Raw genomic sequence first — 57,671 nt, 5'->3', positions numbered from 1 at the left:
CGTCGACCCCTCTTCCCCCGTTCCCGCCCGCGTACCGGGCGTGCCGCTCGACGCCGTGGCCCGCGCCGCCACGAGGGGCATCCAGATCTACCCCTCCGTGGCCTCCGCGCAGTTCAGCATCACTGGCAGCCCTCGGGCCCCCGAGCTCACGGTCACGCTGGTCTTCACTCCCGCCCTGGAGAACCAGCGGATCAAGGACGAGATCCGCTACGAACTCATCCCGGGGCTGGAAGTCATCATCGGCGCCCCGTTCGCCCGGGTGACGCTGGACTACACGGATGCAGCGCCCGCCCTCACCCCGGCGCCCGAGACCACGCCTGACGGAGTGGCGCGAGCCGCCCTTCGACCCTTTTCTCGCGGTCACCGCACATGGTGCGATTCCTGCAGCTGATAGACGGGCGTGTCCATCCCCAGCTCCCGGGCCTTGAGCTGCAGCGCGAGGTACTTCGAGTAGTGGCGGGACTGGTGCAGATTGCCGCCATGAATCCACAACTGCGGCACCGCTGTGGGCTTCCACATGTTGCGCAGCTCCCCTTCCCAGGGACCGGGGTCGCGGGTCGTGTCCGAGCCGTACCCCCAGCACTTGCCCACCGCGTCGGCAACCTCCGGCGAGACGAGATCCGCGAGCCACGCGTTCATCGATCCGTACCCGGTCGCATAGACGAGCAGGTCCGCGGGAACCAGCCGGTCGCCGTCGACGACCACCCCCTCCGGCACGATCTTGGTGACCTGACCGCGCTCCAGCTGGATCCGGCCGTCGATGATCAGCTGCGATGCACCCACGTCGATGTAGTACCCGGATCCGCGCCGCAGGTACTTCAAGAACAGGCCTGAGCCGTCCTCGCCGAAGTCCAACTCGAAGCCGGCGTCGGTGAGCGCACGGTAGAAGTCCGCGTCCCGCTCAGCCATCTGCTCGTACACAGGAATCTGCGCAGCCGGCAGCAGCCGGTACGGCCACGAGGCGAAGAGCATGTCGGCCTTCTCCGTGGTCACCCCGTTCTCCAGGGCCTCCTCCGAGTAAAGCGCGCCCAGCGCCAGCTCCCGCAGGGAGTCGCTGCGGGAGATGTGCGTGGAGGAACGCTGGATCATCGTGACCTCGGCGCCCTTCTCCCACAGGGCTGCCGCGATGTCGTGGGCCGAGTTGTTCGACCCGATGACCACAGCGTGCCTGCCCTCGACATCCTCTTCACCACCCGTGAACTCGGAGGAGTGACCCTGCCACCCGGCGAAGTCGTCGGCGCCCTCGAAACGGGGGATGTTCGGGTAGCCGGAGACACCCAGCGCGAAGACGAGTTGGGTGGGGTGCAGGATGACCTCCTCGCCACGGCGGTCCACCCGCACGGTCCACGTGCCCGCGCCCTGGTCGAACTGCGCGCCCAGGCACCGTGTGCCAGCCCAGTAGTCGAGTTCCATGATGTCCACGTAGTGCTCGAGCCAGTCCCCCATCTTGTCCTTCGACGGGAAGATCGGCCAGTCGTCGGGGAAGGGCAGGTAGGGCATGTGGTCATACCAGACCGGGTCGTGCAGGTGCAGCGACTTGTAGCGTTTGCGCCACGAGTCACCCGCCCGCTCGTTCTTCTCGACGACAATCGTCGGCACGCCGACACGTCGCAGCCGCGCGGCGAGCCCGATGCCACCCTGACCCCCGCCGATGATCAGCACGTATGGCTGCTCGTCGAAACCGAGCCGGGCGTCCCGCTCCGCCCGGGACTCCTTCCACGTCTTGCGTCCCCGGGTGATCTCGTGGGTGACGCCGAGCTCACGGCGGGGGCCCTTCTTCTCCTCGTGCCCCGTCAGTTCCTGCAGTGTGGTCAGCAGTGTCCAGCAACGCCCCTCCACGAGCCTCAGGTGAGCCCAACCACGCCCGGCGGCGGTCATGAAGTTGAGCCATGCCTCTGCGTTCTCGGCCGTGCCCGATGCGGGCTCGGCGAGCTGCCAATCGTGCGGATCGACCGTCGGCAGCTGGGCCTGGAGCATCGCCGCGATCTCATCGATGCCTTCGAGCGTCTTGAGGTTCCATGTGAATGCCACGAAGTCACGCCAGTAGCAGTCCTCGGCGAAGAGTTCCCGCAACGCGTCCTCGTCGTGCGCACGGAGGGCCCGGTCGAAGGCGGCGAGCCACTTCTCGACGGCGCTGCTGGCCGCCTGCGGATCGTCACTCCCTGCGGAGCTCTCGCCGGGATCGGTTGCATGATCGTGGGTCTGAGTCATGTCACTTCCTAATGTGGCTGAGCTATGATTTGTGTCACACTAGCGCGCTTCACCCGCCGACAACACCGGGCAGGACGAAAGCCCTGGGTCGCCACGATCTCCAGCGATCCGGTCTGCCGACCGCGCGTCCGGATCTGCGAGTGGATGACGACGACGCCGCCCGCACCGTGAAGCCCCATGGCACCAAGGCGTGCAGAGGCCTGCCTCCCAGAACACGGGAGCCTCGAGGTTGGCCCGGGCGGCCCCCACTGCACGTCGGCACCGTTGACCGCCCCGGTAACGTGGGGGTTTTTTGCATAACGAGCCCCTCCGGCCCATCGGCAGGGAAGCGAGAGGCGGAACGGACAATGGTCGGCATCGTGCTGTACATCATCGAGGGCGCGCTCTTCTACCGCTCCAGCCGCCTCGTCATCGCGGCGATCGTGGCCACATACCGGCACAACGGGGCCGTCGCGCGACGAGATCACACGAAGGCCGGTGCGCCCCCGGCCTGACTCCGGCGGTCACGCCAACGACCCTCACGCCCGCCAGCCAACAGTCCCCCATGGACCCCGCCCGCCCTGAGACCCGCCGGGCGCGCGCGGCCACCGCCACGGCCAGCACAACCGAGATGACCGACCTGCTGCGCACCTCGATGCGCACCGTCCTGCACCCGCACGTGTCCACCACCACATTGCGACAATACCCCCATAGGGTATAATTTGTACCCATGAGCAGCCCCGAGACCCCCACCCGCGGGTACACCCAGGACAAGGCGGCTTATGCCCGCCGCCTCAAGCGCATCGAGGGTCAGGTGCGCGGTGTGCAGCGGATGATCGACGAGGACACCTACTGCATCGACGTCCTCACCCAGATCTCCGCCATCCAGTCCGCCCTGAAATCCGTGAGCCTGGGGCTCATGGAAGAGCACCTGGGTCACTGCGTCAAGCACGCCGTGGAGGCCGCCCACGACTCCGGGGACACCTCGGACATGGACGCCAAACTCGCGGAGGCCAACGCCGCGATCGCCCGGCTCGTCAAGAGCTGAGCGGGCGCCGTCGGCCCACGCCGCGGCCACCAGGACTTCGGGCCGTACGGCCCGGCAGGAGAATCACGAGCATTGAGGAGAATCCCATGAACACCACCGTCAACGTTTCCGGCATGACCTGCGGACACTGCGTCGCCTCCGTGAAGGAGGAACTGGCCGAGGTTCCCGGCGTCACCTCCGTGGCCGTGGACCTCAACGCCGGCGGCGTCTCCCCCGTGACCATCGAGAGCTCGCGCGAACTGACCTCGGACGAGATCTCCGCGGCCGTGGAAGAGGCCGGGTATGCCGTCGTCTGAACCAGCTACGGCCGAACCGCAGGTGCACGGGCCGCTGCGTGATCTGGACCTGCAGATCACGGGCATGACGTGTGCGTCCTGCGTGGGACGGATCGAGCGGAAGCTGCGCAAGATCGACGGCGTGGATCCCGCGGTCAACCTGGCCCTGGAGTCCGCGTCCGTCAAGGTCCCCGGGGACGTCTCCGACGAGCAGATCCTGGACACCATCCGCAACGCCGGTTACGGCGCCGAGATCACGGGTGGGGACCGCGTGCAGCGGGCCTCCGCTCCTGCCGAAACGCCCAGACAAGCCGACGACGCCGCTCACGCGGGTACGCGGGGCGGGGCGTCATCGGCACTCGGGACGACCGACGCATACCCCCGCGGGCATGCGTCCTCGGAGACAACCCCCGAGCGAACCGCCGAGGAGACCCTGCGGGCCGAGAACGAGCACCGGGATCCCGCGCTCGAGACCACCCCCGCGCAACGGCGGATGAGCGACCTCAAGAAGCGGTTCATCGTGGCCGCGGTCTTCTCCGTGCCGGTCTTCGTGATCTCCATGGTCCCCGGCGCGCAGTTCCCCCACTGGGGCTGGGTGGCCGCGCTGCTGACACTGCCCGTGGTCACGTGGGCGGCCTGGCCTTTCCACAAGGCCACCGCCGTGAACGCGCGCCACCTTTCCACGACCATGGACACCCTGGTGTCCCTGGGCGTGACCGCGGCCTACCTGTTCTCGCTGGGCCACCTGCTCGTGGAGCCGGACATGACCGCCCATGCCCATCCAGACATGGCCATGGACATGTCCAGCCACCAGTTGTACTTCGAGTCCGCGGCCATCATCACCACGTTCTTGTTGCTGGGCCGCTGGCTCGAAGCGCGCGCCAAATCCCGTTCGGGTGAGGCACTCAAGGCGTTGCTGGATCTCGGCGCGCAGCAAGCCACCGTGGTGGATGAGGACGGCACCGAACGCACGGTGCCCGTGTCCGAGCTGCGCGTGGGGGACACCTTCACGGTGCGCCCGGGCGAGAAGATCGCCACGGACGCCCTGGTCGTGGAGGGCGAGTCCGCCGTGGACGCCTCCATGCTCACCGGGGAATCCGTTCCCGTGGAGGTGGGCCCGGGGGATGAACTCACGGGTGCCACCGTGAACACCACGGGTCGTCTGCTGGCGCGGGCGACCCACGTGGGTGCGGACACCGTGCTCGCCTCCATGAGCCGAACCGTGGCGCGCGCGCAGGCCACCAAGGCCCCCGTGGCGCGTCTCGCGGACCGGATCTCTGCCGTGTTCGTGCCCGTGGTCATGGGTATCGCGGTGCTGACCTTCGCGATCTGGTGGCTCGTGTCCGGGGAACTGAACCAGGCGTTCGTCGCGGCGGTCTCCGTCCTGGTGATCGCGTGCCCGTGCGCCCTGGGTCTGGCCACCCCCACGGCCATGCTGACCGGGACCGGGCGCGGCGCTCAGCTGGGCATCCTGATCACCTCCGCGGAGGTACTGGAGGACACCCGCTCGGTGGACACCGTGGTACTGGACAAGACCGGGACCGTGACCCACGGGGACATGGCGGTGACCACCGTGACGCCGGTGAACTCGTGGTCGCGGGATCAGGTGCTGGATCTGGCCGCGGCCGTGGAGAGCTACTCCGAGCACCCGATCGCCCAGGCGATCACCGCAGCCACGCCCCACCGCTACGAGGTCTCCCGCTTCGAGTCCGCCCCGGGCGGCGGCGTCAAGGGGTACGTCCCGGACGGCATGAACGCGCGCGCCGTCGTGGTGGGCCGGGAATCCTGGCTCACCCAGAACGGGATCCGGCTGACCGCGGACGAGTCCGAGGCCCTGCGCCGCGCCCGCGAGGACGGTTTCACCACCATCCTCGTGGCCGTGGACGGGCGCGTGGCCGGGTTCATCGACCTGCAGGACACCGTGAAGGACGAGGCCCCGGCCGCGATCGCGGAACTCCAGCGGCTCGGGCTGCGCCCGGTGCTGCTCACGGGGGACAATGCCGCCGTGGCCCGTTCCGTGGCCGCCCACGTGGGGATCGCCCCGGAAGACGTGATCGCGGACGTCACCCCGGACGGCAAGGTCCAGGCCGTGGAAGAGCTGCAGTCGCAGGGCCGCGTGGTGGCCATGGTGGGTGACGGCGTCAACGACGCCCCCGCCCTGACCCGCGCGGACCTGGGCATCGCCATGGGTTCCGGCACGGATGCCGCCATGCAGGCCGCGGACATCACCGTGGTGCGCAGTGACCTCACGGCCATCCCGCTGGCGATCAAGCTCTCCCGGCAGACGCTGCACATCATCAAGTCCAACCTGTTCTGGGCCTTCGCCTACAACACCGTGGCCATTCCGGTGGCGGCCCTGGGGTTGTTGAACCCCATGATCGCCGGCGCCGCCATGGCCTTCAGCTCGGTGTTCGTGGTGCTGAACTCATTGCGACTGAAGCGGTTCGCGCGCTGAGTGCGCTCGACGTGCCGAACGGCCGCACGGCGCGGGTCATGCGACCAGAGCCGCACGGCAGGGGTGCCACGACATGAGAGAGCGAGGCCCCGGGGAACCAGTGGTTCTCCGGGGCCTCGCTCTGTATGGGAGCCCTACATGCTGCGGTCAGCGAGCGCTCGAGCCCGGCTCCTCGCCCTTGGTGTCCGGGCGCACGCGCTGGCCGAACTGGGGTTCGTCGGTGGTTGCCGCCCCCGCGGCACCGCCGGTACCGGACGACGTCGTCCCCGAGCCTTCCCCGCGCGCCTGTTCGGCCTGCCGGCGGGCCTTGTTCTCCGCGTACAGCTTGGCGGAGGATCGGTTCACGCCGGTGCCCTGACCGAGCTCTTCCGCGTTGGGCTTCTCGAGCAGCATGAGGGTCGCGCACACCACCACGGAGGCGATGAACGCGATGCCCGCCGCGATCAGGCCCAGGCCCACGCGGGCGGCGTTGTCCGTGCCGCCCGCGGCCACCACGGACACCACCACGAAGGCCACGACCGCCAGAACGGCCGAGATGATCAGAGGCCCCTTGATATCGGTTCTGCGCCGGCCATTGTGCTCAGTGCGCTGGGCCACGTGATTCCTCCTGGCGGTGGTCGGGGTGTGGGGCGGGGGTAGGGAATCCGCCCGCGAGTTCAACGTGTCAGTCTACGCGTTCAGGCCGTACGGCCCGGGTCCGTCAGGGCCTTGTCCGCTGCGCGCGCATCGTGGCGCAGGCTCAGTGCGGCGATGAGCTGGGTGACGCCGATGATGATGGCCGCACCGCCTACCACACCAAGTTCCGCCTTGGTTCCGAGGGTCTCCACGAGCACCATGCCCATGGCCGCGAACACGGTCACCGCGCCGCACAGCGTCCAGTCACGACCCATCGGGAACTGCCCGCGGAAACGCATGCCCAACACCAGTTCGGTGATCCCGCACAGGCCCAGGATCACGGCGGAGAACAGGACGAAGAGCCAGTCACTGCTCGCGACCACCGCGGTGAGCACCCCGCCCAGGACGTACAGCACACCGTAGGACTGCGGGATGTTCCGGCTCGGGCCCAGGTCCACGTCCTCGCGGCGGTTCAGCCGCAGCTGCAGGAAGATCGCGGAGACGCCCGTTCCCACCAGGAAGAACGCCATGACCCACCGGCCCGCCCCGAGGGACGGTTCCTGCCAGAAGACGGTCACCGCCGCGAAGATCAGCGCCACCACGGCGCGCAGCAGGGTGGGTCCCCACAGGTCGTGGCGCACGTCGGCCCCGCGGGACCTGCCGCGGTCCTGCCCGCCGTGCGGTGCGGAAATCTGTTGGGGCACGCCGAGAACTCCTGAATCTGCCGGGGATGTCCCGCCCAGTCTAACGAGCTTCCCTGGACGGGTTCAGGGCTCGCCCAGTACCTCCCGCAGCACCTGGGCACCGCGTTCCACGTCCCGGTCCGGCGCGGTCAGGCCCAGCACCACCCCGCCCCGTTCGTCGGGTCCCCGGTCCGCTTCCGCCAGCGACGACGACGCCCCTGCCCCACCACGTTCACCACCCTCGCGGCCCTGCCCCGTCCAGTACTCGCCCAGGGCACCCACGAGGACCCCGCGGCGTCGTGCGCGCTCGATCGTGGCGTCCTCGTCCGGAACGGCGAGCACCGCGTGGGCACCGCCGGCCATGGGCAGAACACTCACGTGCGGGAGGTCGCCGAGGACGTCGGAGAGCAGCGAGCGGCGTCGTCGGAAGGAGCGGCGCATCCTGGCCGTGTGGCGCTGGAACTCCCCCGAATCCACGAACCGCGCGAGCGCTTCCTGGGCGATGAGCGAGACGGGCGAACCCAGCTCCGCACGCGTGCGTGCGAGGTCCGGGAGCAGGGAATCCGGGGCCACGAGGTGCCCCACGCCCACGGAACTGCCGAGCACCTTGGCGAAACTGCCCAGGGTCACCACGGTGTCCCGGGCGGTGTCCAATGCCCCGAGGGCGGGCAGGGGTTGGGCGCTGTGGCGCAGTTCGGAGTCGTAGTCGTCCTCGAGCACGAGCGCGCCGTGCTCACGGGCCCATGCGAGCAGTTCCATCCGGCGCGTCACGGGCATGGTCCCGCCCAGCGGGTACTGGTGTCCGGGCGTGAGCACGATGGCGTCCGGCGCGGGGGCGACGTCCCACCGCCCCGCCCCGCCCCACCAACCGCTGGGCAGATGCTCGGGCACGAGACCGTGCTCGTCCACCCCCACCGGCAGGGCGATGTGCCCGAGCGCGCGCACCACACGACGAAGCGCGGGGTACCCGGGATTCTCCACGGCCACGCGCAGCCTCCTGCCGCGCGCGAGCCCCAGCACCCGCAACGCGAGCTGCAACCCGTCCCGCACGCCCGCGGTGACGAGGATGTCCTCGGGAGAACGCACGATCCCGCGATTGAGCCGCAGGTAGTCCGCGAGGTGGTCCCGCAGATCGGTGCGCAGCGTGCGCCCCGTGGCGACGCCGCTCGCCGCGTCCCGCCACGCCCCGCGCCACGCGGGGGTGTCCAGGGACGTGATGGTGCTCTTCCCAGGGCGCAGGTCGATCATCTCGGGCCGCACCGCGGACCGACGGGCCGTGCGCTGCGAAGGGGGCGCGGGCGACGTCGTCGGGGCGGGAATGCCCGCGGCCGGTGTGCCAGCACGAGGCGACGTGGGGGTGGAATGCTGTCCGGCGCGGGGCGACGCCGCGGCGTCGCCCCCGGGCACCGGGCCGGACGAGCGGGCTCGAGGAGCATCGGCGGTCGCAGCGGCAGCACGGGCAACGGGCCCTGTATCGCGCCGCATTTCCAGGTGCGGGGTGATCCGCGTGGCACCGCGATCGGCCACGAGGTAGCCCTCACCCGCGAGGACGTCCCACGCGGACGTGACCGTTCCGCGCGAGATTCCCAACCGGGCGGCCAGTGCCCGGGACGAAGGCAGGGGGTCGCCCGGGCGCAGCACCCCGCGCGCCACGAGCTCGCGGATCTGCCGCACGAGCTGCTCCCCCAGACCCGTGCTCGCGGTGCGATCGACGGTCAGGGGGAGGTCGGTGTCCCTGGCGTGCCTCATTCCCGGGACTGCCGCGCGATGAAGTCGGCCATGCCGGGAACGGTGAACGCCACCTGACCGTGATCGGGAGCGTAGATCATCCCCTTCTGGATCAGTTGCGCTCTGGTAGGGCCCAGACTGCTGGCCTTGGTACCGAGCCGGGCTGCGAGTTCACCCGTGCGGGAGGGGCCCGCACCGTCCACCGCCATGACGCTCATGTACTCGCGCTCCTTGGGCGTCGCCCTGCCCCAGCGGGCCGGGAAGAATCCGGAGTCCAGTTGCGCCCACCCCTTCTCGATGGCCACTCTCGAGTCCTCGAGCGTGAACGGCGTGGTCGGCGCGACTTCCCACACTGCGTTCCCGAACTCCTGGATGAAGTACGGATAACCACCCGACGCCGCGACGATGGCGTTCAGCGCCTCGGTGTCGAATTCGGCGCCCACGTCCTTGGCCGGGCGTGCCACCGCGTATCGCGCTTGCTCCGGGTCCAGCGGTCCGATGACCCGGTAGTCGAAGAGTCTTTCCGCATAACTGCGTGTGGCGCTCAGGATCGTGGGAAGGTTCGGTAGACCGGCGCAGATCACGTAGAACGGCCAGTCACGCTGGCCCGCGATGTGCTGGACCGTGACGATTGCGCTCATCATGTCCGGGTCCAGGTCCTGCATCTCGTCGATGAACAGGCCGAATGCGCTGTGCTGTGCCTTCAGTGGTTCGCTGAGATCCTCGACCAGCTCTTCCAGATCGATGTCGATCCGCCCGGACTGCGCGCGTACGGGATGAAGATCGACACTGGCCGAGACACCGCTCGTCCCCACGGAGACACTGAAGGACTGGATGGTCGTGAGCGCATCAGCGAAGAACCGACCGGGGTGACGGCCGAGATGACGCCGAGCCGCCACCACGAGTTCCCGGGCGAACCTGTCTCTCACGTCCTGCCTGCCCCGAGCCTCCGGCCGCCCCTCCAGCTGGACGGTGAGCCAGCCGTGATTGTCCGCGTGCGCACGCAGGACGTTGAGCAGAACGGTCTTTCCGACTCCCCGTAGACCCGTGAGCACCATGCCCCTGTTGGGGCGGTGGAGCTTGGCGCGCGCGATCATGAGGTCGAAGGCGGAAATCTCTGCCTCCCGGCCACTGAGCACCTTGGGACGCAGCCCGGATCCGGGGCTGTAGGGGTTGGCTGCGAGGTCCATGTACCGAAGTGTAAAGCATCATATAAATATTCTTATACTTACTTAGATTTCGATAGCGTCTCGATCGACGGCTGCCAGAGGCCGCGGGTTAAGTGCCGGTCGTTGCGTAAGTGGACCACTTCATTTCGTCGATTTTGGCTCTGTCAATGGACCACCCACGCGGCCAGGATGGAGGCCATGACCGAAACCTTGCAGACCTCCGCCCAGAACCCCACCCCCGTGACCGGATCGCGCCTCGTCAAGCGCGGCCTGGCCGACATGCTCAAGGGCGGTGTGATCATGGACGTGGTCACCGCTGAGCAGGCCCGGATCGCCGAGGACTCCGGAGCCGTGGCCGTGATGGCGCTCGAGCGCGTTCCCGCGGACATCCGCTCCCAGGGTGGCGTGGCGCGCATGAGTGATCCCGATCTGATCGAGCAGATCATCGACTCGGTGTCCATCCCCGTGATGGCCAAGGCGCGGATCGGGCACTTCGTGGAGGCCCAGGTGCTCGAGCACCTCAAGGTGGACTACGTCGACGAGTCCGAGGTGCTCTCCCCCGCCGATTACGTCAACCACATCGACAAGCACCGCTTCAACGTCCCGTTCGTGTGCGGTGCGACCAACCTGGGTGAGGCGCTGCGCCGGATCACCGAGGGCGCGGCCATGATCCGCTCCAAGGGCGAGGCCGGCACGGGGGACGTCTCCGAGGCCACCAAGCACATCCGCACCATTCGCGCCCAGATCGCCGAGCTGCAGGGCCTCTACACCTCCACCCCGGACGCCCTCTACGTCAAGGCCAAGGAACTGTCCGCGCCGTACGAGCTGGTGGCGGAGGTCGCCCGCACGGGCAAGCTCCCCGTGGTGCTGTTCACCGCCGGGGGGATCGCGACCCCCGCGGACGCCGCCATGATGATGCAGCTCGGTGCGGACGGCGTGTTCGTGGGCTCGGGCATCTTCAAGTCCGGCAACCCCGCCGAGCGCGCCCGCGCCATCGTGGCCGCGACCGCCTACTACGACGATCCCGCCCGCATCGCAGAGGCCTCTCGCGGCCTGGGCGAGGCCATGGTCGGCATCAACGTGGCGGACCTGCCCGCACCCCACCGCCTCGCGGAGCGCGGCTGGTGAGCTCCGCCCCCACCGTCGGTGTCCTGGCGCTGCAGGGCGGGGTGGCCGAGCACCTGGCGATGTTCCAATCGCTGGGTGCCCGGGCGGTTCGCGTCCGTTCCGTCTCGGACCTGCTGGGCGACGACGGCGCTCCCGCCGTGGACGCGCTCGTCCTGCCCGGGGGTGAGTCCTCCACGATGGACCGGCTGTGCCGCACGTTCGGTCTGTTCGAGCCCCTCCAGCGGGTCATCCGCGCCGGCCTGCCCACTCTGGGCACGTGCGCGGGACTCATCATGCTGTCCATGCGGATTGCGGATCCCGCGCCGGGGCAGCAGAGCCTGGGTGTTCTGGACGTCACGGTGGACCGCAATGCGTTCGGCTCCCAGGTCGACTCCGCGGAAGTTTCGCTCCCCTGGGCCGGCACCGCTGGCCACGCGGAGACGGACGACGACACCGCGATGACCCCGAGCGGCGTCGTCCGCGCGGCCTTCATCCGAGCACCCTCGGTGACCGAGGTGGGGGACGGTGTGCAGGTGCTGGCCCGCTACCGCGACACGGTGGTGGCCGTTCGCCAGGCCAATGTCCTGGGCATCAGTTTCCACCCCGAGCTCATGGGAGAGACCACCGTGCACGAGGAACTGCTGAGCATGGTCCGGACGGGCGCGAACGCATAGCGCGGGCCACGGCCCCGCGTTCGTCCCGCGGCGGCCGCTCGGAGTGTCGAAGACACGTTCCCGGAACGTCCCTGGTCAGAAACTCCCTGATGAACCCCCGCCGGTGAACCCGCCGCCCCCGCCGAAGGACGACGGGGACGAGCTCCCGAACGACGACCCCGCCGAGGATGCCGCCGAACCGTTGTACACCGCCGGGTACATCACGTAGAGCGGCAACCACGAGCGGAACGTGGACGCGTACCGGATCTCGTGCTCGATGCCGTCCGCGTCCTTGGCCCGATTGGGTTTGTCGTTGAGCCCGGGGGCCTTGCGGTTCTGGAGGCGGTACTTGTAGTACGCCTGGCGCATCCCGTCCGTGATCTCCTCGTTCGGGTGCTCCCGCTGGAACTGCTCGATCTCGCCCTCCGCCTGCTCCCGGATCCGTTTGTTCTGCCGGTGATGGCGCCACCAGCTCAGCAGGACCACCAGGACCGTCACGCCCACGAGCCCCAAGACCACACGGGCCGACATGTTGCTCGTGGCCTCCCGATCAGCGGCCGCTTGCGGATTCGCCTCGTCGTAGACCTCGGTGATGGTGTTCGTGAACGCTCCCGCGTAATCCTCTTTCTTGAACCCCGGTTCCAGCTCGTCCTGCATGATGTTCCGGGCGTCCCCGTCCGAGAGCACCTCGCGGGCCCCGTCCGCGACCTCGATGCGCAGCTCACGTTCGCCCATGTCCGCGACCACGAGCACCCCGTTGTTGCGGCCGTCGTCTCCCACGCCCCAGTCCGTGGCCACCGTGCGGGAGTAGTCCTCGATGCTCTCTCCCTGGGTATCGTCCACCGTGAGCACGGCCGCGCGGATGTACTCGTTCTCGGAGTTCTTCTCCCCGATCAATCGGTTCAGCTGTGCTTCCTGGTCCGGGGTCAGCAGGTCCGCCTGGTCCTGCACCGCGCCCTCGGTGGGGCGGGGTGGCACGTCCAGGGCGTGGGCGGGATCGGCGACTCCCGCGACGAGCACCGCCCCCAGCGCGCCGGTCGTGATGATGCGCCGCAGGGGCGCCATCCTGAGCGTCTCGGTGTCCACGGATCCTCCCGGGTTTCGTCACATGCTGGTCGGCACAGGTTCTCGTAGGCCAGGGTGCGGGTACGACGACGCCGCGCGGCCCGGCGGTCCCGACGGCGCGTTGCTCTCGAGACCCAGTGGGTTTCGAGAGCGCCCGACTCAGCGGCGCGCGGTGGGGACCACCATCACGGGGCACTCGGCGTCCGCGAGGGCGGCCTGGGACACCGAACCCATGAGCAGACCGCGGAACCCGCCGTACCCGCGGGTGCCCATGACGAGCAGCTCGGCGGTGCGGGAGGCGTCCACGAGTGCGTCCGCGGGGCGGCCCTCCAGCACGCGGGTCTCGATCTCCAGGCCCGGGAAGTCCTTGCGCAGTTCCTCGGCCACGGAATCGGTGAGCTCCTTGGCCGGGGCCATGAGCTGTTCCTGCACGGCGCGATCCAGCTCGGCGGAGTTCATGGGCAGGTAGCTCGTGGTGGGGACCACGCTCACAATCGCGAGCCGCAGCCCGCGATCCGCGGCGTACCGGGCGGCCTGCGGCACCGCCTTGTTCTTGGCGCCGAGCTTGTCCACGCCCACGACCACGCGACCCTCGAAGCTCTCACCCTCGGGCCGGGTCTCACGTTCGCCAGGGCGCCACTCCTCCGGAAGGATCACCACGGGCGCGGCGGAGTGGGCGGCCACCGCGGCGGAGACCGAACCCACGCGCCCGCGCACCCCGTGGTGCCCGCGCTTGCCGAGAACCACCACGGAGGCGTCCTGGGCCTCGTAGACGATCACGCCGGCGGCGTCGCCGCGCTCGATGATGCCCTGCCCGGTGACGCCGCCCGCCTTGGCCTTCTCCACGGCGCGCGTGGCCAGCCGCTCCGATTCCTGGTGCAGCGCATCCGCGAAGGCTCCATAGATGGACTGGTCCAGGCCGGTCTGGCGGCCCGTGGAGAGCACGATCTTCAACGGCTCCTGCCGCTTCTGGGCCTCGAGGATCGCCCAGTCCAGGGCCCGCTCACTGTGATCGGAACCGTCGTACGCCACCACGATGTTCTGTGTCATCTGTCTGCACCTAGTTTCTTAACTGTGTTTCGAGGGGGAGCGCGGATCAGGACTCAGCGCCCGCTGGGGACCACCATCACGGGCCCGGCAGCGGAGCTCAGCACGGCCTGGGACACGGATCCGAGCAACAGACCCGTGAACCCACCGATCCCGCGGGAGCCCACGACCACAAGGTCCGCGGTCCGGGTGGCCTGCACGAGCACCCGGCCGGGGCGGCCCAGGAACGCGTGCTGAGTGACCCGCAACCGGGGTTCCCGCTCAGCAATGGTGCGCGCCAGTTCTGAGAGCCGTTCGAGCGATTCCTGGAAGTAGTAGGTCTGGTTGTACTGGTCCTGGAACCACTCCGGGGTCCCGGACAGGGCGCCGTTCACGGAGACGAGGCTCAGGGTCGCGTCATGGGACAGGGCGTACTGGATCGCGTGCGCTACCGCGGGGTTCTTCTCCCCCGCGCCGTCCACGCCCACGACCACGGAGCCGGAGAAGTCCATCTCGGAGGCAGGGGTGCGGGTTCCACCCTGGGCCTCGTCGTCGGAGACGCGCACGTCCTTGCCGTCCCGGCCCTCCTCGCGGGCGAGTTCTGCGTCCGAGTCGTCCTCGTGGGTTCCGGGCGGGACCACGATCACGGGCACGGGGCTGTGGGCCGCCACGGCCGCGGAGACCGAACCCAGCCGACCCCGCAGGGCATCGCCCTTGCCGCGCTTGCCCATGACCACCAGGCACGCGTCCTTGGCGGCGTGCAGGACGGCCCGAGCGGCGTCGCCCTCGCCCAGGACCTTGCGGATCTCGACGTCCGGGGCGTGGGAGCGGGCGTACTCCTCGGCGGCCTCGAGATGGGATTCGCTCTCCGCCTTCACGGCGTCGTGGAAGCGCTGTTCCAGGCCTGGATCCCCCACGACCGCGACGGGGAACGCGCACAACAGGCGCACGGGGACTTTGCGGGCGGCCGCCTCCGTGAGGGCACGGTCGAGGGCGCGCAGCGCGATCTCGGAACCATCAATACCCACCAGGACGGGAGCGTTGGACAAGGTGTTCAGAACGTCGTTGTTCATACCTCCAGGATAGTCTCCGCACCCCGCAACGGCGCGGTCCACCACGCGATTTCAGGCCTGTGACGACGCCGCACGGAGCCTCCTGGCGCCGGGCCGGCTCCGCGGGCCGCTCACGCCATCACGAACATCCACCGGTCCCCGCGGATGCGCAGACCCAGGGTCACGGCACGGGCGCCCATGTACCCGCCCGCGTACGCAATCCAAAGCCACGCCGCGCCCACGGTGCCGCTCCCACCCCGTTCGAGAACGAGCCACAACAGGGGCGCGTACACGACCAGGTTGATGACCCCGGCCAGGGCGAGATAGCGAGCGTCGCCGGCGCCGATCAGAACGCCGTCGAGCACGAACACGAATGCCGCGAGGGGCTGACCCACGGCCACGACGATCAACGCGACCCCGAAGATCACCTGGACGTCCCGCGACGAGGTGAAGAGGAAGCCCAGGTGCGGCCCGAGCAGACCCACGATCACGCCCGTGACCACGCCGAAGCCCAGGCCCCACCGGATCAGTCGATGCATGAGCCTCCGGACATGTTCGCGTTCCGAGCGCCGTCGCAGGTCCCGGGCGCCGAGTTCCTTGCCCAGCAGCGCCTGGGCGGCAATGGCCAGGGCGTCCAGTGCGAAGGCCAGGAAGTTGAAGATCGTCATGGTCAGTTGGTAGGCCGCGAGGTTCTCGGCCCCCTGCGCCGTGGCCACCACCACGGTCACCAGGATCGCGGCGCGCAGGGACAGGGTGCGCAGCATGAGCCATGTCCCCACCGTGAGGTGCGTGCGCACCCCGGCCCAGGACGTCGTGAGGCTCACGCCGCGCCGTCGGAACTGCCGAGTGAGCATGATCAGGTACGTCACAGCCATGGCCCACTGCGTGATGCTCGTGCCGATCGCCGCGCCCGCGACGCCCAGCTGCGCGCCGTACACGAGCGCCACGTTCAGCCCCGCGTTCACGGCGGCGCCCACGCCCGCGATCACGAGCGGGGTGGTCGTGTCCTGCAGACCTCGCAGCACACCCACGGCGGCCAGCACGATCAGCATGGCCACGAGTCCGGGCAGGGACCACAACGCGTACGACGTCGCGTGCTCCAGCACTTCGCCCTCCGCACCCAGGGCGCGCAGCAGGGGACGAACGGCCACGGCACCCACCGCGGCGAGCAGCACCCCGAGACCCGCGGCGGTCCACAGTCCGTCCCGACCCACGCGCAGGGCATCGGCGAGTCTGCCACCACCCACGTGCCGGGCCACCGCAGGGGTGGTGCTGTAGGCCAGGAAGACCATGAGTCCCACGACCGTCTGCACCACCGTCGCGGCGATCCCTACCCCCGCGAGCTGCGCCGTGCCCAGGTGGCCGATGATCGCCGAGTCCGCGAGCATGAACAGCGGCTCCGCAATCAGTGCCCCGAACGCCGGGACGGCGAGCGCGAGGATCTGGCGGTTCAGGCTCTTCCCGCCCGCGGTCTTGGACGGGGTCCCAGGATCCGACGGCGTTGCCGGGCCCTCGGGCGTCGCGGGCTCCTCGGAAGCTGCGGGGCCCCCGCGGTGGAGACCTCCGGGATCGGGCTCCGAGGGGCGGGCGTCTCGGTGCGCGCGGGGGTTCGGGCGTGAGCGGAAGGAAGGCACCGCACCAGGGTAAGGGGATCAGTCACCCGCCGAGGCGGGCAGGGTCAGCGTCCCGGGGCGGGTTTCACCGCGATCACGGGGACGGCGGACTCCAGGATGATCTGCTGCGCGGAAGAACCCAGGAAGATCTTGCCCGCGGGGGACCGCCGTCGGACCCCCACCACCACGGCGTCGATCTCCGCGCGGTTGGTGGCGTCCACCAAATCCCCCACGGCATTGCGGCTGCGGGCGGCGGCATGCTCCACGCTCACGCGCTCGTACGGGATCGCGGACAGATCCGGCTCGTTCCCGTCCACGGGGAACACCACGAGGTCCGTGTCGCGACGCCGGGCTTCCTGGACGGCGAAGTCGCGGGCGGCGTGACCGGCCGGAGTCTCGGCGGCGGCAAGGATGATGGCCATGGGTCCTCTTCTCTGTGCGCGATCCATCTGGGGGGCAGGTTCCGGGGCGGGGCGAGATCGCCCCCGGGCGGTGAACCGGTGCCGGCCCGGTGAATCCCGGGGTCCGCGTCGGTACCGCCTCCCACGTGGGGGTATGTGTATCCTAAGTCACACTTCTCGCGGCCCCGTGGGCGGCGGGAATCCCCCTTACCGCGAATCCCGGGAGAATCCATGAGCTCCACCCACTCCCCCGACCGCCGCACGTTCCTGACCTACGGTCTCGGGGGACTCGTGGCCCTGGGGGCCATCGGAACCGCGACGGCGGGGTCCATCGCATCGGCCTCCGGCGGCAACGACCTCCGTTCGTCGCTGACCATTATCGCCCCGGCGGCCGCGGGCGGCGGGTGGGACACCGTGGCCCGGGAGATGCAGCAGGCCCAACGGGCCAACGGCATCGTGAACAACACCCAGGTGGTGAACATCCCGGGTGCCGGCGGGACCATCGCGCTCGGGAACCTGGAGATCCTCTCCGGCAAGGCCAACAACCTCATGGTGGGTGGCACGGGTCAGTTGGCGGCCACCATCCAGTACGACTCCGCCACCACCTACGCGGACGTGAATCCCCTGGCCGTGGTGGTGGAGGAGTACGACGTGATCGTGGTCCCCGGCGATTCCCCGTACACGTCCCTGAAGGAACTCATGACGGCGTGGGCCAAGACCCCCGGCAAGGTCCCGTGGACCGGAGGCGGTTCCTTCGACCAGCTGGTCGTGACCGAGATGGCGATCAGTGCCGGGTTGGCACCCAAGGACATGATCTACGTGTCCTCGGACGGCGGCGGTGAATCCACCCAGGCCCTGCTCAACGGCACGGCGGCCGCCGCGGCCAGCGGGTACCCGGATTCCATCGACCAGATCGAGTCCGGGCGGTTGCGGGCCCTGGGCGTCGTGGCCCGCGAACCCGTGCCCGGGGTGGAGATCCCCACGACCGTGGAGCAGGGCTTCGACGTCACCCTGGCCAACTGGCGCTTGCTTGTGGCACCGAGTGGGATCACGCCGGAGGAGAAGACCGAGCTCGAGACCATTGTGCGGGAAACGATCGCCACACCGCAGTGGCGGGAGGCCATCGAACGCTTCAACTGGAACGAGAACGTGATCACGGGCGAGGAGCTCACCCGTTTCCTCGCGGACGAGAAGACCCGCATCCAGGGCCTCTACAAGGAGTTGGGACTGTGACATCACAGGTGACCGGGTCGACCCCGGCGTCCGCACCACCCCCGCAGGAGGCGCCGCCCTCCGCGCACCGGTCGCTGCTGTCCGAGCTGACCATGCCCTTGGTGCTCGCGGCTTTCGCGACGTACCTGCTGGTGAGCATGCTCAGCATGTCCGTCCCGGAGTCGGTGGACTTCCCCGGGCCCCGGTTCTTCCCGGCCGTGGTGACGGCCGTGATCTACGCCCTGGTGATCGTGGAGGTGCTCTCGATCCTGCGCCGCCGGTCCGCGGACCGTTCCCCTGGAGGCCACCCGACGACGTCGACGGGCAGCACCGCGCACACCTCCCCCGCCGATGACGACGCCGCACCCTCGGCGGACGATGCCGACTACGAGTTCGTAGGTGCCTACGAGCCCGCCACGCCCCAATTCTCGTGGCGGTCCTTCGTCTGGGTGGTGGGCGGTTTCCTGGTGTTTGCACTACTGCTCGAGTTCCTGGGGTGGATCATCGGCGCCGCCGTACTGTTCTGGTGCGTGGCCCGCGGCTTCGGCTCCACCCGCCCGCTGTTCTCACTGGTCGTGGGGCTGACCGTGAGTTCTCTCGCGTACATCGCCTTCGACATGGCCCTGGGGCTGTCCCTGCCCTCCGGCCTCCTGGGGGGTGGGTTCTAGATGGAGACCCTCTCGCTGTTGCTGGACGGTTTCGCCGGGGCGCTCACCCTGCAGAACCTCTTCTGGGTGGTGCTCGGATGCTTCCTGGGCACCGCCGTGGGTGTCATGCCCGGCCTGGGGTCCTCCATGGCCGTGGCGCTGCTGCTGCCCGTGACGTTCGCCCTGGATCCCACCGCGGCGTTCATCATGTTCTCCGGCGTGTATTTCGGCGGGCTATTCGGGGATTCCACCATGGGCATCCTCATGAACACCCCGGGGCAGGCCTCGGCCATCGCGTCCACGTTCGAGGGCCACAAGATGGCGCTCACCGGCAGAGCCCCACAAGCGCTCGCCACGGCGGCCATCGGGGCGTTCATCGGTGGTTTCGTGGCGTCCGTGGTGGTCGTGTTCTTCGCACCCTTCCTGGCCGAGTTCTCCACCCAGTTCGGTCCGGCGGAGTTCTTCGCCCTGGCCCTGTTCGCGTTCGTGGCCACGTCCTCCGTGGTGACGGACTCCGCGGTCAAGGGTTTGCTGTCCCTCGCCCTAGGACTGGGGATCGCCGTGGTGGGTATCGACTCCGTGACCGGCATCCCGCGGTTCACCATGAACTCCCCCTACCTCTTCGACGGGATCTCCCTGGTGACCGTCACGGTCGCGGTGCTCGCGCTGGGTGAGGTGATCTATTTCGCCACGACCGCCCGGTTCCAGAGCCAGGGAAGGATGCTGAAGGCCCAGGGGCGGCCCTGGTTGAGCCGCAAGGAACTGCGGGAGGCCACCCCGGCATGGTTGCGCGGCACGGCCATCGGTTTGCCGTTCGGCGTGGTCCCGGCCGGCGGCGCGGAGATCCCCACGTTCTTGGCATTCGGCGCGGAACGCAAGCTGGATCGGCGTCGTCGCGACCCGCAATTCGGCAAGGGCGCCATTCGAGGTCTTGCCGCACCCGAGGCCGCGGGCAACGCCACCACCGGTATGGCCATGGGTGCGCTGCTCGCGCTGGGCCTGCCCATCTCCGCGACCGCCGCCATCATGCTCGCCGCGTTCCGGCAGTACGGGCTGCAACCAGGACCGCTGCTGTTCGAGCGCGCCCCTGATCTCGTGTGGGCGCTGTTGGCCAGCTTCTTCATCGCGATGATCGTGCTGCTGATCATCAACCTGCCGTTCGCGATGGTGTGGGCCAAGCTACTGCTCATCCCGCGCCCGTACCTGTACGCGGGCATCACGGTGTTCTGCGGCCTGGGCATCTACGCGACGTCCGGCTCCACCTTCGACCTGCTCATGCTCCTGGGCGTGGGACTCGTCGGCTTCTTGATGCGTATGCATGATTACCCGCTCGCGCCGCTGATCATCGGGATGGTCCTGGGTCCGCTCGCGGAGACGAGCCTGCGGGACGCCCTGATCAGCGCGGACGGTGACGCCTCGGTCCTGGTGAGCGGTCCGATCGTGCTCGTGCTCTACGGGGTCCTGGTGATCATCCTGCTCCTGACACTGCGCAGCAAAGTCACGAGCCGCACCCGCAGGGACGTCTGAGCCGACTCGTCTCCGGGTAAACCCCACCCTCTCCCAAGTGCGGGTGCACTGATTTTGCTGAGCTAAAACACGCAAACCCCCTCTCAGAGGGTGGTTCGCTGCTTTAGCTCAGCAAAATCACACGCCGTCGCGGTCCTCGGAGCCGGGCGGGATTGCCCGATCAGAACGGGTACTGCGGGATGTCCGGGCTGAGGGTGACCCATTGCAGCTCGGTGAACGCCTCGACGTTGGCGTCCGCCCCACCGAAGTGCGCGCCCGTGCCGGAGGCCTTCATCCCACCCATGGGGGCGGTGGCCTCGTCCATCACGGTCATCTCGTTGATGTGGATCTTCCCGGCCGTGACGCGGTCCGCGACCTTCATGGCCTCCCCCACCTCGCCCAGGATCGACAGGGACAGCGCGTACTCGGAGGCGTTGGCCAGCGCCACGGCCTCGTCCACGGAGGACACCGCGATCACGGGTGCCACCGGGCCGAAGATCTCCTGGTTCCACGCCGGCATCTCAGGGGTGAGATCAGTCAGCACCGTGGGGCGATAGAACAACCCGTCGTGGGTGGCACCCGCCCGGATGGTGGCGCCGGCGATCACCGATTCCTGGACCTTGGAGTCCACGGACTTCAGCTGCTTCTCGTCGATGATCGGGCCCAGGTGGACCTGCCCCTCGGAGGGGTCGCCCACCACGAGGGCGTCCGCCTTGTCCGCGAGTCGCTGGACGTATTCCTCGTAGACGTCCCGGTGCACGATGTGCCGACCCGTGGTCATGCACACCTGACCCTGGTGGAAGAAGGTCCCCATAGCACCCACGCTCGCGGCCAGGTCCAGGTCCGCGGAGGGCAGCACGATCATCGCGTTGTTGCCACCGAGCTCCAGGTGCGTGCGCTTGAGATGCTGGGCACCGGCCGCGCCCACGTGCCGCCCCGCCTCGGTGGAACCCGTGAAGGACACGATCCGGACCTCGGGTGCGTCCACGGCGGCCGCACCGGCGTCCCCGCCGCCGGGCAGCACGTGCAGCACACCCTCGGGAAGCCCGGCCTCCTCGAAGATGCGTGCGATCAGCGCTCCGCCGGTCACGGGCGTGCGCGGGTCCGGCTTGAGCAGCACCGCATTACCGAGCGCGAGCGCGGGTGCCACGGAACGGATCGAGAGGATCAGGGGGAAGTTGAACGGGGAGATCACCGACACCACCCCGGCGGGCAGACGCCGTGCGAGCGACCAGTGCGGGTCGTCCGAGGCCAGCACCTGGCCCTTCGCGTGCGTGGGCAGCGCGGACGCCTCGAAGCATTCCTGCGCGGCCACGTGGGCCTCCATCCCGGCCTTGGGCTGGATGGCGCCGGTCTCGCGCACGACCCAGTCCACGACCTCGGCAGCGTGCTCCTCGAACAACTGCCCCGCCCGGCGCAGCACGGCCGCGCGCTCGGTGGGCTTGAGCGCTGCCCAGGACTGCTGGGCCGACGACGCCGCGGACGCCGCCCGGTACACGTCCTCCGGCGTGGCCGCACCCACGTGACCCAGGACCGCTTCCGAGGCCGGGTTCAGCACCGTGATGGGCTCACCGGAACCCTCCGTCCACTCCCCGTCGAAGATCTTCCCGTCCCATCGGCCGTCCTCGAGAATCGCCATGTCCCTTACCTCCTGGTGTGCCACGTGATGGATCTCCATTGTGCGGGAGCCGGCCCCATCCAGACCACGGGCCGGGTGATATCCGCGGCCCGCGAACGGCATGGGAGTGAGCGGGCGACCCGAGGGTGCGCGAGCGGCGTCGTCGTCCCCGAAGACGAGCCCCCTCGAGGAAGGCGCAGGCGGTCAGGGTTGCGGGTCGCGGGCGTCGTAGCGCATGAACCCGGGGAACATCCGCATGAGCAGCAGCACGAGCAGGAAGCAGATCACGGCACCCACCAGGGCGGCGAACCCGGGTCCGAGCCACTGGCCGCCGACGCCCATCGCGGCGTCTCCCAGGCGAGGGCCGCCCGCAACCACCACGATGAAGATGCCCTGGAGCCTGCCGCGCAGCGAGTCGGGGGTGGCCGCCTGCAGGATGGTGGTGCGGAACAGCATGGACACCGAGTCCATGACCCCCGCAGCCACGAGCACCAGGCAGGACATGACGAGGGGCCACGCGGTGTCCCGGCCCCAGCCGCCGGAGGCCACCAGGATCACCGCACCGAACGCCATGATGCACACGGCCCACGCGGCCACGGCGGCGGCACACCCGCGACCGTGGTGATTGATGCGAATGAATGTTCCCGAGAAGACTCCCGCGAGGACGGATCCCGCCGCGAGCGCCGCGGTGAGCAGCCCCACCGTGAACTGGTCCCCGCCCAGCACGGACGCCCCCAGCACGGGGAACAGCGCGCGGGGCATGGCGAAGATCATGGCGGCCAGGTCCAGCAGGAACGTCATGCGCAGGTTGGGGCGGGTGGCCAGGAACCGGAACCCCTCCACGACGGAACGGAAACCGGCCTTGCTCGTGGCGCCGTCCTCCCCGGGGATGGGCGGCAGGGGTGGCAGTTTGTACATGGCCCACAGGCTCACGGCGAAGCTCAGGGCGTCCACCGTGTAGGCCCACCGGAAACCCAGTCCGGCCACTGTGAGCGCGCCCAGCAGCGGGCCCACCATGAGGCACGAGCCCATGGTCAGTTGGAACAGGGCGTTGGCGGCGGGCAGTTGTCGCATGGGGACCAGGCGCGGGACGATCGCACCGCGCACGGGCTGGTTCAGTCCCTGCGCGAAGGAGTGCAGGGCCACGATGCCGTAGAGCACCGCGACGCTCGCAATGTCCAGCCACGCGTGCGCGGCCAACGCCACGGTCATGATGAACAGGCCGAACGTGGTCCACAGGCCCGCCGAACGCCGGTCGGTGGCGTCCCCGATGCTGCCCCCGTAGAGACCTGCGATGATCAGGGGCACGAGCGCGAAGAAGCCCACCATCCCCACGGCGAACGTGGATCCGGTCAGCTCGAACACTTCCAGGCTGATCGCGATCACGGTGAACTGGCTTCCGAGCATCGACAGCGTGGACCCGATCCACAGTCGCCGGAAGGCGGGGATGTCCCGCACGGGGGCGATGTCGAGCAGGAAACGGGCCACGGGTCGATCCTAGGGGCAGGTGGGGGTGCGCACCTCACCCGTCACGATGCAAGTACGGCCCGTGCGTCCCACCCCTGAGTCCTCGTGCGTGTCCCCCGCACCACATACCCTGGGAGCACCCTTTTCCCCGGGATCATAGGAGTCCTCATGCGCACACGCGAACAGCGCCGGGCCGCGCGGTCGGCCCGCGGTTGGCCGCGGTTGCGCGTGCACGCCGTGCGCAACGGGGTGGGAGCCGTGATCCTCGGGGCGCTTCTCCTGTGGGTAACCCACGGACCCTTCCGTTTCGAGAACTTCCCGGCCGGGGACGTGGCCTGGGTCTGGCGTGTGATCGCCCTGGTCGTGGCGGTAATGCTGCCCTACGTGCTTCTGACCATGGGCGTGTATCTACTGCTCGCCGGCTTTCTGGCGACCAATAGGGCGGCGTTGGCCGCCGGGCGCGCCCGCACCGTGGTGCTCGAGCCCGAGGACCCGGAGGATCCCCCGGTCACCACGCACCGACTCTCGCAGCACACTCCCCCGGGCGTGAAGATCCGGGCCCACACGGTGCACGGTCGTCGTCACGACAGCCGCTACACCCGTGATCTCCTGGGTTTGCTGCCCGTTCAGTCGCCCGCGGCCCTCGTGCCCCTGGGGGCGGGGATCGTGGCGCTCATCGCGGCCTCGATCTATTACTCCACGGGCTACGCCGAACCCGCCGCCGTCCTGCTGCTGGGCGTGCTCTACCTCGGCTGGAAACTCTTCCGGGGTTGGCGCAGCCACCGCGTCTTCGCGGACACGCCGTGGCAGGCGCCGCGGGAAGTCGACACCGGTTCCTTCCCGCGTGTCACCCCGCTGCGGGACCAGGACACCGCACACCACCCCGTCACCCGGGTCTCCTACGTCACGGACGACGACGCCGCGGCGCCGCACGTACGGGAGCGAGCGGCGCCGTCGTCGTACGAGGTCGACGACCCGGAGGAGCCGTACGAGACCACCGACGAGCTGCCCGTGATCGAGAAGATCCGCGACCGGTACACCGAGCCCCGCCGGATGAGTGCGTCGCAGCGACGGTTGGCGGAGCGGGCGGAGCGCGAGGCGATCCGGCGGAGGCTCCCGCGCGTGGTCGAGGCCGAACGGGCGGGCACGCACGCCACCGCCCCCCGGGTGGTACGTGATTCGCAGCGCACCGACCCGCGGGACGTCTATGAGACGGATCCGCAGGGGGAGGCCGCGGAGCAGGAACAGCAGCGGCTCAACCAGAAGCGCTACGAGGACCACATGCAACGCCACCGCGACAAGCGGGAGGACCGGTTGCGCAATGCGGAGGCCCGGCAGCCCGAGGAGGCGCCCTCGCTGTGGGGGTACGCCAAGAACCGGCTCACGAGGCGCGGGGACGACTCCTAACGCTCAACGACCGCCACGGGGAGCTTCTCCGGCGTGTGGCTATCGTCGCGGGGATGACTTCTTATCTTCGGCGCTTGGCTCCTCCGCATTCAACACAGTGGCACCGGGCCGGGCCCCGGCCGCCGCGGGCGCACCCAGCTGCCAGATCCGCCGCACGGTCCAACCCAGGAGGATCACGAGCAGCACGTTACGCAGGGTCAGCACCCCGGCCATGACCGGGTTCGCGTGGATCAGCGGCGTGTAGAACAGCGGGTAGATCACGAACGTGGTCGCCGCGATGCCCAGGGTCAGTAAGGCCGGGATGCGCCACCGGACGCGGTCGTGCAGCAGACCCACCATGATCACCGGGGCCAGCCAGATCATGAACTGCGGGGAGCCCACCTTGTTGAACACGATCAGCACGATGGTCAGCAGCAAGGATCCGGCGTGGACCAGGCGCGCCCTGTCCGCACCGCGCCGCAGTGCCCGGATGAGCAGCACCGCGGCAACGAGAACGGCCATGAGCAGCAGCGGCTGCATGAGGGAAGCCATGACCTCCACACCGGGACCGTAGACCTCGGTGGAGTTGATCGCGGTGTTGTCCGCGATCCGGGAGTCGGCGAGCCCCAGGACAGCGGCCCACACCCACGGCGTGGAGAACGTGGCCTCGAGCTGCATCCCGCGGGAGCCTTGGTTGAGCAGGAAGTCCGCGATCCGCTCGATCCCGCCGAGCACCAGCACGCCCAGCACCACGAACAGCGTGACCACCACGCCCGCCGTGATGATGCGCACGCGCTGTTTGAGCGCGATGACCATGGCCAGCAGCACCGCGGCCGGCCACACCTTGATCCACGTGGCGATGCTCAGCAGCGCCGATCCCACCACCGGATGGCGCACGGCGTAGAGCAGGCCGATGAACACGATCGGCGCCGCCACACCCTCCACACGCGCGAAGCTGAGGTACCCCAGGAACACGGTGAAGACGACCCACCACCACCCGGCCAGTACACCGCTGCGCGGGGCGCGGTGGAGGAGGAACCACATGGCCACGGCGTTCAACGCGGTGATCATGAGCGTCCACGCCAGAAGGTAGAGGTCGTAGCCCGCGATCCTCGGGAACATGATGGGCACCTGCGCGAGCACGGGGTAGACCCACGGGCTGACGGAACCCTGGTCGGGCGCGTTGTACCCGGCCATCGCCCATTCGCGGTACTGCTCGGTGTCGCTGAAGGCCCACCCGTGCAGGAAGAACGTTGCCATCCAGCACAGGAAGTACACGTGCACCACCGCGAAGCCCACCCACACGGCGGCGGGGCGGTTCAGCCACTCCTGCGGACGACGGCGCTGCGGCCCGGGCCGCGCGCCCGTCACCGAGTGAGCGGCGTCGTCGGCAGAGGCAGCCTCGGGGTGCGCGGTGGCTCCGCCAGTGGGTGCCGCGGGGGCACCCGTGCGCGGCACCGAGGTGCGGTGGGCGTCCCCGGGGGCGGGAGCCGTGTCGTCGTCAGGCGTGCGGGCCGGCAACCGGGCCTCCCTTCGCGGCGGAACCGGCGGGCCCGGCGGACCCCAGCCGGTACAGCCCGCGCGCGGACCACCACAGCAGGACCACGAGCAGCAGGTTGCGCAGGGTCAGCACGCCGGCCATGACGGGGTTGTTGTGGCTCAGCGCGGTGTAGAAGAGCGGGTAGACGAAGAACGTGGCGATCGCGATCAGCACCGCGAGGAACGCCGGGGTGCGCCACACCTTCCAGTTGTGCACCAGGCCCACCGCGATCACGGGGCCCAGCCACACCATGAACTGGGGCGAGCCCACCTTGTTGAACACGATGAAGGCCGTGACCATGGTCAGCGAACCCGCGAGGAACAGGGCCGTGCGGTCCAGGGCACCGGCGTGCACGCCGCGACGCAGCCCGCGGGCGATCAGCACCACGACCACCACGGCGGCCACCACGAACAGCGGCTGCATGAGCCGGGACATCACGTCCGAGCCGGGGCCGCTGACCTGCATCGAGTTGATGTCCGTGTTCATGTACATGCGGGAATCACCCACACCCAGCACCGAGAGCCACAGCCACGGGGTGCTGAACGTGGCCTCGAGCTGCATGCCGCGGTCGCCCTGCTGGGTCATGAAGTCCGCGATCTGGCGCGGTGATCCGGACACGAACGCGGCCGCCACGGCAAACAGCGTGACCAGGATCCCGGCGAGCAACACGGCGCCGCGACGTCGTGCGGCGGTCAACAGAGCGATCACGACGGCGGCCGGCCAGACCTTGATCCACGTGGCCAGGCTGAGGATCGCGGAGGCCACGAACGGGCGGGACACCCCATAGACCAGGCCCAGCAGCACGAGCGGTGCCGTGAGACCGTCCACGCGCGCAAAGCCCAGCCAGCCCATGAGCAGGATGAACACGAGCCACCACCAGCCAGCGGGCAGTGCGGCACGGTTACGACCCCAGTCGGTCAGTTTGCCCATGGCCACGGCGTTGAGCACCGCGATGATGAGCACCCACAGGAAGAAGTACGGGCCCGGTCCCGCGATGCCCGCGAGTCCCATGGGGATCTGCGCGAGCACGGGGTACACCCAGGGGCTGGGACCGTACGCGATGTTGCGGTCGTCGAAACCCGCTTCCGCCCACGCGCGGTAGATGTTGGTGTCGCTGAAGGCATTGCCCTGCAGCGAGACGATCAGGGCAAAAATCAGGAAGCCCACGTGCACCAGCAGGAACCCCACGAGCAGCGCGCCCGGTGTCATCAGACGATCCTGCGCGGCGCGGGGGAGCACGGCGTCCCGTGCCCGGGTAACGGCCGTGAAATATCTCTCTGTGGGCACGGATGAGGTCCTTGTCCGAATGCGCGCGGGATTCTGTTCTGGTCCGGGGGTGTGCACTGGTCCTGTTCGGGGGCGTGCGGCGCCCGAGGGTCCCGGCGCCTCGGACATACCGGTTCCGATTCTATGGGGAACCACTCCGGGGACCGCATACGGCGCCATGATGCGCTCACCCCGCCCCCAAGGAACCCCCAGAACGCGCACTGTTCGAGTGCAAACCGTCCTGTAAAGTCAGGGGTCGGAGCCGCTGGACACCTCGGCTCGCCCACCACTGGTTGGCTGAGGGGGCTGGAATCCATGACCGCGACCGGTTCTCGCCCCTCTCCCGCGCACACCGGCTCCACCGCCAAGAATGATTCGCGCGCCCACATGGCGATCATCCAGGGCGTCATTGGTTCGCTCATGATGCTCGTGGGGTCCGTGGGGACCGGGTGGATCGCCAACGGCTCCCCCATGGTCCGGCACCCCCTGGTCATCGAACTGCGCGTGAACGTGTGGGGCGTGTACGGGTGCACCGTGCTGCTCACCGTGGGCGCCATGCTGCTCATCCGATCGTGGTTGCGCCTCGGTCAACGCCTGCGGGGATGGCCGCACGGGTCGTTGCGCACCGTGATGATCGCCGTGATCGCATGGTCCCTGCCCCTGTTCCTCGCCGTTCCCATCTACTCGCGGGACGTGTACGCATACATCGGTCAGGGCCGGTTGATGCTGGCCGGCAAGGACCCGTACGTGGAGGGGATCTCCTCGCTCGACAACTGGTTCATGCTGGGCGCGGATCCGGAATGGGCGGAGGCCCGCACCCCGTACGGCCCCTACTTCCTGTGGATCGCCGCCGGGGTCGTCCGGTTGACCAACGCCCAGCCGGACGCCTCCGTGATGCTGTTCCGGGCGGTGGCGTACGTGGGAGTGGTGCTGTGCATGATCTACGTGCCCAAGCTCGCGCGCCTGCACGGGATCAACGGTGCCCGGGCTCTCTGGATCGCCGTGGCCAACCCGCTGTTCCTCATCAGCTTCGTGGCCAGCGCCCACAACGACGCACTCATGGTGGGCCTCGCCGTGGCCGGCGTATACGCCGCGGCCACAAAATATCCCCTGCTGGGCATACTTCTGGTCACGGGGTCCATCGGGATCAAACCCATCACCATCCTGCTGCTGCCGTTCATCGGTCTGCTCTGGGCGGGCAAGGGTGCCTCGTGGCCGCGGCGGTTCGTCATCTGGGCGGCCACCGCGCTCCTCAGTTTCGGGATCCTCGCGGTGAGCGGTTACGCGGATAACCTCGGTCTGGGCTGGGCCTGGGCCCTGTTGGACCCCACCCCGGGGTACACGGGGTACTCGCCGTCCGGGTTCCTGGGACAACAGGTGGAGCGCGTGGGAAACTTCTTCGGCCAACCGGGGGACGCCCTCGCATCGGTGTTCCGTCAGGTGCTGCAGTACGCGGCCATCGCCCTGGTCCTCGTGCTGATGTTCGTGGGCGGGGACCGCAGGATCGTGCGGCGGATGGCCCTCGCGTTCTCCGCCGTGGTGCTGCTGTCCCCCATCATCCAGCCCTGGTACATCCTGTGGCTCATCCCCCTGCTGGCCGCGACCGGCATCAAGGACAACTGGCAAATCCGCATCCTGTACATCGTGATCACGTTCTTCGTGGTCTTCGGTGCCCAGGACCAGCTGTCCGTGTGGCCGTTCATCGACCTCAGCGTGAGCGTGTCCCAGGTGGCGTTCGTGATCACGGTGGCCTTCACGCTCTACCTGGCGCTGATCGATCCCCGCACCCGCACCCTGCTGACCCACGGTGGGTTCCGGGGCTGGGTGGATCCCGGCCCCCCTCAGGTGGCCGCGGGTACGACGGCGCACAAGGACTAACGCAGGCCCCTGAGCCTTTCGAGCTCGCGGCGGTCCTTCTTGGTGGGCCGCCCCGCCCCACGGTCCCGGCGGGCCACCGGCACGCTGAGTTCCGCGGGCCGCGGCGGGGAGTGGTCGATGTAGCACTGGGCCGCCACAGGGGCGCCCACACGCTTGACGATGAGCTTGGTGACCTGGAACTCCTGCTGCCACCCCGGGCGGCGCACACTCACCCGATCCCCCACCCGCACCGGCTGGGCGGCCTTCACGGGGGCGCCGTTGAGCCGCACGTGTCCCGCGCGGCACGCGGTCGTGGCGGCGGAGCGGGTCTTGAACAACCGCACCGACCACAACCACACGTCCAGGCGGGCGCTACCGGGTTCGTTGGCTGGGGCGTTCATGGGGTCCACGGTACTCGGGGACGACGACGTCGCTCCCGCCTGCCCCCAGTGGGGTCAATGGATCACCCGGGTCATGAACCATCACCAAACCATCCCTGTGCTGGTTTCGGCGCGCACACGGGAACCCCTGGCTCTTTGTGAGCAATATCACGCCGCGGTGGGTACGGTGGGAGCGGGGCTTAACAAGGACGTGAGCCCCGAAGCATCTGCGAAAGACGCAGAGGCAGTTGAGAACGGGGGTTGAGCACTCATGCTCAAGAACTTCATTAACAACACCTATGTGGAATCCGCATCCGAGGAATCCTTCGACCTGGTCAACCCGGCTACCGGTGAGGTGACGGAACAGTCCCCCAACTCGAACGAGCAAGATGTGAATGCCGCGTACGAGGCAGCCGCTAAAGCATCGAAGACATGGGGGCGCATGACCCCCGGTGCGCGACAACTCGCCATGCTGCGCATCGCCGACGCCCTCGAAGCACGGGGGTCCGAACTCGTGGACGCGCAATCTCGCAACACGGGCCAACCCAAGTACCTGATCCAGTCCGAGGAAGTCGATGTCTCCGCGGACCAGATCCGCTTCTTCGCCGGCGCAGCCCGCTTGATGGAGGGCCTCGCGAGTGGCGAATACATGGAGGGTCTCAACTCCGTGATCCGCCGGGAACCGATCGGCGTGGTGGGCCAGGTGACGCCGTGGAACTATCCCCTCATGATGGCCGTCTGGAAAGTGGGGCCAGCCCTGGCCGCAGGCAACACCATCGTGTTGAAACCATCGGACACGACTCCGGAGTCGACACTGCTGTTCGCTGAAATCGCCTCGGAGTTCCTTCCTGAAGGCACCTTCAACATCGTCCTGGGCGATGCCAAGACCGGGGAAACGGTCGTGTCACACCGCACGGCGGGACTCGTCTCCATCACCGGCTCGATCCGAGCCGGTCTGGCTGTCGCCGCATCCGCAGCGAAGAACCTCACGCGCGCTCACTTGGAACTGGGCGGAAAGGCGCCCTGCGTGGTGTTCGGGGACGCGGACCTGGACTCCGCCGCCGCCACGCTCGCAGAAGCCGGTTTCTTCAACGCCGGCCAGGACTGCACCGCCTCCACCCGCATCCTCGTGGAGGGATCGGTCCGTGACGAGTTCCTGGAGAAGATCACCCAGGCCGCGAAGGACACGGCATTCGGCACCCCGGACAAGGAGGACATCCTCTACGGCCCGCTCAACAACGCCAAGCAGCTCGAACAGGTGTCCGGGTTCATCGATCGTTTGCCGGAGCACGCCACCGTGACCACGGGTGGCAAGCAGGCGGACGGGCCCGGCTTCTTCTTCGAGCCGACCATCGTGGCGGATCTCAAGCAGGAGGACGAGGCCATTCAGAATGAGATCTTCGGTCCCGTCATCACCGTCCAGACCTTCTCCACGGAGGAGCAGGCCGTGGAGATGGCGAACGGGGTGGAATACGGATTGGCGTCGTCCGTGTGGACCAAGGATCACGGCCGCGCGTTGCGGATGTCCCGCGATCTGGACTACGGCTGCGTATGGATCAACACCCACATCCCGTTGGTCGCCGAGATGCCCCACGGCGGCTTCAAGCACTCCGGCTACGGCAAGGACCTCTCCAAGTACGCAGTGGAGGAGTACACCCGCGTCAAGCACGTGATGAGCTCGTTGGACTGACGGCGGGAACGAACGAGGGAAGGAGCGCATCATGACCGACATTCGAGAACTCGTGCTCACCGCTGACCGCGAGCTGTTCACCGAGCACGACCTGAGCACCCTGGACCGCAATTTCGCCGAGGACTACGTGGAGCATTCGCCGCTCGTGGCCAACGGTAAGGAAGGCCTGCGGGAGCTGGTCACCGACGCGGGCGAGGGTCTGAGGCACGACGTCGCGCGCGTAGTCGTGGACGAAAAGGCCGGTTTGGTCGCGCTGCACGGTGCCTATCCCGGGTTGGATCCGGACACCGTGTTCGTGGGGTTCGACATCTACCGCGTGGCCGACGGCAAGATCGTGGAGCACTGGGACGGCCTGGTGGATCAGACACCACCCAACGAGTCGGGCCACACCCAGCTGGACGGCCCCACGGAGGTGGACGCATCCGCCGACACCGAGGCCAACAGGGAGTTCGTCAAGCGGGCCTGGGCTACGTTCTTACAGGGCCAGGACTACGACGCTGCGGGCGATTTCACGCGTTCGGACGGGCGGTTCACGCAGCACTCGGGTGACATCGCCGACGGTGTGCAGAACATGGTCGACTTCTTGAAACACCTCAAGGAGGACGGCTCTGCACTGACCTACGACACATTGCACCGCACGGTGGCTGACGGGAACTTCGTCCTGACGTTCTCGGAAGGATCCATCGCCGGTGACCGCCACTTCTTCTGTGAACTGTGGCGCATCGAGGACGGCGCGTGGGTCGAACTGTGGGACGCCATCGGACCGGTTCCGTCGGATGACGAACTGGCGCACCCGCACGGTGCGTTCACGTCGGTAGCGGACTGAACCTGACCGAGACGACCTGACAATGCAGTGGCCCCGTGGACGCGTGATGGCGTCCACGGGGCCACTGCCCGATCTGTTCCAGTGATCGAGGAGCACATCATCCGGGACCGTCAGCGCCCGGGCCCGCCGTGACCTCCGGCGTCCGCAGGGGCACCCCCTGAGGGAGCGGCGTCGTCGTGGGCATGGTCGTGACCCTCGTGGGAAACGTGTCCGTGCGCCTTCTCCTCCCGCGCCGGAGCCTCCGGTTTGCCCGTCACCACCGCGAGTTCCACCGGCGTCTGCGGCAGGTCGATAGTCTTGGCCACTTCACCCTTGGTTAGATCCACCACGTGCAGTTTCTTGTTCTGCGCGTCGGTCACGTAGGCGCTCGAGCCGGCCACCTTGATCGCGGGACCCGCCTCCTGCCAGTCCGCCTTCTCCTCCCACGGCTGGATCACGTCGATCTTCCGGACCACCTTTCCGGACTCCACGTCGATCACGTTGAGCTTGCCGTCGTACGTGAGCACCAAAGCCTCACCCTCCGGCCCGCGGGCCAGCGAACGGAACCAGTAGGACGAGCTCAGGTCCACCAGCCGGTGCGACCCGTCCCGGGTGTCGAAGAGGGCCACTCGCGTGGGGCGCTCCTGCTCGGCATCCTCGTCCACCTTGTAGTCGCCGAGCACGATCGGCGACCTCTCCGAACCTGCGAGGTTGCCCGAGCGCGCGTAGGCGTCCGCCACGGCCACCTTGTGGAACGTCCCGTCCCGATAGATCACGGGCCCGTTCTCGCAACCCGCCATCACGGTGTCGGTGCTCGCTCCCGGCGCGGCCGCCGCCTCACCGTGCACGCCCGGGCAGTCCGTCGTCTCGGCCTTGACCGCGCCGTCCTTGTCAAGCACGCGCACGGTGTGCCGTTCTTCCTCCGTGCCCTGGGTCGTGAACAGCGTGCCGTCGGTCAGCTCGAGCGCCACACCGTGGTGCGGGTGCTCGGTCTTCCGTTCGGTTGTGTCCGGCGCGCCGTCCTTCAGCGTCTCGGACTCGAAGGTCGTGATGGAACCGTCCCCGTCGCCGAACAACGTGGTCTTGCCATGGTGGACCACCACGTGCCCGGCATGCGGGGCGTCGAAGGTCACGTCGGTCAGCTCGGGTGCGGATTCGCGGTAGTGGTAGTGGTCGCCGTGCTTATGCGCGTCCAAGCCGGTGTCGTGCACGCGGAACACGTCGCCGTCGCTGACCATCACGTGCCTGCCGTCCCCGGCGTTGTTGAGGCGCAGGAACCCGCCCTTCTCAGTCTTGTCTAGGACCTCGCCGGACGCCGTGTCCACGGTGAGCAGACCGCCCTCGTACGCCACCACCGCGCGCGGGGTGAGTCGCGAGACCTCCTTGGCCGCGGCCTTCGTGGTCTCCTCGGCGCGCGGGGACGACGACGCTGCTCCCGCCTGCCCCGCGCCACCCGCCCCGCACGCGGTGAGGGCCAGGACGCCGACAGCCAGCGCGGCCAGGGGGACGGGCCCCCGGCGGTGCATGGTGATGAATCCGAGCATGGACGAGCGAGCCCCGCCAGGGGCGGTGTGTTCGATGGCGTACATGCGAGCACTGTAACTTAAGTGAGAATCATTCTTATCTAACCGCCTGTCGTGTCGTCGTCCCACCGGTTCCCTCGTCCCTCCGGGTGGGTCCGGCGGTTCCAGCCCCAGGCCGCCCCTCCGTGAGATGTCATTACGCCCCCGGGTGCGGGTGGTGAGCATGACTGCGGGAGGCTCCATGACCTACCCCCGTGCATCGCCCAATCAATGGCCGGCATTCCCTGTCCGCTTCGAAGAAGAAATACGAATGAAGTACCACACTATTTTCATGAGGGTGATCCTGCTAGACTGAATCCTTATAACTACGTAGGACAATGGACTTCACGAGGCCGAGAAGTGAATAATGGATCACCTGGCCATTCTTATCCGTTCGATACTGCTTATCCCTCTGGTTGTTGGCCTCATTTACTTTTTCGGAAGTGTCCTTAAATCCGCACTGTTCGGCGGCTCCAACCGGCCATCCGACCCGGATGATCCACGCCGGCGCCGATGACCAAACGCTCGAGACGCCGGATATTGGGGCGCGGCCCCGCAATGTACGTAATGCAGTCATCAATCCAGTCACGAATACCCCGCCCATAAGGGCTGGATGCACCCTCGGCACCTCCCATGGCGATAACCCACTGCCACCCAGTTCCACCAAATCAAAGATTTCATAGAATTTTCCCGGCAGTACGACGCCCATCCTCATTTCGGTATTTCTGTTCGAGGTAATTCGCCCCCACCCCTGGACGCCGGCGCCAGCATTCGGGGCATGATGGGACCACCCGTCACCGTCGCGAGGAGCCGCAGCATGAGCCCGTCACCGCACACCGTGGGAATCATCGGTCTCGGATCCATGGGCAAGCCCATGGCCGGGCACATCATCAGCGCCGGGCACGACGTGGTGGTTCTGCATCGCAGCCTCCACAAGGCCCCGGGGGCCCGCGCGGTGGACACGCCGCGGCACATGGCGCGCCAGTGCGACGCCGTGATCCTGTTGGTGCCCGGCGCCCCGGAAATCGACGGCGTGCTGGAAGAACTCGCTGAGGGCGCCCGCGAGCGCGACGCCGACCATGACCGCCTGGTCGTGGCGATCAGCTCCACCGTCTCCCCCGTGGACATCACCCGCTGGCACCGGGACACCTCGGGTGTCGAGTTCGTGGACGCGCCCATCAGCGGCGGGGAGGCCGGGGCGATCCGCGGGGACCTGTCCGTCATGGTGGGTGGCGACGACGCCGCCGCCGGCCTGGTCTCGGACGTCCTGTCCTCGTGCGGTCGCCCCGTCCACCTGGGGCCGCTGGGGGCCGGGCAGGTAGCGAAGGCGTGCAACCAGCTGATCTGCGCGGCGGAGATCGTGGCGATCTCCGAGGCCAGCGTCGTGGCCGAACGGGCCGGACTGGACCTGGCCACACTGCTGGACCTGCTCCAGGGCGGCTACGCGGGATCCACCATCCTGGCGGACAAGACTCCCAAGCTCGTGGGCCACGACTACTCGGTGTCCGCGCAGGCGGCCTTCGTGCACAAGGACGTCTCCGCGTACCTGGATGCCGCCCGCGCCACCGGAACCACGTCGGTGCTGGGCGGGCCCATCGCGGCCGCGGCGCAACAGCTCATCGACTCGGGACTGGGCGAGCAGGACTCCGCGGTGTTCCAGAAGTGGATCGCGGACAGAACCGAGAAGTGAACGACCTGGGACCCACCCCTGAGAACACCTGTGCCCCGATAATGCACACCACAGCGTCGTAGCGTGCATTATCGGGGCAGGAATGTAGTGAGGGCCCTGAACCCTACTTGTAGAACCGGTTCAGGAAGCGCGCCACCACCGCGGGGCGCTCCTCCCCCTCGATCTCGATCGTCGCATCCGCCACCTGGTGCAGGCCGTTGCCCTTGACCTCCGTGACCTCCGCGATGGTCACGGTCATCCGGATGCGTGCGCCCACCTTCACCGGTGAGGTGAAACGGACCTTGTCCAGGCCGTAGTTGATCTTGGTCTTCACGTCGGACACGTCGAAGAGCTCGGACCACATGGGGATCAGCAGCGACAGGGTCAAGGAACCCGTGTGCGATGGGCCCACCGAACGGACCGTCCGCAGCCTTCTCCGGATCGGTGTGGATCCACTGGTGGTCATCGGTGGCGTCCGCGAACAGGTCCACCTGTTCCTGGGTGATCTCGCGCCACTCGGAGTAGCCCAAATCCTTCCCTGCGAGCTCGGCCACCTCGTCGAACAGAACAACGGTCTTGGCGGTCATGACATGTTCTCTCTGGGGTTCTGCTCCGGCGGTGATGGGCGTCACCGTATGTTTCTTTCATGGGACCGTATTTAATTGAGATCGCCAACGGTTAAGATTATCCACGACGATCCTTCGGCGGACGGTCCCACCCCCGCCCACCGCACGGAGCACGTCACGACACGACACCCAGGAGCAGCGACATGACCACCCCCCTTCCGCAGGACGCCCTTGACCCGGCGCCGGACCTGAGGACGAGTGATCTCGCGAGCGAGCCGGTGTTTCTCATGGCCCGGGCGAGTTCCCTGGGTTCCGCGTCCGCCAACCGGGCCCTGGGGGAACTGGACCTGAAGGTGCGCCACTACTCCGCGCTGTCCCTCGTGTGTTCGGACCTGCACCCGTCCCAGCGGGAGCTGAGCAGGTACCTGGTCCTGGACCCCAGCCAGATCGTGCTGATCGTGGACTCCCTCGAACGCCGCGGGGCCGTGGTGCGGCGCACCGATCCCAATGATCGCCGCTCCAAGTTGATCGAGCCCACGGACGAGGGCCGCGAGCTCTACCGGCGTGCGCGCGCCGCGGTGGACCGCTGCACGGACGGGACAATGGCACCCCTGAGCGAGGACGAACGGGCCACCCTGTTGGACTTGCTGCAGCGCGTGGCACTGGGCTGAGCGCACCGTCATACGGCCCCGTCCTCCCCGGGATTCCGGGTGTTCACGCCCGCGAACACGTACCGTGGAACCAGCACACTCGACTCCCCCGCGCTCCCCCTACCGATCGAGGTCACGCACCATGCGCTCCGTCACCCCCGCCGCCCTTTCCGCCCTCTGCGCCATGCTGCTGCTCACCGGTTGCGGTTCCGGCGGCGACGCGGGGGGCGACGACGCCGCGAACGGTACCGCAGCGACGTCGTCCACCGCGACCGAACAGCCCAGCGCGACACCCACGCCCACCCAGCCGCCAGAGCTGATCGGCGGGGGCACCACCCTGTTCCCCGAGCGCCGGTTCGTGGCGCTCTACGGACACCCGGGCACCCCGGGGCTGGGCGCGCTGGGTGAGCAGGGGCCGGAGGAATCCGCCGAGCGGGCGATCGAGCTGGCCAAGCAGTACGAGCCCTACAGCCAGGAGAAAGTGATCCCGGCGTTCGAGATCATCGCGACCACCGCCTCCTCCGACCCGGGACCGGACGGCGACTTCTCCAGCGAGGCTCCCGTGGAGCGCCTCATGCCGTACATCGAGGCCGCGCAGAAGCACGGGATCTACGTGGTCCTGGACCTGCAGCCCGGCCGCTCGGACTTCCTGTCCCAGGCCAAGCGGTACGAGGAACTGCTCAAGCGGTCCAACGTGGGCCTGGCCCTGGACCCCGAGTGGCGGCTGGGGCCAGGGCAGTACCCGCTGCAGCAGATCGGGTCCGTGAGCGCTCAGGAGATCAACGAGACCACGCAGTGGCTCGCCCGGCTCACGGCCGAGAACGGCCTGCCCCAGAAGACCCTGATCCTGCACCAGTTCTCCATGCCCATGATCCAGAACCGTGAGGCCATCACGACGGACCACCCCGAGCTCGCGTTCCTCCTGCACGCGGACGGGCACGGCACCCCGGATCTGAAGATGTCCACGTGGGACGCTCTGCAGCACGAGCTGCCCCGGGGGATCCGCATGGCGTGGAAGAACTTCTACGACGAGGACACCCCCACGTTCACCCCCAAGCAGACCTTCGAGCTGACGCCCAAGCCGTGGTTCGTGTCCTACCAGTGAGCCGCTCGGGCTGGCGGAGTCTTTTGGTTCGGCAGACACCGCGGTTCCGGTAAGTCGCCCGGGCCGGAAGGCCCGCCACTCCCGAGGTTTTGAAGCGGGTGCTCCCAGGAAATTGTTCCGCGCCATGTCTTCCCCCGGCCGGGATGTCGGGTCTAGATTATGAGGACCTGTTCGCTCCACGGAAGGAAGTGCCTATGGGACTCGGCGACAAGATCAGTAATGCTGCGGAGAAGGCTTCCGGTTCCGCCAAGGAAAAGCTTGGTGACGCCACGGACAACGCAGATCTGCAAGCTGAGGGTGCCGGGGAGAAAGCTTCCGGTGGCGCCAAGCAGTCCGTGGAGAACATCAAAGACGCCGGCAAGAATCTGAAGGACGGGCTGGGCTGAGATCCGCACCCGCCACCTTTCGACCGGGGGGCCCTCGTCGTGAACACGACGGGGGCCTTTCGTCTGCCCGCCCCACCGCCGGCAACGGCGCCTGTCGTGCACTCCGCCCCACCACCCCCGCATCGCTTCCCGCCCCACTACCCCTGCATTAGTGGAGCAAAAGCAGCTTCGGGGCACCGAATCCTGCTTCTACTCAGATAAAGCAGGGGCTGCAGTGGGCCCGGATCACCGCACCGCGAACCGCTTGCGCGCGATCAGCAGGCACACCAGGGATAGGGCCGCCACCACCGCGTAGTAGATGCTCGGTGAGGTCAGAGAGCCGGTGGAGCTCACGAGCCACGCGAGCACGAGGGGTGCGAATCCCCCGAACACCGTGACGCCCAGGTTGTAGGCCACGGACATCCCCGTGGTGCGGATCTGCGTGGGGAACATGTCGGTGAGCAGCGCGGGCATGGGGCCGAAGTACAGGGCCATGATCACGCCCAGCACCGCTTGCACCACGGTTAGGGTGGCCACCGTCGGGGCCGCGACCAACCACAGGAACAGCGGGTACACCACCACGATGCCCACCGCGGAGGCCACAAGCATGACCCGGGCAGGTCCCACGCGGTCCGCGAGGTGCCCCACGAACGGGGAGCCCACCAGGGTCACCGCGCCGGCCACCACACCGCCCAGGTACGCGGCCCACGAGGGCAGGTCGAAGTTCTGGATCGAGTACGTGGGCATGAACAGGATCGTGTACACGGACATGGACGCCAGGCCCACCACACCTGCGGCCGTGAGCCACCGACCGGCGGAGTGGACGATGGTCTGCGCGAGGGGACCGCGCCCGAGGGACGGGCGGGGCGGCGTCGTTGTACCCGTGCTCTCCGAGGGCGACGACGCCGCTCGCGCACGCTCGTCCTGCAACGCCCGGAAGTCCGGGGTCTCGTCCATGCGCAAGCGGATGTAGAGACCCACGGGGCCGATGAGCAGGCCGAAGAGGTAGGGGATGCGCCAGCCCCACGAGTACAGCGCGTCGTGGCTCAGCAGGGTGTGCAGCGCGAACCCGAAACCGGAGGCCATCAGGATCGCAAGGCCCTGGGTCGCCACTTGCCACGACCCGTAGAAGGCGCGCTTGTCGGGGGCGTTCTCGATCAGGAACGCGGTGGCCGTGCCGAACTCGCCACCGGCGGAGAAGCCCTGGATCAGGCGGGCGAGCAGGATGAGCAGCGCTGCCGCGGGGCCGATGACCGCCGCCGTGGGGGCGAGCAGCATGATGAGCGTGCCGAGCATCATCAGGGCAATCGTGATGGTCAGGGCCGGGCGGCGACCGTGGCGGTCCGCGTAGGAGCCCAGCACCAGGGCACCGAGCGGGCGAATCAGGTACGACAGCGCGAACGTACCGAACGTCAGCAGGGTGCCCGTGACCTGTCCGATCGAATCCGACTCGAAGAACAGCGCGGAAATCACGACCGCGAGGGACGAGTAGACGATGATGTCGAACCACTCGAGCGCATTACCGATCGAGGAGGCGACCACGGCGCGGCGAGCGGTGACACGCTGCTCGTGCGTGACGGGCAGATGTGTAGGTGCGCTACTCATGTCTGCACACTAGCCCACGGTCCGCTCCTCCCGCGGCCCCCGTGACGCCGCATGACGGCGAGCCGCCGACTTATACTGGGGCACGGCATGGAACCGGCACGGGACGTGTCACACCCCAGGACAGGAGCAGTGCAATGATCTTCATCGTGGTCAAGTTCGAGGTCAAGGACGAGTATGCCGAGCGCTGGCCCGAGATCGTCGCGGACTTCACTGCCGCGACCCGCCAGGAGCCGGGCAACAAGTGGTTCGACTGGTCCCGCAGCCTGGAGAACCCCAACGAGTACGTGCTCGTGGAGGCCTTCGAGGACGACGCCGCCGAGGCCCACGTGAAGTCCGAGCACTTCACCGCCATGACCGAGAAGTTCCCGCCGTACCTCGTCCGCACCCCGCGCATCATCTCCCGCCAGATCGACGGTGACGGCTGGGATGAGATGGGTGAAGTCACCGTCGAGGGCTGAGGCATTGATGACCGGGGAACCCGTGAACCCGTGAACCGGTTCCTCGTGGGCCTGGACATCGGCGGATCCCACACCCGCGGCGTACTGTTCCGCGGGGACTCCCCGGTGCGCGAAGCTCGTTCCGGCAGCGCGAACGTGCAGAACGTCAGCCGGGAGCGGGCCGCCCAGTCACTGCGGGAGATCTTCGCCCGCTTGGAACCGCCACCCGGCACCACGGTTCTCGCCGGCGCCGGCGGTGTGGACACCCCGCACGACGCCGCTGCGCTGACGCAGCTCATTCGCTCCGTGGCTGAGGCCGCAGCGGGCGCTGGCCCGGCGCCGGGCGTTTTTTCGGCGGCAGACGGTCACCCGGCACCGGACGCCTACCCGGCGTCGGAGACGCCCGTGATCGCGGTGCACGACACCCGCCTGATCCTCGCCGCGGGCGGACACACCGAGGGCATCGCGGTGATCGCGGGAACCGGTTCCGTGGCGTGGGGTGTGAATGCTTCCGGCCACGGGACCCGCGCCGGGGGCTGGGGTTACCTGCTTGGCGACGAGGGCAGCGGGTACTGGCTCGGCCGGGAAGCGGTGCGCCATGTGCTGCGGGACGCGCAGCACCGGGGAGCGAGCGACGTGACCCCCGCAGAGGACGACCGGTTCGCTCGGGCCGTGTTGGGACACGCCGGGGTCGACACGCCCACCGAGCTGATCGCGGCGTTCCACGACCGCCCCGACCGCACCCACTGGGCCGGTCTGGCCCGCACGGTGATCGAGCTGGCCCCGCACGACGACGCCGCTCGCGAGTTGGTCTCGGCGGCCGCCGCGCACCTCGTGGAGCTGATCATCACCGTGGCCAGGAACCTGGGCGAGCCCCTCCCCGTAGTGATGGGAGGCGGGCTCGCAACCACCTCGGTGGGCGTGGAGCTCAGGGAACGCCTGGGCGATCATGGACTGCGGGTCACGCTGTTGGACCGGGAACCCGTGCTGGGAGCGCCCCTGCTCGCCCGCGCCACGGGGCTGTGGGACGGGCGAGCGGGTCGGGCGGGCTGAACACCCACAGGATCAGCGGAAGGCCGCCTCCCCGGTGAGCTGCTGGCCCAGGATGAGGGCGTGCACCTCATCCGTGCCCTCGTATGTGCGCACGGATTCCAGGTTGTTGGCGTGGCGCAGCGGGGAGTAGTCGAGGGTGACGCCGTTGCCGCCCAGGATCGTGCGGGCCTCGCGGGCAATCTTGATGGCCTCGCGGCAGTTGTTGAGCTTGCCCACCGAGATCTGGTGGTGCTGCAGTGTGCCGGCGTCCTTGAGGCGGCCGATCTGCAGTGCGAGCAGGAAGCCCTTGTCGATCTCGAGGGCCATATCCGCGAACTTCTGCTGCGTGAGCTGGTACCCGGCCAGCGGGCGATCGAATTGCATGCGCTCCTGGGAATACTTCAGGGCCACCTCGAACGAGTCGCGGGCGGCGCCCATGGCACCCCAGATGATCCCGTACCGGGCTTCGTTGAGGCACGAGAACGGGCCGCGTAGCCCCTTGGCCTCGGGTAGCAGAGCGGATGCGGGAAGTCGCACGTCCGTGAGTTCGATCTCGCACTGGATCGAGGCCCGCATGGACAGCTTGGGCTGGATGGGCGTGGCCTTGAAGCCCGGGGTGTCGGTGGGCACCACGAAACCGCGTATGCCCTCGTCCGTCTGGGCCCAGATGACGGCCACCTTGGCCACGGTCGCCAGGCCGATCCACCGCTTGGCGCCGGAGATGACCCAGTCCTCGCCGTCGCGGCGCGCGAACGTCTTCATGGAACCGGGGTCGGAACCCGCGGTGGGCTCGGTGAGCCCGAAGCACCCGATGGCCTCACCGGCGGCCATGCGCGGGAGCCACTCCTGCTTCTGCTCCTCGGAGCCCCACTTGTAGATGGCGCTCATGGCCAGGGAGCCCTGCACGGACACGAACGTGCGCAGACCGGAATCCCCGGCTTCCAGCTCGGCGCCGGCCAGGCCGTATTCCACGGCGGAACGGCCCGCGCAGCCGTATCCCTTCAGGTGCATACCCAGCAGGCCCAGCTTGGCCATCTCCGGGACGATCTCCAGGGGGAAGACCGCTTTCTCGTACCACTCGGCGATGTTGGGGCGGATGGTGGCGTCCACGAACTCCCGCACGGTGGATCGCAGAGCGATCTCTTCCTCGTTCAGCAGGGAGTCGAAGCCCACCAGGTCCATGACGTTGACGGTGTTCTGTTGGCTCATGTCCTCACTGTACGGTGACGGGGCTCACGGAGCCACGCCACAATCGTTTCCGTGTCCTGCCCGAGCTGCGGCGGGGCGACCGTGGGGGATTCCAGGGGTGGGGTCCAGCGGGCCGGATGACGGAACTGCCGTCCCACGGTCCTGCCCTCCCGATCCTGGACGTCCACCGTGGGTTCCAGTCCGAGGTCCTCGGCCAGCGTGACGCCCTCGCCGATCCCGGCGACCTTGCCCGCAGGGACCCCTTCCTCGGTCAGTTCTTCCTGCCACTCGCGGGCGGTCCGGGCGGACAACGCATCCTCCAGCAGCGGGACGAGATCCTCGCGGTGGGCCACGCGCGCCGAGTTCGTGGCGAACCGTTCGTCGTCCGCGACGTCGGGGATGCCCAGCACGGCCGTGAACCTGCGGAACTGCCCGTCGTTGCCCACGGTCACCGCGAGGGGCGCGTCCGCGCAGTGCAACAACTGGTAGGGGACGATGGACGGGTGGGCATTGCCCATGCGCTCGGGGACCTTACCGGCACCCAGGTATGCCTGGCCCTGGTTGACTAGGGCACCCTGCAGACTCGAGAGCAAACTGACGTCGATGTGCGCGCCGCGGCCCGTGCGGCGTCGCGCTTCGAGGGCCGCGAGCGCGCCGATCGTGGCGTCCTTGGCGGTCAGGACGTCCACCAGGGCCACGCCCACCTTGGTGGGCTCGCCGTCCGCGGCGCCCGTGATGCTCATGAGCCCACCCACGGCCTGGACCAGGAAGTCGTAACCGGCCAGGTGGGCGCCCTCGGCGGTGCCGAAACCGGACACGGACACGTAGACCACGCCGGGGTTCTCGCGCGAGATCTCCTCGTAGCCCAGGCCGAGCTTGGCCATCCCGCCGGGCTTGAAGTTCTCCACGACCACGTCCGCGCGCAGGGCGAGTTCGCGCGCGAGTTCCCGCCCGTCCTCGTCCTGCAGGTCCAGGCACACGGATTCCTTGTTGCGGTTCACGGACTCGAAGTACGTGGCACCGGTCTCGGAATAGGGCGGACCCCACGCGCGAGTGTCGTCACCGGTGTCCGGGCGCTCGACCTTGATCACGCGGGCACCGAGGTCCGCGAGCGTCATGGTGCACAGCGGCCCCGCGAGCACGCGCGAGAAATCGGCCACGAGCACACCGTCCAGGGGTAGCGCTTCGGTCACGGGGTCCTCCTTGGATCGACGATGTCCTCCACTCTAGGTGCGCCGCCGCGGCCGCGGCTCGACGACGTCGCTACGCTTCCGGGTCGCCGCCCGCCGCACGTCTACGGGCGACGACGCTCGGCCGGGCGCGCTACCCGCCCAGTTCACCACGCACAGGTTGTCCGTCAGTTCCGTCTCCCCGGACGGCGCCGCTCGGTACAGCTCCGCGCACACGGTCGCCCCGGCAAGCACGCCGTAGGCGCCGTCGAACCGGCCGGCCCTGGGCTGGGAGTCCAGATGCGAGCCGACCATCACGTACGGGGCGCCCGGACACAGCTCGACGAGGCCGAACTCGTTACCCATCGCGTCGTAGTACACCGTGGCACCGCGCGCGATCAACCACCCGACGAACCACTGCCGATTGAGCCCGTCCGCGGTGGTCGCCGCTTGGCACTCCACTCCCCGGACTCGAGCCCGCCGTTGCGGGACATCCGCCGGAAATCCCGCGGGAGCGCCTGATGCAGTGCGGACATGAACCCTCCTGAGCCATGAACCAGTTGCGGCCACGGTAGGCACGGTCACATCACGAACGGTCCGCGCGGCGGTCCCCCCACGCTTTCTCCGCACCGCTGGCCAAGAGCACCCCGCAGCACATCCACACCGCGGCGGCCGGGCCCAGGGGTGCCGCGAAGACACCCGCAACCAGGGGGAGGATCACCTGCCCCAGGCGATTACCCGTCAACCGGACCGCCAGGGCGGAGCCGCGCCAGTTGCCCGGGACGGACGTGGTGATCATGGTCATGGTGAGTGGCTGACCCAAACCCAACAGGAATCCGCCCACGGCCAGGAAGAACGCCGCGACCCAGAAGTTCCCCAGCACGAGCGGTGGGATGACCAGCGTGATGCCGGCCCCGAACAAACATGTCAGCAGCAGACCCCGCCGCGAGAACCGCTGGGACAACCACGGCAGGAGCAACCGGGAGGCAATGGATGCGAAACCCCGGACGCCGAGCAACAGACCCACGACCGCGGGAGCCACACCGGCCTCCTCCCCGATGACCGGCAGGAACGCGGTGAGGATGTCGAGCATCGCGAGCAGGGACAGTGCGGCGAGCATGTGGGACGCCACCCGTGGTACCCTGAGCACCCGCGCGATGGTGGGTTTGTCGGCTGATTCGGAACGCGCCGCAGTACCGGAGGCCGCGCGGGACGGGGCGGCGTACCCCGCGGGTGTCCCGGCGCGCAGGAGCAACAGCGGAACGGCCGCGAGCGAGATCGCGGCACCGATCCACAGTGCCTGGTTCACGTCCGCGAGGCGCTCCGGGGAGGTCGCGGACGAGCTGTGCCCCACGAGCCAACCGCCCAGGGCGGGGCCGATCATCTGCCCCGCGGAGAACGCTGCGGTGAACCACCCGAACCCCTTGTCCAGGTCCCGGTCCGCGGCGTAACGGGCGATCGCCGTCTGACCCCCGATCGTGAAGCTCAGGTGCCCCATGCCCAGCACGGCGCTCGCGGCCACGACCGCCCACACCGTGGGTGACAGCGCCAGCAGCGCCCCACCGGCGACCAGCAGAAACACCCCGGAAAGGGTCAGCACGCGCAATTGCCGGGTGCGGTCCGAGTACCGCCCGAGCCACACCGCGGTGAGCAGCGGGACCAGGGCGTACGCGGCCGTGGTCAACCCGATCGTGATCGAGTCCGCGTGCAGCGCGAGCAGTTTGTAGGACGTGACCGGTCGCAACAGGTTCACGGTGGCCTGGGTCAACACCCCGCACGCCACGAGCAGCCACAACCACGCGCCGGCGCGTGCCCCACGAACCGAATCAGTCACCGGCAGCCTTCCTCAGGCATACGCCCAGGGGCGTCCGAGGCGACGCGCTCCGACAGCCGGAATCGTTGCACGGTGCGGTGCAGGGCGCCACCGCTGCGGCCCTCGCCGAGCTCTGAGGACACCAGGGAGAGCTCGCTGACGGTCCACGCGGGCCCCTCGTACACGGACAGCGCGTGCACTACATGCGCGAGCTCGGGCCCGGGGCGCGCCACGGTGCGTGAGCTGCGGCGTCGTTCGCGAGCCTTGCGCGTGCGCTCGGCACGGGACATGCGCGCGACCGTGAGATGGGCGCGCTGTCTTGCGCGCTCCTCGGGGTCCAGCGAGCACGCGTGCATGAGCTCCACGAGCGCGTCCGAGGCACCACCCACGCCCATCCACAGGGTTGTGCCGGAGAAGGATCCCGCGCCTCGCAAGCACACGGTGAGCGGTGCGTGGTCCCGGGCGACGTCGCTCAGCAGCTCCCCGAGCTCCGGCACCGCAGCCTCGGGTTGCTCGCCGTAGAACGCAAGGGTGACGTGCCACTGCTCGGGGTCGCCCCAGCGCAGTGCGGTGCCGGTGAGTTCACGGACCTCACGCAATGCACCGACCAGGTGCTCACGTGCGGCCCGGGTGGGGTGAACAGCCGCGAACAGCCTCATGCGCCCACCCTAGACGGTGCGCGGCGGTAACCGGATCAGCTCCACGCTCGTGAGGGCACCCGCGTCAGCGACCGCGCGCATGTACGTGCAGTGTGGTTGGCGCCGCCGGTCGGTGGGGCTGCCGGGGTTGAGCAGGCGCATCCCGGAGGGCGCCACGGTGTCCCACGGGATGTGGCTATGGCCGAAGACCAGGACGTCGATGTCCGGGAACGCCCGGTCCATACGCCGCTCCCGTCCGCTTGAGGCGCCGGTCTCGTGCGTCATGGCGAACCGCACCCCCTCGAGCTCCCAGTATGCGGTTTCAGGCATGCGCTCGCGTAACTCGGGGCCGTCATTGTTGCCCCACACCGCGATCAGCTTCCGGGAGCGCTGCTCGAGGGCCTCGAACGTGGCCAGGTCCACCCAGTCACCGGCGTGGAGCACCACGTCCGCGGCGTCGACCTCGCGCCACACCTGGTCCGGGAGGGCCTTGGCCCGCTTGGGCAGGTGGGTGTCCGCGAGGAGGAGGATCGAGGTGCTCACGCCCCCATTGTGCCCGTCAGCACTCGATCACGTTGACCGCGAGGCCGCCGCGCGAGGTCTCCTTGTACTTGATCTTCATGTCCGCACCGGTCTCCCGCATGGTCTTGACCACTTGATCCAGGGAGACCTTGTGGGTCCCGTCCCCCTGCATGGACAGCCGGGCGGAGTTAATGGCCTTGACGCTCGCGATCGCATTGCGCTCGATGCACGGAATCTGCACGAGCCCGCCCACAGGGTCGCACGTGAGCCCCAGGTTGTGCTCGATCCCCATTTCCGCCGCACACTCCACCTGCCGCGGGCTCCCGCCCAGCACCGCACACAGGCCGGCGGCCGCCATGGAACACGCCGATCCCACCTCGCCCTGGCAACCCACCTCGGCGCCGGAGATCGAGGCGTTCTCCTTGATCACGATCCCGATCGCCGCGGCGGTGAGCAGGAAGTCCACGATCTTGTCATCGCACGCGTCCGCCATGAACCGCGTGTAGAAGTGCAGCACCGCCGGGATGATCCCCGCCGCGCCGTTCGTGGGGGCCGTGACGATCCGCCCGCCGGACGCATTCTCCTCGTTGACCGCGAGCGCGTACAGGTTGACCCAGTCCATACCGTAGAAGGGATCGTTGCCGGGTTCCTTGGTGAGCAGCCGCTTGCGCATCTCCGGCGCACGACGGCGCACCTTCAGTCCCCCGGGCAGGGTCTTCTCCTCGCGCGTGCACCCGTTCTCCACACATTCCTGCATCACGGACCAGATGTGCAGCAGCTGCTCCCGGGTCTGTTCCGCGGGCCGCCACGACAGCTCGTTCGCGGCCATGATCTGGGCGATCCTCAGACCCTCGGTCTCGCAGATGGCCAGCAATTCATCACCCGTGCTGAACGGGTAGGCCACGGGGGTGCTGTCCGCGACCACCTTGTCCGCACCGCTCGCGGACTCGTCCACCACGAAACCACCGCCCACGGAGTAGAAGATCCGTTCGCGGATGGCCTCGCCGGCGGCGTCGTAGGCGGTGAAGCTCATCCCGTTGGGGTGGGTGGGCAGGGACTTCCTGCGGTGCATGATCACGTCACGGGAACGGTCGAAGGCCACGGGGTGTGTGCCCCCGAGCAGCAGTTGCCCTTTCTCCCCCGCGAGCGCGACCTTCTGGTCCGCGAGGTCCGTGTCCACGGTCTCGGGATCCTCGCCCATGAGCCCCAGCACCACGGCCTTGTCCGACCCGTGGCCCCACCCGGTGGCCCCCAAGGAGCCGAAGAGCTGGGAATGGACCTGGGTCACGGACTCCAGCAGGGCGTCGGCGGCGAGCCCGGCCACGAAGAGCCGTGCGGCCCGCATGGGCCCCACCGTGTGGGAGGACGACGGTCCGATACCCACCGAGAACAAATCCAGAGCACTGAGTGCCACGTCGCGGTCTCCCCACTGTCGGGCTCCGGGAAGCGGCCTGGTGGGGCCGTGCGGAGCCGGGCGGCCGCGCGACGCGGATGGGTCGCGCGGAACACACCCAAGGTACGTGGGTCTCACATAGTGGGCAACTGTCGAAGGGGTGAGGAGCCCATGACGAGCGCGGCCGAGCCGCCGAATGAATAGGTGACACATGTTTTTGAGAGTCTGGCCGTTTGGCCATTGTTCACTTGATAACGATCCGATTACGGTGAAATCGCATTCGAGAACCCGGCCTGGACGTGCGGAAACGGTCGTTCATGCGGTACTGGAATGCGCCCCCCTGTCCCGCCGCCCCCGTTTCTTGTGCACGGGAAACGGCACTTTCTCGTCACTCTGGTCGTTCACGAAATCCACGGGCTCGTTTCCTCGGATCTCGGTTGACCACCGAACGAAGGATCCCCTCCATGAGCAAGAAAAACGCATTCCTCGCCACGGCCGCCGCGGCCGCTGTCGTCCTGGGCACGGTCTCCCCGGGCATCGCGGCACCCGCCAACACCCCGGCGGAAAACGCGTCCGCGCAGAACTCCATCAACCAGGGGGCCAAGGTCCTGGACGTGTCCGGCGGTGAGTACGTGGTCATATTGGAACTGCCGGCCGCCACCAAGGCGCCCGCCGGTCCGGCGAGCAGGGCGGCCCGCACGGCCGTGGCCGAGGCCACCCAGAAGCAGGTGGACAAGTGGCAGTCCAAGGGCGTCAAGGTCAAGCAGCAGTTCAACACCATCGGTGGTTTCACCGCTGACCTGAGCCCCGCCCAGGTCAAGACCCTCAACGCGGACCCGGGCGTGGCGGTCGTGGAGAAGAACAAGACCGTCAAGGCCACCGCGTCCCAGTCCAACGCCACGTGGGGCCTAGACCGCTCCGACCAGAAGGATCTGCCGCTCAACGGGACCTACAACTACTCGGCCACCGGCGCGGGTGTTACGACCTACGTGATCGACACGGGCGTGCGCGCCACCCACTCCCAGTTCCGCGGCCGGGTCTCCCCCGGTGTGACCGCGATCGACGACGGTTACGGCAGCGGCGACTGCAACGGTCACGGCACCCACGTGGCCGGCACCGTGGGTGGGTCCACCTACGGCGTGGCCAAGTCCACGAACATCATGCCCGTGCGCGTGCTGGGCTGTGACGGCATCGGCTCCACCGCCGGCATCGTGGCGGGCATGGACTGGGTCTCCTCCACCGTCAACGGTCCGGCCGTGGCAAACATGAGCCTGGGCGGTGGGGTCTCCACCGCCATGGACAGCGCGATCAACCGGATGATCAGCGCCGGCGTGGTGCCCCTCGTGGCCGCGGGCAATGACGCGAACAACGCGTGCAACTACTCCCCGGCCCGCGCGAGCGCCGCCATCACGGTGGGCTCCACGGATCGCCGCGATCAGCTCTCGAGCTTCTCGAACTGGGGCTCCTGTGTGGACATCCTGGCCCCGGGCACGGACATCACCTCGGCCTGGCCGTCCAGTGACTCCGCGACCAATACGATCTCCGGGACCTCTATGGCCACCCCGCACGTGGCGGGCACGGCGGCGCTGTACCTCGAGCAGCATCCGAACGCCGGCGTGGCGGAGGTGGAGCGCGCACTCAAGTCCAGCGCGACCCCCGGCACAATCGACTACGTGCGGGGTTCGGCGAACCTCATGCTGAACACCTCGCTGCTCACCGGGGCTCGCTGACCCTCAGCCCGAGCCGCTCGGCGTGAGCCGGCTCCGAACCTGAGCCGATCGTTCCGGGCCGCTCGACCCTGAGCCACCCCTGGTAGGCAGCTCCGCCCGAGGCCGCTCGGCCCGACTCCCCTCAGGAGTCGCGCTGAGCGGCCTCCAGCGCGTCCGCGGCGCGGATCAGTCCCAGGTGACTGAACGCCTGGGGGAAGTTGCCCGCCAGACGGTGCTGAGCGACGTCGTACTCCTCGGAGAGCAGACCCAGGTCCGAGGCGAAACCCACGGTGGTGCGCATCAACCGCTGGGCGTCCTCAATGCGCCCGGAGCGCGCGTACTGCTCCACGAGCCAGAACGTGCAGATCAGGAACGGGTACTCCCGCCCGGACAGCCCGTCCATGGACGTACCCGCGTCGGTGGTGCGGTAGCGCCACACCTGCCCCTCCTCGCCCTGCAACTCGTGCTCGATCCGCCCCACGGTGCGCAGCATCGCGGGGTGGTCGGGCGCGATGAACCCGGTCTGCGGCAGTTGCAGGAGGGAGGCGTCCACCTCCGTGTTGTCGTAGGTCTGGGTGAAGTACCCGAGGTCCCGGTTGTACCCCTTGTCCCAGATCTCGCGGTGCAGACGATCGCGCATCTCTTTCCAGTGCGCCACGTCCCCCGTGAGCCCGTGTTCGGTCACGGCCCGGATGCCCTCGTTGAACGCGGCCCACATCATCACGCGGCCGTGCGTGAAGAAATGCGTGTCCCCGCGCATCTCCCAGATCCCGTTGTCCGGCTCGTCCATGCGCAGCTCACAGAAGCCCAACAGGTTGCACTGCAGACCCCACGAGTAGTCGTTCTCCTCCACCCCGTTGTCCCGCAGGGTGGCCAGGGCCATCATGACCTCGCCCGCAACATCCGCCTGGTACTGCTCCACCGCGCCGTTACCGATCCGCACGGGCCGGGAGTTCTCGTAGCCGCTGAGGTGATCCAGTTCCCGTTCAGCGAGGTCCCGGCGCCCGTCCACGCCGTACATGATCTGCAGTTGTTGCGGGTCCCCGGCCACGGCGCGCAACAGCCAGTCGCGCCACAGCAGCGCACCGTGCGTGTGCCGGTGTTCCACGAGCGCCTGGATGGTCAGGGCCGCGTCCCGCAGCCACGTGTAGCGGTAGTCCCAGTTGCGCTCGCCCCCGAAGTCCTCGGGCAGCGCCGCGGTCGCCGCCGCCACGATCCCGCCGGTGCGGGCGTGGGTGAGTCCGCGCAACACGAGCAGGGAACGGGAGACCGCGCCGTCGAACTCGCCGTGGGACTCCACGTCCGAGGCCCAGTCGCGCCAGAAGTCCTCCGTGGCCCGCTGGGCGCTGTCCGGGTCCGCGGGGACGGGCAGCTCCTCGTACGAGTGGCTCCACGTGAGCACCCAGTCCAGGCCCTCGCCCTCGTGCAGCGTGAACCGGCCGCGGTGCCCCCGGCGGATCCCCTCCATCACGCGGATGTCGCTGCCGGGATCGTGCTCACGGTGCAGCACCTCCACGGGGTTGCCCCCCGCGTCCTCCTCGTACGGTTCCAGGTCCGGGCCCGTGAGCAACAGGGCGTCCGGGCCGGCCACGGCCAGCAACCCGTGGTCCGCGCGGGACGTACTGAGCGCGATGCGCGCGGAGATCTCCCGCAGCAGCTTCTTGAAGTCCGGGTGCCGGCCGTGCCGCTCGCCGGCTGTCGTAGTTTCCAGGTTCGACGCCGCACGGCCGGGTTCCTCGGACGTCCCCACCGGGTGCGGCTCGGTGGCGGAATCCCCCAACCGCGCCTCGTCCGGGTGCTGGGGGCGGTGGTTGCCCAGCTGCACACGACGCACCCACGGGATGACCTTGCCTTAGTCGAAGCGGAACCGCAGATCGTGCTCCACCCCCGCGGTTCCCTCGAGGCACTTCACGCGCCGCACCAGATCCGCGTGATCGTCACTGGGCGGCAGGAAATCGGTCACGCGCACCCGCCCGCTGGGGGTTCGCCACTCGGTCTCCAGCACGAAGGTGTCCGGGACGTAGCGGCGGGAGACCACGTGTCCATCCACCGCGCTGAGTTTCCAGCGCCCGTTGCTCTCGTCCCCCAGCAGGGCGCAGAACACGGCGGGTGAATCGAAGCGCGGGAAGCACAACCAGTCCACGCTGCCGTCCCGGGACACCAACGGCCCGGTCTGCAGGTCCGCGAGCAGTGCGTAGTCCTCCAGAGGGGTACTCATGGGCCCATTCCATCATTACGGTCACGGGCCCCGTCCCTCGGTGACGTGCGGGGCCGGATGATGACGCCGCACCGAACACGCCCCGCCGCCGTCCCGGTACTCCTCGCCGGAACCCCGTGCGCACACGTCAAATATTGACTTATTCAAGAACCTGTCCCCCAATCGAATAGCCCGGCGCTTTCCGTACGCATTCTTCTGGTATCCAGGAATTGCCCAGGTGGGTTCTTGGGCTTTCATCGCGTGATTCTGGGGAGAAACGAATGCCTTCATCGGCGCACGACCCGGCGGGCAAGGCCCGCGAACCGGGTCCCGACGACACCGAAGAATTGTCCGCAACCACATCACCGGGAGCCGCGCGGCATGACCCCGGAGTCCAGCATGACCTCGACGCACAGCACGACGCCGCTGCTGCCCGGGGTTCGGGCCACCGGCCCCCGGCGGCGCTGCCCACGATGACCGCGCGACACTGGTGGGTTCCCGTGCTCGCGGGCGTGGGCGGCTACGTGGGAACTGTGGTGGGCATCGTGATCGCCCTGGTGTTGAGCATCCTGGGGCTCGCCCTCCAGGGGGACTCGGACGGGGGATCCACGACCGACCGCCTTAACGACAAGATCAGCAACGCCACGGGCCTGGACACCGACACCTCCGGGCTGCGCTGGATCCTGTCCGTCCCGTTCCAGCTCGCGGCCATGGCGGCCCTGGTCCCGCTGCGGCTCATCCTCAGCTTCGGGGGCGAGGGAGCCTCCGCCGGGATCACCGTCCCCCAGTACTTCGCCTTGGCGTGCGGGATCCTCACCGCGTGGCTCATCGCACGCAAGCTCTCCACCCGCATGCGCGTGGAGACCCGCGGGGTGCAGTGGCTCATGGCCGCCGTGAGCGGACTGACGTGGGCCGCGCTGGCGCTGGTCGTCACCGCCCTCACGGTGCTGCGCCTGGACGTGCCGTTCTTCGCCTCGGACATCCGCGTGCGCCTCACGGCCCTGGGCGGGGGCCTCTTCCCGGTCCTGTTCCTCGTGGGCCTGCTGAGCGTGGCGGCCGCCCTGAACGTGCGCTCCACCCAAGTCTCCCCGGGGCGCATCGTGGTCGGCGCCGAACGTTCGACCCCCGGCGTGCTGCAGGTGCTGCGGCCCATCGCCGTCCAGTTCGCGGTGTTCGGCACCGTGGCCGGACTCGGGCTGCTGATCTACGCGTTCGTCGAGGGTGGCGCCCCCGCCGGCTTCTCCGCCCTGTTCTGGTTGCCGATCGCGGTGGGCTGGCTGTTCGTCCTCTCGCTGCTGTCCGCGCTCACGGCGGGCGGGGCGGCGACATCGCTCACCGGACTGACCGGGCGCTCCGACGCGTTCTACCTGTGGTCGGAAGGTACCGTCCCCGTGTGGGCCGTGGTGCTGTGCATCCTGCTGGCCCTCGTGTCCGCGGTGTGTGCGGCCATCACGTGGGCGCACGTGCGTCCTCTGGACAAGCGTGTGGCGCGCACCCCGCTGGCGTGGACGGTGCTGCCCGTCACCTACTTCCTGCTGGGCCTGCTGGCCCTGTGGTTGCTGCGCGTGGGCGGATATGCCTCCGGGGGCATGGTCGGCTCGAGCAACGCGGTGTTCAGCCTGCGGCCGGCCGGCTGGACGTGTCTCGTGTTCTTGGTGTGGGGCGTGATCATCGAACTGCTCGCCCGCTTGGTGGTGCCCGCGTTCATGCACACCCTGCCGCGCCGGGTGACCCGCGGACTGCGCGGTTCGGAGCGCTCCCGGGGCCGGGCGGCCGTGGTGGCCTCCGCGGCCGCCATGGGTGGCGCGGGACTCGCGGGTGCGGGACTCGCCGGGGTCGGCACCCGGGCGACGCCCGCTCCGGAAGCCCCCGCAGCGACGTCGTCAGCGCAGCACCCGAGCGCCGAACCGACGGCGACGACGGCCCCGCAGGACGCGACTGCGGCCTACTCCGGACCGCACGCCGGGAGCGGCGACGAGACCCGGGTGCTGCCGAGCTACGACGATCCCGGGGCGACCACGCGCATGCCGGCGCAGCGCGCCCCCATGGACCCCGCGACCAAGAAGCGGATCCGGTTGATCGCGATCATCGTGGGCACCCTGATCCTGCTGGCCGTGCTCGCGACCGTGGTGTTCTCCGTGCTGAGCCGCACCGTGTTCGGCCCGGACAACCAAGCCGAGGACCTGCTGCGCTCCGTTACGGATGGCAACGCCACCCACGCCGCGGAGATCGCGAATCCCAACGTAAGCAGCGGCCAGCGCGCCCTGCTCACCGACGACGTCTACGGCGCGGCGCAGAACCGGATCTCCTCGTACGAGATCAAGGACACGACCATCGACGGGGACCGCGCCACGGTCAACGCGACCGTGACCCAGGACGGCGTCACCACGCCCGTGGCGCTGCCCATGGTCAGTGACTCCCGGGACGGCCTGTTCAAGTCGTGGCGCGTGGACGAGAGCGCGGGGGTGCCTCTCTACCAGGCGCTCACCGTGGAGGTGCCCGCGGGAGTCGGTGAGCTCGACGTCAACGGGAAGAAGGTGTCCGTGGACACGCAGGGCCAGCCCCACACCGTGGAGTACACGGTGCTGCCCGGTGACTACGCCGTGGGTGTGAGCTCCTCGAGCAAGTACGTGACGTACGGCGGGAACCAGGTGGCGGAGATCCGCGCCGGTTCGCCGTCCTCCGCGCCCGTGATGTCCTTCCAGCCGTCGTTCACGCCCGCCCTGGAGGAGGACCTGACCAAGCAGCTCAACGCGACCCTGGACAGGTGCGCCCAGAGCACGGAGTTCGAGCCCGAGGGCTGCCCGTTCGGGTACTCGATCTACGGTGACGACGAGGACTACCGCAATCCCCGGTGGAGCATCCAGCGCTACCCCACCTACTCGGTGTCCTCGTACGGGAACCAGGCGACCTTCACGACCGACCGCTCCGGCGAGGTGCGGCTGGACTACCAGTACAACGAGGAGTACGACGACGAGCCCGCCGACTGGACTGACCGGGACACCACCTCGAGCGTCTCCGGTTACGGGACCGTGAGCGTGTCCGGGGACGAGCTCACGATCAACGCCAACGACTGAGCAGTGACCTCCACTGGAACGGCGCCCCCTTCCCACGCGTTTCCACACGTCGGGAAGGGGCGCCGTTCACGCACGGGCCGATATGCCGGGCCTCACAGGTCCTGCGGGCCCAGCGGCAGACCCAGCAGGTACCAGCCGATGAACAGCAGGAACCAGCCGATGAGCATGGCGATCGACACCGGCAGCACCAGGGAGATGAGCGTGCCCACGCCCGCTTCCTTCTGGTAACGGCGCAGGTACCCGAGGACCAGGGCGAAGTACGGGCTCACGGGGCTGATCACATTGGTGGGGGAATCCCCGATCCGGAACAACGCCTGGGTCATCTCCGGTGAGACGTCGAGCAGCATGAGCATGGGCACCATCACCGGGGCCAGCAGGGTCCACTGCGCCGAGCCCGAGGTGATGAGCAGGTTCATCACGGCCACGATCGCCACGATCCCGGTGAACGTGAGGATGGGGTGCAGTCCCAGCGAGCCGATGAAGTCCGCGCCGTAGATCGCCAGGACGGGACCGATCCCGGACCACTGGAAGTACGCGGTGAACTGGGCCGCGGCGAAGAACAGCACCAGCACGGGGGTCACGGTGGTCAGTCCCGTGGCCATGGCCTCGGGGATCTGTCGCGCCTCGGTCATGGTCCCGGCGGCCCGTCCGTAGATCCAGCCGACGACGGCGAACATCACCGCGATCACGATGCCCACGTTGAGCAGCAGCGGGGACATCAGCACGGAACCGTCCTCCGCGCGCAGAGGTGAGCCGGGGATCAGCAGGACCGCGAGATAGATCACGATCATGATCGCGAACGCGATGCCGGCGTTGCGCAGACCCCGCTTCTCGCGGGGCTTCAGGCGCATGTCCTCAAAGTCCCCCATGTTCTGCTGCTTGGTATCCGTGTCCTCCTCGAGCGCCGCACCGCGTTTGGCGAGCACGGTCTCCGTGACCAGGGTGATGATCGCCGCGAGCACGAGCGACGACACGAAGGTGAAGAAGTAATTGGAGACCGGGGTGACGATCACGCTGTCGTCGATCAGCCCCGCGGCGGCGGTGGTGATGCCACCCAGGAGGGCGTCCGACGCCGTCGGCAACAGGGACGCGTTGAAGCCCGCCGCGACCGAGCAGAACGCCACCACGAGCCCCACGACCGGGGACCGGCCGGCGGCCTTGAACGCGAGCGCACCCAGGGGGATCAGCACCACGTACATCGCGTCCGAGGCGATGGACCCCGTGATGCCCGTGAGTGCCAGGACGAAGGTCAGCCACTTGGGACCCACGCGGGACACCGAGCCGCGCAGCGCCGCGGAGAGCATTCCGGACTGTTCGGCCACGGCCACGCCCAACAGGATCACGACCACGAGCCCCAGGGGCGGGAACTCCACGAAGTTCGTGACCGCTTCCGCGACCATCTTGCGCAGCCCGTCCGGGGCCAACAGATTGGTGACCGCCACCGTCTCGCCCGTGGCGGGGTTGACCGCGCTGAGTCCCACGGCGGAGAGGATCCAGCTGAGCAGGATCACGACCCCCGCGAGCAGGAGGAACAGCCAGAACGGGTCGGGAAGCTTGTTGCCCACCCACTCGATCCAGTTCAGGACCCGGAGCAGGCCACCGGTCCCCTTCTGTGTGCCGTGCGAGCGGGCACGGGGCGTGGACGAGGACATCTCTGGTTCCGTTCTGCCGGCGGAGTCTGCTGCGCCCAACGTACGCAACCGCGGGGCCATGACACGTGATTACGGCGCAGCGGTGGTGATGTGGCGCACCTTTGTCACCGATACACCGGCGTCCTGTTCCGCCGGCGCACCTGCATCCTGGCATGCACCCCGTTCATTCTCGCCCCACGAGCCGGGGCGGGTACGCGCCCGGTGTAATCTCCTAGAGGCCCGGATCCGGCCGCCCCTGGTGTGCGGCGCCCCGGCCGCCACCTGGAAACCCTGGAGAAGGACCGCCCGTGAGCGAATTCCCCGCCGCCCTCAAACGCGGACTGACCGTGCGCCACGTCCGCTTCATGGCCCTCGGCTCGGCGATCGGGACGGGGCTGTTCTACGGCTCGGCCTCGGCCATCCAGACCGCGGGCCCCGCGGTGCTGTTCGCGTACATCGTGGGCGGGGCCGTGGTGTTCCTGGTGATGCGTGCGCTCGGTGAGATGGCCGTGCTCCACCCCGTCTCGGGGTCCTTCGGTCAGTACGCCGGCCGCTACCTGGGTCCCCTGGCCGGTTTCATCACAGGGTGGACGTTCGTGTTCGAGATGGCGATCGTGGCCCTCGCGGACGTCACGGCGTTCGGCATCTACATGCAGTTCTGGTTCCCGGACACACCCCAGTGGATCTGGGTGCTGGCCATCGTGCTGCTGATCACCGGGCTGAACCTTCTCAACGTCAAGGTCTTCGGTGAGCTGGAGTTCTGGCTCTCGGTCGTGAAGGTCACGGCCATCATCCTCATGATCGTGGGCGGTTTCGCGATCCTGCTCTTCGGCTTCGCCGTCCCCTCCGACACCCCGCCCGGGCTGCACAACCTGGTGGATCACGGCGG

The 57,671-nt window shown here is 68.6% G+C and carries 50 protein-coding genes and 1 pseudogene; 23 read left to right on the top strand and 28 right to left on the bottom strand.

The features are described from left to right. The first annotated feature begins 40 nt into the window (after positions 1-40). On the top strand, positions 41-391 hold the full coding sequence (locus B3I25_RS00665) for a hypothetical protein (protein WP_179861246.1): 351 nt from the start codon (positions 41-43) through the stop codon (positions 389-391). Here B3I25_RS00665 and B3I25_RS00660 read toward each other — a convergent pair. Then, positions 361-2,211, bottom strand: a complete 1,851-nt coding sequence (locus B3I25_RS00660; protein ID WP_206480058.1) for an NAD(P)/FAD-dependent oxidoreductase — start codon at positions 2,209-2,211, stop codon at positions 361-363. The genes B3I25_RS00665 and B3I25_RS00660 overlap by 31 nt on opposite strands. Before the next feature lie 347 nt (positions 2,212-2,558). Between B3I25_RS00660 and B3I25_RS00655 the strand changes: the two genes are divergently transcribed. From B3I25_RS00655 to B3I25_RS00640, 4 genes are all read left to right on the top strand, one after another. Further along, a complete protein-coding gene (locus B3I25_RS00655; RefSeq protein WP_206480056.1) occupies positions 2,559-2,705 on the top strand; it encodes a hypothetical protein in 147 nt (48 codons plus the stop codon). A 215-nt stretch (positions 2,706-2,920) separates the two neighbouring features. After that, entirely contained in the window at positions 2,921-3,238 is a 318-nt protein-coding gene (locus B3I25_RS00650; RefSeq protein WP_035960928.1) for a metal-sensitive transcriptional regulator, read from the top strand. Positions 3,239-3,324: 86 nt separating this feature from the next. Next, positions 3,325-3,534 carry a heavy-metal-associated domain-containing protein gene (locus tag B3I25_RS00645; RefSeq protein ID WP_035960929.1) on the top strand — a complete coding sequence of 70 codons (210 nt, stop codon included), beginning with the start codon at positions 3,325-3,327 and terminating at the stop codon, positions 3,532-3,534. After that, on the top strand, positions 3,521-5,968 hold the full coding sequence (locus B3I25_RS00640; RefSeq protein ID WP_064846428.1) for a heavy metal translocating P-type ATPase: 2,448 nt from the start codon (positions 3,521-3,523) through the stop codon (positions 5,966-5,968). The genes B3I25_RS00645 and B3I25_RS00640 overlap by 14 nt, the downstream gene beginning before the upstream one ends. A 147-nt stretch (positions 5,969-6,115) precedes the next feature. On the opposite strand, the gene B3I25_RS00635 is transcribed toward B3I25_RS00640, so the two are convergent. The 4 genes from B3I25_RS00635 to B3I25_RS00620 form a co-directional block, all read right to left on the bottom strand. Then, entirely contained in the window at positions 6,116-6,565 is a 450-nt protein-coding gene (locus B3I25_RS00635; protein ID WP_131332126.1) for a hypothetical protein, read from the bottom strand. 80 nt (positions 6,566-6,645) lie between these two features. Next, a complete protein-coding gene (locus B3I25_RS00630) occupies positions 6,646-7,287 on the bottom strand; it encodes a hypothetical protein (RefSeq protein ID WP_286737474.1) in 642 nt (213 codons plus the stop codon). Positions 7,288-7,350: 63 nt separating this feature from the next. Then, the gene (locus B3I25_RS00625; protein ID WP_286737472.1) at positions 7,351-9,015 is read right to left on the bottom strand and encodes a PLP-dependent aminotransferase family protein; all 1,665 of its coding nucleotides are present in this window, start codon (positions 9,013-9,015) and stop codon (positions 7,351-7,353) included. After that, positions 9,012-10,184 (bottom strand): ATP-binding protein, encoded by a 1,173-nt coding sequence (locus tag B3I25_RS00620; protein WP_206399094.1) that lies wholly within the window; start codon positions 10,182-10,184, stop codon positions 9,012-9,014. The genes B3I25_RS00625 and B3I25_RS00620 overlap by 4 nt, the downstream gene beginning before the upstream one ends. 177 nt (positions 10,185-10,361) lie before the next feature. On the opposite strand from B3I25_RS00620, the gene pdxS reads away from it, so the two are divergent. Beyond that, a complete protein-coding gene (pdxS, locus tag B3I25_RS00615) occupies positions 10,362-11,291 on the top strand; it encodes a pyridoxal 5'-phosphate synthase lyase subunit PdxS (RefSeq protein ID WP_098053906.1) in 930 nt (309 codons plus the stop codon). After that, positions 11,288-11,944: a pyridoxal 5'-phosphate synthase glutaminase subunit PdxT gene (gene pdxT, locus B3I25_RS00610; protein ID WP_206478771.1), complete on the top strand. Its 657-nt coding sequence runs from the start codon at positions 11,288-11,290 to the stop codon at positions 11,942-11,944. The genes pdxS and pdxT overlap by 4 nt, the downstream gene beginning before the upstream one ends. A 75-nt stretch (positions 11,945-12,019) precedes the next feature. Here pdxT and B3I25_RS00605 read toward each other — a convergent pair whose 3' ends face one another. The 5 genes from B3I25_RS00605 to B3I25_RS00585 form a co-directional block, all read right to left on the bottom strand. Then, positions 12,020-13,009 carry a TPM domain-containing protein gene (locus B3I25_RS00605; protein ID WP_286737471.1) on the bottom strand — a complete coding sequence of 330 codons (990 nt, stop codon included), beginning with the start codon at positions 13,007-13,009 and terminating at the stop codon, positions 12,020-12,022. A gap of 138 nt (positions 13,010-13,147) precedes the next feature. Then, on the bottom strand, positions 13,148-14,038 hold the full coding sequence (locus tag B3I25_RS00600; RefSeq protein WP_206478772.1) for a universal stress protein: 891 nt from the start codon (positions 14,036-14,038) through the stop codon (positions 13,148-13,150). A 53-nt stretch (positions 14,039-14,091) separates the two neighbouring features. Then, positions 14,092-15,087, bottom strand: a complete 996-nt coding sequence (locus B3I25_RS00595) for a universal stress protein (RefSeq protein ID WP_286737469.1) — start codon at positions 15,085-15,087, stop codon at positions 14,092-14,094. A 110-nt stretch (positions 15,088-15,197) separates the two neighbouring features. Then, positions 15,198-16,520, bottom strand: coding sequence for an MATE family efflux transporter (locus B3I25_RS00590; RefSeq protein ID WP_286737511.1), 1,323 nt, complete (start codon positions 16,518-16,520; stop codon positions 15,198-15,200). Between the two features lie 224 nt (positions 16,521-16,744). Then, complete coding sequence (locus B3I25_RS00585; protein WP_035960942.1) at positions 16,745-17,101, bottom strand: universal stress protein; 357 nt, start codon at positions 17,099-17,101, stop codon at positions 16,745-16,747. Between the two features lie 210 nt (positions 17,102-17,311). Between B3I25_RS00585 and B3I25_RS00580 the strand changes: the two genes are divergently transcribed. Genes B3I25_RS00580 through B3I25_RS00570 form a run of 3 tightly spaced genes read left to right on the top strand, consistent with a single transcriptional unit; the run spans position 17,312 to position 20,466 of the window. Next, positions 17,312-18,313, top strand: coding sequence for a tripartite tricarboxylate transporter substrate binding protein (locus B3I25_RS00580; RefSeq protein ID WP_193519144.1), 1,002 nt, complete (start codon positions 17,312-17,314; stop codon positions 18,311-18,313). Beyond that, positions 18,310-18,960 (top strand): tripartite tricarboxylate transporter TctB family protein, encoded by a 651-nt coding sequence (locus B3I25_RS00575; protein ID WP_286737464.1) that lies wholly within the window; start codon positions 18,310-18,312, stop codon positions 18,958-18,960. Before B3I25_RS00580 ends, B3I25_RS00575 begins: the two co-directional genes overlap by 4 nt. Further along, positions 18,961-20,466: a tripartite tricarboxylate transporter permease gene (locus B3I25_RS00570; protein ID WP_064846417.1), complete on the top strand. Its 1,506-nt coding sequence runs from the start codon at positions 18,961-18,963 to the stop codon at positions 20,464-20,466. A gap of 160 nt (positions 20,467-20,626) precedes the next feature. Here the strand turns inward: B3I25_RS00570 and B3I25_RS00565 are convergent, their stop codons facing one another. Both B3I25_RS00565 and B3I25_RS00560 read right to left on the bottom strand, forming a co-directional pair. Then, positions 20,627-22,108, bottom strand: a complete 1,482-nt coding sequence (locus tag B3I25_RS00565; RefSeq protein WP_349676512.1) for a benzaldehyde dehydrogenase — start codon at positions 22,106-22,108, stop codon at positions 20,627-20,629. Between the two features lie 159 nt (positions 22,109-22,267). After that, positions 22,268-23,551, bottom strand: a complete 1,284-nt coding sequence (locus B3I25_RS00560; RefSeq protein WP_286737461.1) for an MFS transporter — start codon at positions 23,549-23,551, stop codon at positions 22,268-22,270. 147 nt (positions 23,552-23,698) lie between these two features. Here B3I25_RS00560 and B3I25_RS00555 point away from each other — a divergent pair, with 147 nt between their 5' ends. Further along, complete coding sequence (locus tag B3I25_RS00555) at positions 23,699-24,937, top strand: hypothetical protein (RefSeq protein ID WP_286737458.1); 1,239 nt, start codon at positions 23,699-23,701, stop codon at positions 24,935-24,937. A gap of 39 nt (positions 24,938-24,976) precedes the next feature. Here the strand turns inward: B3I25_RS00555 and B3I25_RS00550 are convergent, their stop codons facing one another. Together B3I25_RS00550 and B3I25_RS00545 are read right to left on the bottom strand one after the other, a co-directional pair. Next, entirely contained in the window at positions 24,977-26,287 is a 1,311-nt protein-coding gene (locus tag B3I25_RS00550; RefSeq protein ID WP_098053922.1) for a glycosyltransferase 87 family protein, read from the bottom strand. A 130-nt stretch (positions 26,288-26,417) separates the two neighbouring features. Next, the gene (locus B3I25_RS00545; RefSeq protein WP_240505632.1) at positions 26,418-27,743 is read right to left on the bottom strand and encodes a glycosyltransferase family 87 protein; all 1,326 of its coding nucleotides are present in this window, start codon (positions 27,741-27,743) and stop codon (positions 26,418-26,420) included. A gap of 294 nt (positions 27,744-28,037) precedes the next feature. Between B3I25_RS00545 and mptB the strand changes: the two genes are divergently transcribed. Next, on the top strand, positions 28,038-29,600 hold the full coding sequence (mptB, locus tag B3I25_RS00540) for a polyprenol phosphomannose-dependent alpha 1,6 mannosyltransferase MptB (protein WP_064846412.1): 1,563 nt from the start codon (positions 28,038-28,040) through the stop codon (positions 29,598-29,600). Here the strand turns inward: mptB and B3I25_RS00535 are convergent. Continuing rightward, positions 29,597-29,980 (bottom strand): RNA-binding S4 domain-containing protein, encoded by a 384-nt coding sequence (locus B3I25_RS00535; RefSeq protein WP_035960951.1) that lies wholly within the window; start codon positions 29,978-29,980, stop codon positions 29,597-29,599. The genes mptB and B3I25_RS00535 overlap by 4 nt on opposite strands. Before the next feature lie 250 nt (positions 29,981-30,230). Between B3I25_RS00535 and B3I25_RS00530 the strand changes: the two genes are divergently transcribed. Together B3I25_RS00530 and B3I25_RS00525 are read left to right on the top strand one after the other, a co-directional pair. Further along, positions 30,231-31,649: a gamma-aminobutyraldehyde dehydrogenase gene (locus B3I25_RS00530; RefSeq protein ID WP_085106739.1), complete on the top strand. Its 1,419-nt coding sequence runs from the start codon at positions 30,231-30,233 to the stop codon at positions 31,647-31,649. Between the two features lie 31 nt (positions 31,650-31,680). Next, positions 31,681-32,475: a nuclear transport factor 2 family protein gene (locus B3I25_RS00525; RefSeq protein WP_206478781.1), complete on the top strand. Its 795-nt coding sequence runs from the start codon at positions 31,681-31,683 to the stop codon at positions 32,473-32,475. 110 nt (positions 32,476-32,585) lie between these two features. On the opposite strand, the gene B3I25_RS00520 is transcribed toward B3I25_RS00525, so the two are convergent. Then, positions 32,586-34,043 (bottom strand): hypothetical protein, encoded by a 1,458-nt coding sequence (locus tag B3I25_RS00520; protein ID WP_286737452.1) that lies wholly within the window; start codon positions 34,041-34,043, stop codon positions 32,586-32,588. Positions 34,044-34,833: 790 nt separating this feature from the next. On the opposite strand from B3I25_RS00520, the gene B3I25_RS00515 reads away from it, so the two are divergent. After that, complete coding sequence (locus B3I25_RS00515) at positions 34,834-35,706, top strand: NAD(P)-dependent oxidoreductase (RefSeq protein ID WP_286737450.1); 873 nt, start codon at positions 34,834-34,836, stop codon at positions 35,704-35,706. Between the two features lie 103 nt (positions 35,707-35,809). Here B3I25_RS00515 and B3I25_RS00510 read toward each other — a convergent pair. Further along, positions 35,810-36,272, bottom strand: a pseudogene (locus B3I25_RS00510) (MaoC family dehydratase). 182 nt (positions 36,273-36,454) lie between these two features. On the opposite strand from B3I25_RS00510, the gene B3I25_RS00505 reads away from it, so the two are divergent. From B3I25_RS00505 to B3I25_RS00495, 3 genes are all read left to right on the top strand, one after another. Beyond that, positions 36,455-36,922, top strand: a complete 468-nt coding sequence (locus B3I25_RS00505) for a MarR family winged helix-turn-helix transcriptional regulator (RefSeq protein ID WP_239320058.1) — start codon at positions 36,455-36,457, stop codon at positions 36,920-36,922. A gap of 121 nt (positions 36,923-37,043) precedes the next feature. Continuing rightward, positions 37,044-38,006 (top strand): hypothetical protein, encoded by a 963-nt coding sequence (locus B3I25_RS00500; RefSeq protein WP_098053885.1) that lies wholly within the window; start codon positions 37,044-37,046, stop codon positions 38,004-38,006. Positions 38,007-38,200: 194 nt separating this feature from the next. Next, a complete protein-coding gene (locus B3I25_RS00495; RefSeq protein WP_035965533.1) occupies positions 38,201-38,392 on the top strand; it encodes a CsbD family protein in 192 nt (63 codons plus the stop codon). A 225-nt stretch (positions 38,393-38,617) separates the two neighbouring features. On the opposite strand, the gene B3I25_RS00490 is transcribed toward B3I25_RS00495, so the two are convergent. Further along, complete coding sequence (locus B3I25_RS00490) at positions 38,618-39,976, bottom strand: MFS transporter (RefSeq protein ID WP_286737447.1); 1,359 nt, start codon at positions 39,974-39,976, stop codon at positions 38,618-38,620. A gap of 134 nt (positions 39,977-40,110) precedes the next feature. Here B3I25_RS00490 and B3I25_RS00485 point away from each other — a divergent pair, with 134 nt between their 5' ends. Together B3I25_RS00485 and B3I25_RS00480 are read left to right on the top strand one after the other, a co-directional pair. Next, positions 40,111-40,434, top strand: coding sequence for a putative quinol monooxygenase (locus B3I25_RS00485; RefSeq protein ID WP_286737446.1), 324 nt, complete (start codon positions 40,111-40,113; stop codon positions 40,432-40,434). Between the two features lie 30 nt (positions 40,435-40,464). Continuing rightward, entirely contained in the window at positions 40,465-41,466 is a 1,002-nt protein-coding gene (locus B3I25_RS00480; protein WP_231885441.1) for an N-acetylglucosamine kinase, read from the top strand. Between the two features lie 12 nt (positions 41,467-41,478). Here the strand turns inward: B3I25_RS00480 and B3I25_RS00475 are convergent, their stop codons facing one another. The 7 genes from B3I25_RS00475 to B3I25_RS00445 form a co-directional block, all read right to left on the bottom strand. After that, a complete protein-coding gene (locus tag B3I25_RS00475) occupies positions 41,479-42,654 on the bottom strand; it encodes an acyl-CoA dehydrogenase family protein (protein ID WP_064845398.1) in 1,176 nt (391 codons plus the stop codon). Then, the gene (locus B3I25_RS00470; RefSeq protein WP_286737442.1) at positions 42,651-43,826 is read right to left on the bottom strand and encodes a CaiB/BaiF CoA transferase family protein; all 1,176 of its coding nucleotides are present in this window, start codon (positions 43,824-43,826) and stop codon (positions 42,651-42,653) included. The genes B3I25_RS00475 and B3I25_RS00470 overlap by 4 nt, the downstream gene beginning before the upstream one ends. Positions 43,827-43,859: 33 nt before the next feature. Continuing rightward, a complete protein-coding gene (locus B3I25_RS00465; protein WP_414672676.1) occupies positions 43,860-44,264 on the bottom strand; it encodes a hypothetical protein in 405 nt (134 codons plus the stop codon). Between the two features lie 124 nt (positions 44,265-44,388). Further along, entirely contained in the window at positions 44,389-45,636 is a 1,248-nt protein-coding gene (locus B3I25_RS00460; protein ID WP_286737441.1) for an MFS transporter, read from the bottom strand. Next, on the bottom strand, positions 45,633-46,274 hold the full coding sequence (thpR, locus tag B3I25_RS00455) for an RNA 2',3'-cyclic phosphodiesterase (protein WP_286737440.1): 642 nt from the start codon (positions 46,272-46,274) through the stop codon (positions 45,633-45,635). The genes B3I25_RS00460 and thpR overlap by 4 nt, the downstream gene beginning before the upstream one ends. A gap of 9 nt (positions 46,275-46,283) precedes the next feature. Further along, entirely contained in the window at positions 46,284-46,796 is a 513-nt protein-coding gene (locus B3I25_RS00450; RefSeq protein WP_144931892.1) for a metallophosphoesterase family protein, read from the bottom strand. 16 nt (positions 46,797-46,812) lie between these two features. Beyond that, positions 46,813-48,189, bottom strand: a complete 1,377-nt coding sequence (locus tag B3I25_RS00445) for an L-serine ammonia-lyase (protein ID WP_286737439.1) — start codon at positions 48,187-48,189, stop codon at positions 46,813-46,815. A 443-nt stretch (positions 48,190-48,632) separates the two neighbouring features. Between B3I25_RS00445 and B3I25_RS00440 the strand changes: the two genes are divergently transcribed. Continuing rightward, complete coding sequence (locus tag B3I25_RS00440; protein ID WP_286737438.1) at positions 48,633-49,898, top strand: S8 family peptidase; 1,266 nt, start codon at positions 48,633-48,635, stop codon at positions 49,896-49,898. 121 nt (positions 49,899-50,019) lie between these two features. Here the strand turns inward: B3I25_RS00440 and B3I25_RS00435 are convergent, their stop codons facing one another. Continuing rightward, positions 50,020-51,711: a glycoside hydrolase family 15 protein gene (locus B3I25_RS00435; protein ID WP_286737437.1), complete on the bottom strand. Its 1,692-nt coding sequence runs from the start codon at positions 51,709-51,711 to the stop codon at positions 50,020-50,022. Between the two features lie 18 nt (positions 51,712-51,729). Beyond that, the gene (locus B3I25_RS00430; RefSeq protein ID WP_286737434.1) at positions 51,730-52,095 is read right to left on the bottom strand and encodes a trehalase-like domain-containing protein; all 366 of its coding nucleotides are present in this window, start codon (positions 52,093-52,095) and stop codon (positions 51,730-51,732) included. Positions 52,096-52,355: 260 nt separating this feature from the next. On the opposite strand from B3I25_RS00430, the gene B3I25_RS00425 reads away from it, so the two are divergent. Then, the gene (locus B3I25_RS00425) at positions 52,356-55,151 is read left to right on the top strand and encodes a hypothetical protein (RefSeq protein WP_286737432.1); all 2,796 of its coding nucleotides are present in this window, start codon (positions 52,356-52,358) and stop codon (positions 55,149-55,151) included. Between the two features lie 92 nt (positions 55,152-55,243). On the opposite strand, the gene B3I25_RS00420 is transcribed toward B3I25_RS00425, so the two are convergent. Further along, entirely contained in the window at positions 55,244-56,803 is a 1,560-nt protein-coding gene (locus tag B3I25_RS00420) for an AbgT family transporter (protein WP_098053869.1), read from the bottom strand. 344 nt (positions 56,804-57,147) lie between these two features. Here B3I25_RS00420 and B3I25_RS00415 point away from each other — a divergent pair. Continuing rightward, positions 57,148-57,671, top strand: a 524-nt coding sequence (locus B3I25_RS00415; RefSeq protein WP_286737508.1) for an amino acid permease, incomplete at its 3' end; no start/stop codon positions are given.

The sequence above is a fragment of the Kocuria sp. UBA1838 genome (assembly GCF_002338785.1).
Lineage (GTDB): Bacteria > Actinomycetota > Actinomycetes > Actinomycetales > Micrococcaceae > Kocuria > Kocuria marina.
This window is presented reverse-complemented; position numbering and strand designations above follow the sequence as displayed.

Bases quoted from the DNA above. Each gene is read 5' to 3' on its own strand.
- B3I25_RS00475 (WP_064845398.1), bottom strand. From the start codon at position 42,654: ATGAGCCAACAGAACACCGTCAACGTCATGGACCTGGTGGGCTTCGAC.
- thpR (WP_286737440.1), bottom strand. From the start codon at position 46,274: ATGAGGCTGTTCGCGGCTGTTCACCCCACCCGGGCCGCACGTGAGCAC.
- B3I25_RS00535 (WP_035960951.1), bottom strand. From the start codon at position 29,980: ATGAACGCCCCAGCCAACGAACCCGGTAGCGCCCGCCTGGACGTGTGG.
- B3I25_RS00645 (WP_035960929.1), top strand. From the start codon at position 3,325: ATGAACACCACCGTCAACGTTTCCGGCATGACCTGCGGACACTGCGTC.
- B3I25_RS00595 (WP_286737469.1), bottom strand. From the start codon at position 15,087: ATGAACAACGACGTTCTGAACACCTTGTCCAACGCTCCCGTCCTGGTG.
- B3I25_RS00515 (WP_286737450.1), top strand. From the start codon at position 34,834: ATGAGCCCGTCACCGCACACCGTGGGAATCATCGGTCTCGGATCCATG.
- B3I25_RS00570 (WP_064846417.1), top strand. From the start codon at position 18,961: ATGGAGACCCTCTCGCTGTTGCTGGACGGTTTCGCCGGGGCGCTCACC.
- B3I25_RS00490 (WP_286737447.1), bottom strand. From the start codon at position 39,976: ATGAGTAGCGCACCTACACATCTGCCCGTCACGCACGAGCAGCGTGTC.
- B3I25_RS00555 (WP_286737458.1), top strand. From the start codon at position 23,699: ATGCGCACACGCGAACAGCGCCGGGCCGCGCGGTCGGCCCGCGGTTGG.
- B3I25_RS00495 (WP_035965533.1), top strand. From the start codon at position 38,201: ATGGGACTCGGCGACAAGATCAGTAATGCTGCGGAGAAGGCTTCCGGT.
- B3I25_RS00520 (WP_286737452.1), bottom strand. From the start codon at position 34,043: ATGTACGCCATCGAACACACCGCCCCTGGCGGGGCTCGCTCGTCCATG.
- B3I25_RS00485 (WP_286737446.1), top strand. From the start codon at position 40,111: ATGATCTTCATCGTGGTCAAGTTCGAGGTCAAGGACGAGTATGCCGAG.
- B3I25_RS00525 (WP_206478781.1), top strand. From the start codon at position 31,681: ATGACCGACATTCGAGAACTCGTGCTCACCGCTGACCGCGAGCTGTTC.
- B3I25_RS00430 (WP_286737434.1), bottom strand. From the start codon at position 52,095: ATGAGTACCCCTCTGGAGGACTACGCACTGCTCGCGGACCTGCAGACC.
- B3I25_RS00500 (WP_098053885.1), top strand. From the start codon at position 37,044: ATGCGCTCCGTCACCCCCGCCGCCCTTTCCGCCCTCTGCGCCATGCTG.
- B3I25_RS00580 (WP_193519144.1), top strand. From the start codon at position 17,312: ATGAGCTCCACCCACTCCCCCGACCGCCGCACGTTCCTGACCTACGGT.
- B3I25_RS00585 (WP_035960942.1), bottom strand. From the start codon at position 17,101: ATGGCCATCATCCTTGCCGCCGCCGAGACTCCGGCCGGTCACGCCGCC.
- pdxS (WP_098053906.1), top strand. From the start codon at position 10,362: ATGACCGAAACCTTGCAGACCTCCGCCCAGAACCCCACCCCCGTGACC.
- B3I25_RS00420 (WP_098053869.1), bottom strand. From the start codon at position 56,803: ATGTCCTCGTCCACGCCCCGTGCCCGCTCGCACGGCACACAGAAGGGG.
- B3I25_RS00600 (WP_206478772.1), bottom strand. From the start codon at position 14,038: ATGACACAGAACATCGTGGTGGCGTACGACGGTTCCGATCACAGTGAG.
- B3I25_RS00505 (WP_239320058.1), top strand. From the start codon at position 36,455: ATGACCACCCCCCTTCCGCAGGACGCCCTTGACCCGGCGCCGGACCTG.
- mptB (WP_064846412.1), top strand. From the start codon at position 28,038: ATGACCGCGACCGGTTCTCGCCCCTCTCCCGCGCACACCGGCTCCACC.
- B3I25_RS00650 (WP_035960928.1), top strand. From the start codon at position 2,921: ATGAGCAGCCCCGAGACCCCCACCCGCGGGTACACCCAGGACAAGGCG.
- B3I25_RS00625 (WP_286737472.1), bottom strand. From the start codon at position 9,015: ATGAGGCACGCCAGGGACACCGACCTCCCCCTGACCGTCGATCGCACC.
- B3I25_RS00620 (WP_206399094.1), bottom strand. From the start codon at position 10,184: ATGGACCTCGCAGCCAACCCCTACAGCCCCGGATCCGGGCTGCGTCCC.
- B3I25_RS00655 (WP_206480056.1), top strand. From the start codon at position 2,559: ATGGTCGGCATCGTGCTGTACATCATCGAGGGCGCGCTCTTCTACCGC.
- B3I25_RS00660 (WP_206480058.1), bottom strand. From the start codon at position 2,211: ATGACTCAGACCCACGATCATGCAACCGATCCCGGCGAGAGCTCCGCA.
- B3I25_RS00640 (WP_064846428.1), top strand. From the start codon at position 3,521: ATGCCGTCGTCTGAACCAGCTACGGCCGAACCGCAGGTGCACGGGCCG.
- B3I25_RS00530 (WP_085106739.1), top strand. From the start codon at position 30,231: ATGCTCAAGAACTTCATTAACAACACCTATGTGGAATCCGCATCCGAG.
- B3I25_RS00440 (WP_286737438.1), top strand. From the start codon at position 48,633: ATGAGCAAGAAAAACGCATTCCTCGCCACGGCCGCCGCGGCCGCTGTC.
- B3I25_RS00425 (WP_286737432.1), top strand. From the start codon at position 52,356: ATGCCTTCATCGGCGCACGACCCGGCGGGCAAGGCCCGCGAACCGGGT.